Annotated in this window: 46 protein-coding genes and 1 pseudogene (2 of these 47 cut by a window edge); 25 read left to right on the top strand and 22 right to left on the bottom strand. The window is 47.1% G+C overall.

The features are described from left to right. Both ACOJUN_RS10485 and ACOJUN_RS10490 read left to right on the top strand, forming a co-directional pair. Positions 1-1,128: the 3' portion of an iron ABC transporter permease gene (locus tag ACOJUN_RS10485; RefSeq protein ID WP_422136576.1), read on the top strand. 879 nt of this gene lie to the left of the window's left edge; the window shows 1,128 of its 2,007 coding nt (coding positions 880-2,007); its start codon lies off the left edge, out of view; the stop codon is at positions 1,126-1,128. Between the two features lie 99 nt (positions 1,129-1,227). After that, complete coding sequence (locus ACOJUN_RS10490; protein ID WP_422136577.1) at positions 1,228-3,459, top strand: TonB-dependent receptor; 2,232 nt, start codon at positions 1,228-1,230, stop codon at positions 3,457-3,459. Between the two features lie 36 nt (positions 3,460-3,495). On the opposite strand, the gene ACOJUN_RS10495 is transcribed toward ACOJUN_RS10490, so the two are convergent. Further along, positions 3,496-4,239 (bottom strand): LrgB family protein, encoded by a 744-nt coding sequence (locus tag ACOJUN_RS10495; protein WP_422136578.1) that lies wholly within the window; start codon positions 4,237-4,239, stop codon positions 3,496-3,498. Next, positions 4,215-4,592 carry a CidA/LrgA family protein gene (locus ACOJUN_RS10500; RefSeq protein ID WP_422136579.1) on the bottom strand — a complete coding sequence of 126 codons (378 nt, stop codon included), beginning with the start codon at positions 4,590-4,592 and terminating at the stop codon, positions 4,215-4,217. The genes ACOJUN_RS10495 and ACOJUN_RS10500 overlap by 25 nt, the downstream gene beginning before the upstream one ends. A gap of 153 nt (positions 4,593-4,745) precedes the next feature. On the opposite strand from ACOJUN_RS10500, the pseudogene ACOJUN_RS10505 reads away from it, so the two are divergent. Then, positions 4,746-4,937, top strand: a pseudogene (locus ACOJUN_RS10505) (2-hydroxyacid dehydrogenase); the annotation flags it as partial. 546 nt (positions 4,938-5,483) lie between these two features. Then, on the top strand, positions 5,484-5,696 hold the full coding sequence (locus tag ACOJUN_RS10510; RefSeq protein ID WP_422136580.1) for a hypothetical protein: 213 nt from the start codon (positions 5,484-5,486) through the stop codon (positions 5,694-5,696). 109 nt (positions 5,697-5,805) lie between these two features. Here ACOJUN_RS10510 and ACOJUN_RS10515 read toward each other — a convergent pair whose 3' ends face one another. Further along, complete coding sequence (locus ACOJUN_RS10515) at positions 5,806-6,519, bottom strand: hypothetical protein (RefSeq protein ID WP_422136581.1); 714 nt, start codon at positions 6,517-6,519, stop codon at positions 5,806-5,808. A 328-nt stretch (positions 6,520-6,847) separates the two neighbouring features. On the opposite strand from ACOJUN_RS10515, the gene ACOJUN_RS10520 reads away from it, so the two are divergent. Beyond that, entirely contained in the window at positions 6,848-7,858 is a 1,011-nt protein-coding gene (locus ACOJUN_RS10520; protein WP_422136582.1) for a 2-hydroxyacid dehydrogenase, read from the top strand. A gap of 30 nt (positions 7,859-7,888) precedes the next feature. Here ACOJUN_RS10520 and add read toward each other — a convergent pair whose 3' ends face one another. After that, the gene (gene add / locus ACOJUN_RS10525) at positions 7,889-8,884 is read right to left on the bottom strand and encodes an adenosine deaminase (protein ID WP_422136583.1); all 996 of its coding nucleotides are present in this window, start codon (positions 8,882-8,884) and stop codon (positions 7,889-7,891) included. A gap of 264 nt (positions 8,885-9,148) precedes the next feature. Here add and ACOJUN_RS10530 point away from each other — a divergent pair, with 264 nt between their 5' ends. From ACOJUN_RS10530 to ACOJUN_RS10565, 8 genes are all read left to right on the top strand, one after another. After that, complete coding sequence (locus tag ACOJUN_RS10530; RefSeq protein ID WP_422136584.1) at positions 9,149-10,246, top strand: hypothetical protein; 1,098 nt, start codon at positions 9,149-9,151, stop codon at positions 10,244-10,246. A gap of 47 nt (positions 10,247-10,293) precedes the next feature. Then, the gene (locus ACOJUN_RS10535; RefSeq protein WP_422136585.1) at positions 10,294-11,157 is read left to right on the top strand and encodes a hypothetical protein; all 864 of its coding nucleotides are present in this window, start codon (positions 10,294-10,296) and stop codon (positions 11,155-11,157) included. A gap of 48 nt (positions 11,158-11,205) precedes the next feature. Continuing rightward, positions 11,206-12,621: a hypothetical protein gene (locus ACOJUN_RS10540; protein ID WP_422136586.1), complete on the top strand. Its 1,416-nt coding sequence runs from the start codon at positions 11,206-11,208 to the stop codon at positions 12,619-12,621. A 47-nt stretch (positions 12,622-12,668) separates the two neighbouring features. Then, on the top strand, positions 12,669-14,273 hold the full coding sequence (locus tag ACOJUN_RS10545; RefSeq protein WP_422136587.1) for a hypothetical protein: 1,605 nt from the start codon (positions 12,669-12,671) through the stop codon (positions 14,271-14,273). A gap of 48 nt (positions 14,274-14,321) precedes the next feature. Next, on the top strand, positions 14,322-15,533 hold the full coding sequence (locus ACOJUN_RS10550) for a hypothetical protein (RefSeq protein ID WP_422136588.1): 1,212 nt from the start codon (positions 14,322-14,324) through the stop codon (positions 15,531-15,533). Between the two features lie 114 nt (positions 15,534-15,647). After that, positions 15,648-16,925, top strand: a complete 1,278-nt coding sequence (locus ACOJUN_RS10555; RefSeq protein ID WP_422136589.1) for a hypothetical protein — start codon at positions 15,648-15,650, stop codon at positions 16,923-16,925. Positions 16,926-16,973: 48 nt separating this feature from the next. Then, complete coding sequence (locus ACOJUN_RS10560) at positions 16,974-18,692, top strand: hypothetical protein (RefSeq protein ID WP_422136590.1); 1,719 nt, start codon at positions 16,974-16,976, stop codon at positions 18,690-18,692. 32 nt (positions 18,693-18,724) lie between these two features. Beyond that, positions 18,725-22,348 (top strand): hypothetical protein, encoded by a 3,624-nt coding sequence (locus ACOJUN_RS10565; RefSeq protein ID WP_422136591.1) that lies wholly within the window; start codon positions 18,725-18,727, stop codon positions 22,346-22,348. A 126-nt stretch (positions 22,349-22,474) separates the two neighbouring features. Here ACOJUN_RS10565 and ACOJUN_RS10570 read toward each other — a convergent pair whose 3' ends face one another. Further along, positions 22,475-24,289 carry an F-box/WD repeat-containing protein gene (locus tag ACOJUN_RS10570; RefSeq protein ID WP_422136592.1) on the bottom strand — a complete coding sequence of 605 codons (1,815 nt, stop codon included), beginning with the start codon at positions 24,287-24,289 and terminating at the stop codon, positions 22,475-22,477. Positions 24,290-24,549: 260 nt separating this feature from the next. On the opposite strand from ACOJUN_RS10570, the gene ACOJUN_RS10575 reads away from it, so the two are divergent. Beyond that, positions 24,550-25,533 carry a transposase gene (locus tag ACOJUN_RS10575; RefSeq protein WP_422136593.1) on the top strand — a complete coding sequence of 328 codons (984 nt, stop codon included), beginning with the start codon at positions 24,550-24,552 and terminating at the stop codon, positions 25,531-25,533. Positions 25,534-26,075: 542 nt separating this feature from the next. Here the strand turns inward: ACOJUN_RS10575 and pgi are convergent. From pgi to ACOJUN_RS10610, 7 genes are all read right to left on the bottom strand, one after another. Continuing rightward, the gene (pgi, locus tag ACOJUN_RS10580) at positions 26,076-27,719 is read right to left on the bottom strand and encodes a glucose-6-phosphate isomerase (protein WP_422136594.1); all 1,644 of its coding nucleotides are present in this window, start codon (positions 27,717-27,719) and stop codon (positions 26,076-26,078) included. Between the two features lie 274 nt (positions 27,720-27,993). After that, the gene (locus tag ACOJUN_RS10585; protein WP_422136595.1) at positions 27,994-28,521 is read right to left on the bottom strand and encodes a hypothetical protein; all 528 of its coding nucleotides are present in this window, start codon (positions 28,519-28,521) and stop codon (positions 27,994-27,996) included. Between the two features lie 81 nt (positions 28,522-28,602). Further along, on the bottom strand, positions 28,603-29,463 hold the full coding sequence (gene panC, locus ACOJUN_RS10590) for a pantoate--beta-alanine ligase (RefSeq protein WP_422136596.1): 861 nt from the start codon (positions 29,461-29,463) through the stop codon (positions 28,603-28,605). Between the two features lie 122 nt (positions 29,464-29,585). Beyond that, entirely contained in the window at positions 29,586-30,380 is a 795-nt protein-coding gene (panB, locus tag ACOJUN_RS10595; protein WP_422136597.1) for a 3-methyl-2-oxobutanoate hydroxymethyltransferase, read from the bottom strand. 220 nt (positions 30,381-30,600) lie between these two features. Next, positions 30,601-31,098 carry a 2-amino-4-hydroxy-6-hydroxymethyldihydropteridine diphosphokinase gene (gene folK, locus ACOJUN_RS10600; RefSeq protein ID WP_422136598.1) on the bottom strand — a complete coding sequence of 166 codons (498 nt, stop codon included), beginning with the start codon at positions 31,096-31,098 and terminating at the stop codon, positions 30,601-30,603. Between the two features lie 20 nt (positions 31,099-31,118). Continuing rightward, positions 31,119-32,600 (bottom strand): polynucleotide adenylyltransferase PcnB, encoded by a 1,482-nt coding sequence (gene pcnB, locus ACOJUN_RS10605; RefSeq protein WP_422136599.1) that lies wholly within the window; start codon positions 32,598-32,600, stop codon positions 31,119-31,121. Between the two features lie 547 nt (positions 32,601-33,147). Further along, a complete protein-coding gene (locus ACOJUN_RS10610) occupies positions 33,148-34,350 on the bottom strand; it encodes a retroviral-like aspartic protease family protein (RefSeq protein ID WP_422136600.1) in 1,203 nt (400 codons plus the stop codon). Between the two features lie 188 nt (positions 34,351-34,538). Here ACOJUN_RS10610 and elbB point away from each other — a divergent pair, with 188 nt between their 5' ends. Together elbB and ACOJUN_RS10620 are read left to right on the top strand one after the other, a co-directional pair. Continuing rightward, positions 34,539-35,192, top strand: a complete 654-nt coding sequence (gene elbB / locus ACOJUN_RS10615) for an isoprenoid biosynthesis glyoxalase ElbB (RefSeq protein WP_422136601.1) — start codon at positions 34,539-34,541, stop codon at positions 35,190-35,192. Between the two features lie 107 nt (positions 35,193-35,299). Next, entirely contained in the window at positions 35,300-35,995 is a 696-nt protein-coding gene (locus ACOJUN_RS10620; protein WP_422136602.1) for an RING finger domain-containing protein, read from the top strand. Positions 35,996-36,131: 136 nt separating this feature from the next. Here the strand turns inward: ACOJUN_RS10620 and ACOJUN_RS10625 are convergent, their stop codons facing one another. Together ACOJUN_RS10625 and ACOJUN_RS10630 are read right to left on the bottom strand one after the other, a co-directional pair. Further along, the gene (locus ACOJUN_RS10625; RefSeq protein ID WP_422136603.1) at positions 36,132-36,653 is read right to left on the bottom strand and encodes an ankyrin repeat domain-containing protein; all 522 of its coding nucleotides are present in this window, start codon (positions 36,651-36,653) and stop codon (positions 36,132-36,134) included. 59 nt (positions 36,654-36,712) lie between these two features. Then, positions 36,713-38,215, bottom strand: a complete 1,503-nt coding sequence (locus tag ACOJUN_RS10630) for a catalase (RefSeq protein WP_422136604.1) — start codon at positions 38,213-38,215, stop codon at positions 36,713-36,715. 421 nt (positions 38,216-38,636) lie between these two features. On the opposite strand from ACOJUN_RS10630, the gene ACOJUN_RS10635 reads away from it, so the two are divergent. Beyond that, positions 38,637-40,166 carry an AMP-binding protein gene (locus ACOJUN_RS10635; protein WP_422136605.1) on the top strand — a complete coding sequence of 510 codons (1,530 nt, stop codon included), beginning with the start codon at positions 38,637-38,639 and terminating at the stop codon, positions 40,164-40,166. Positions 40,167-40,214: 48 nt separating this feature from the next. Here the strand turns inward: ACOJUN_RS10635 and ACOJUN_RS10640 are convergent, their stop codons facing one another. Further along, entirely contained in the window at positions 40,215-41,429 is a 1,215-nt protein-coding gene (locus ACOJUN_RS10640; protein WP_422137062.1) for an RNA-guided endonuclease InsQ/TnpB family protein, read from the bottom strand. Then, on the bottom strand, positions 41,341-41,916 hold the full coding sequence (locus ACOJUN_RS10645) for an IS607 family transposase (RefSeq protein ID WP_422136606.1): 576 nt from the start codon (positions 41,914-41,916) through the stop codon (positions 41,341-41,343). The genes ACOJUN_RS10640 and ACOJUN_RS10645 overlap by 89 nt, the downstream gene beginning before the upstream one ends. A gap of 136 nt (positions 41,917-42,052) precedes the next feature. On the opposite strand from ACOJUN_RS10645, the gene ACOJUN_RS10650 reads away from it, so the two are divergent. Next, positions 42,053-42,487 carry a sensor histidine kinase gene (locus ACOJUN_RS10650; RefSeq protein ID WP_422136607.1) on the top strand — a complete coding sequence of 145 codons (435 nt, stop codon included), beginning with the start codon at positions 42,053-42,055 and terminating at the stop codon, positions 42,485-42,487. 395 nt (positions 42,488-42,882) lie between these two features. On the opposite strand, the gene ftnA is transcribed toward ACOJUN_RS10650, so the two are convergent. Then, entirely contained in the window at positions 42,883-43,458 is a 576-nt protein-coding gene (ftnA, locus tag ACOJUN_RS10655) for a non-heme ferritin (protein ID WP_422136608.1), read from the bottom strand. Positions 43,459-43,503: 45 nt separating this feature from the next. On the opposite strand from ftnA, the gene tenA reads away from it, so the two are divergent. Further along, positions 43,504-44,190 (top strand): thiaminase II, encoded by a 687-nt coding sequence (gene tenA, locus ACOJUN_RS10660; RefSeq protein ID WP_422136609.1) that lies wholly within the window; start codon positions 43,504-43,506, stop codon positions 44,188-44,190. Between the two features lie 585 nt (positions 44,191-44,775). Next, positions 44,776-45,894, top strand: a complete 1,119-nt coding sequence (locus ACOJUN_RS10665; RefSeq protein ID WP_422136610.1) for a porin — start codon at positions 44,776-44,778, stop codon at positions 45,892-45,894. A 152-nt stretch (positions 45,895-46,046) separates the two neighbouring features. On the opposite strand, the gene cyaY is transcribed toward ACOJUN_RS10665, so the two are convergent. Continuing rightward, a complete protein-coding gene (gene cyaY, locus ACOJUN_RS10670; RefSeq protein ID WP_422136611.1) occupies positions 46,047-46,370 on the bottom strand; it encodes an iron donor protein CyaY in 324 nt (107 codons plus the stop codon). Between the two features lie 168 nt (positions 46,371-46,538). Here cyaY and lptM point away from each other — a divergent pair, with 168 nt between their 5' ends. The 4 genes from lptM (at position 46,539) to ACOJUN_RS10690 (ending at position 49,634) form a co-directional block, all read left to right on the top strand. After that, a complete protein-coding gene (gene lptM / locus ACOJUN_RS10675) occupies positions 46,539-46,661 on the top strand; it encodes an LPS translocon maturation chaperone LptM (RefSeq protein ID WP_422136612.1) in 123 nt (40 codons plus the stop codon). Positions 46,662-46,784: 123 nt separating this feature from the next. Next, a complete protein-coding gene (gene lysA / locus ACOJUN_RS10680; RefSeq protein ID WP_422136613.1) occupies positions 46,785-48,053 on the top strand; it encodes a diaminopimelate decarboxylase in 1,269 nt (422 codons plus the stop codon). Positions 48,054-48,063: 10 nt separating this feature from the next. After that, on the top strand, positions 48,064-48,894 hold the full coding sequence (gene dapF / locus ACOJUN_RS10685; RefSeq protein WP_422136614.1) for a diaminopimelate epimerase: 831 nt from the start codon (positions 48,064-48,066) through the stop codon (positions 48,892-48,894). Continuing rightward, positions 48,891-49,634, top strand: a complete 744-nt coding sequence (locus ACOJUN_RS10690) for a DUF484 family protein (RefSeq protein WP_422136615.1) — start codon at positions 48,891-48,893, stop codon at positions 49,632-49,634. Before dapF ends, ACOJUN_RS10690 begins: the two co-directional genes overlap by 4 nt. Before the next feature lie 42 nt (positions 49,635-49,676). Here ACOJUN_RS10690 and ACOJUN_RS10695 read toward each other — a convergent pair whose 3' ends face one another. The 3 genes from ACOJUN_RS10695 to ACOJUN_RS10705 form a co-directional block, all read right to left on the bottom strand. Continuing rightward, on the bottom strand, positions 49,677-53,831 hold the full coding sequence (locus tag ACOJUN_RS10695) for a CHY zinc finger protein (protein WP_422136616.1): 4,155 nt from the start codon (positions 53,829-53,831) through the stop codon (positions 49,677-49,679). 314 nt (positions 53,832-54,145) lie between these two features. Then, positions 54,146-54,868 (bottom strand): CHY zinc finger protein, encoded by a 723-nt coding sequence (locus ACOJUN_RS10700; RefSeq protein WP_422136617.1) that lies wholly within the window; start codon positions 54,866-54,868, stop codon positions 54,146-54,148. Positions 54,869-55,082: 214 nt separating this feature from the next. Beyond that, positions 55,083-57,146 (bottom strand): hypothetical protein, encoded by a 2,064-nt coding sequence (locus tag ACOJUN_RS10705; protein WP_422136618.1) that lies wholly within the window; start codon positions 57,144-57,146, stop codon positions 55,083-55,085. A 75-nt stretch (positions 57,147-57,221) separates the two neighbouring features. Here ACOJUN_RS10705 and ACOJUN_RS10710 point away from each other — a divergent pair, with 75 nt between their 5' ends. Next, complete coding sequence (locus tag ACOJUN_RS10710) at positions 57,222-57,350, top strand: hypothetical protein (protein WP_422136619.1); 129 nt, start codon at positions 57,222-57,224, stop codon at positions 57,348-57,350. Between the two features lie 309 nt (positions 57,351-57,659). Here ACOJUN_RS10710 and ACOJUN_RS10715 read toward each other — a convergent pair whose 3' ends face one another. Then, positions 57,660-57,671, bottom strand: partial view of an RING finger domain-containing protein gene (locus ACOJUN_RS10715; protein ID WP_422136620.1) — the 3' end only. It continues 3,282 nt past the right edge of the window; only the last 12 of its 3,294 coding nucleotides appear in the window; its start codon lies beyond the right edge, outside the window; its stop codon occupies positions 57,660-57,662.

Here is a 57,671-nt window from a genome sequence, read left to right on the forward strand (position 1 = left end):
GGTGCATTGCTGCTACTGGGTGCAGATGTGCTGGCCAGAATGATTCCTTTCCTGATGTCCGAAGCCCATTACAGTATCCCGGCCGGAGCCATGACAACGGTTGTCGGCGCACCTTTCATGATTTTCCTGTTGAGCCAGCGTAAAAGGATCAGCAATTTGGCCAGAGCACCCGGTGAGACAGGAATACGTGCTCTGTTTCACGTGTCTCCGGTAAAAGTCCTCTGGGTTCTGCTGTCCTTAGTGCTGGTCGCTTTTTACTTCAGTCTGTTCAGCGGCCTTGACCGGTCCTGGATCGACCTGCGTTGGCCCAGAGTTTTAACGGCAGCTTTTGCCGGAGCTGCGCTGGCTGTCTCTGGTCTGGTTCTTCAGACCCTGATGAGAAATCCTCTGGCCAGTCCCGATGTTTCTGGTCTGACGACCACGGGCGTTTTGTTTGTGGTCCTGGGCTCTGTCATGGTGCCTGGTCTTGAGCGTCTGGACTTGCTCATGCTGTCGATGTTTGGCAGTGGTTTTGCCCTGCTTCTTTTAATGGCCCTCAGTCGGATGACCGGGTTTAATCCCCAGCTTTTTGCCCTGGCTGGCCTCTGTCTTTCAGCGGTTTCGGCAACGCTGATCAGCGTAGTGATGGTGCTGGGCAGTAATCAGTCCAGCGAGGTGCTTGTATGGCTTTCAGGCAGTACCTATGCAGCCAGCAGTGAGTTGGTTTATCTGTTGTCTTCTGGTGTCTTAATCCTGATACCCATGTTTATGCTGATGTGGCGAAAGCTGGACATTCTTCAGTTGGGCGCCTCCTGGCCTTCCCTGCTGGGCATCAGAGTAAAGGCTTCAGTGTATCTGCTGATGCTGCTGGTCGCCCTTTTGAGTGCAACCAGTGTTGCGACAGTGGGGGGTATTTCTTTTATCGGGTTGATGGCGCCCCATATTTGCCGCGTCACCGGCATGTCAAGCCACAGACATCTGATTCCGGCTACTGCCATGACGGGCGCTTTGCTGCTGGTCATCAGTGACTGGCTATCACGATCGTTGATGGCTCCTTTTGAAATTCCTTCAGGTCTTCTGGTCTCAGGAGCCGGTGGTATTTATTTCATCCTTTTACTGCTCAGTGGTAAATACGTCCAAAGTCGTTAAATAACCTTTTTGAAAAAATCACAAACCTGCGGGAAGCGGGCTTGGAACAAGAACAGGGATCTAATGAGAATGATAATCAAACACAGGGAAAGCTAACCTATGAAAACAAATAAAACGCCTCTTGCCATCGCTATAACCATGGCGTTGGGAAGTCAGAGTGCTTTTGCAGAAGGCAATGATTCCGTGACCCGGCTGGAAGAAGTCGTTGTTACCGCTTCCCGCTCTGAAGCCAGTATTTCTGATGTTTCCGGGACCGTACAGGTCATCAGTGGTGAAGCAGTGGCCCAGCAGAACGTGTCCGGTCAGAAACTGGCTGATATTCTTGAACGGCTGGTCCCTGGCTTTGGTCCCAGCACTCAGACGGTGACCGACAGAACCCAAAGCGTCCGTGGTCGTAAGGCTCTGGTTTTGATTGATGGCATTGCTCAGACCGAGAACCGTCAGATCAGTCGCCAGCTCAGCATGATTCGTCCTGAAAACATTGAACGTATTGAAGTGATTTCCGGTGCCAGCGCAATTTATGGTGGTGGTGCGACCGGCGCTGTTATCAACCTGATCACCCGTAAGCCAGCCGAAGGCGATATCCAGTTTGCTTCTGAAGCCGGCATCAAGGTATCTGGTGACGAGCTGAGCAGCTATACCCTGAATCAGAGTATCAGTGGCAGTAACGGTAATTTTGATTACCTGTTCAGCGGAACTTACGAGAGTCGTGATGGCATTTTTGATGCCGATGGTGACCGGGTTAACCCGGACCCCTCTCAGGTCAGCCGAAGCGATACCGATACCAAAGATGTTCTGGTGAAACTGGGTTATGACTTCAACGCGGAGCAGCGCCTGGAGACGACACTGCAATATTTTGATGATCAGATGGATTCTGATTACGCGCCCGACATTTCCTCTCTGATCACTGGAGATGCTGCTGACGCACCACCACCTGTTAAAGGGTTGCAGCTGGAAGATCAGCCTTACAGCAAGAGAAATTCCATTGATCTGGTCTACAGTGATGCTGACTTTTTAGGCAATAATTTTCAGTTGCAAACCTACTATCGTGAGCGTGACGCAAGGTTCTTCCCTTACCCGAATATGTTAGGTTCCACGATATCCCCGGGCACTACTTTTGTTAATCAGTCGACGTCTACCTCAGAAGTCTATGGCTTGAAGCTGCTTCTCGACAGGGCTCTGACCGATACGTTCAGAATCTCCTACGGTATTGACTACGATGTTGACAAAGGCGAACAGAGAGGACAACTGCACGATCTGCAAAAGTACATTGACAGTGGCGGCACAGTTATTGAACCGACAGGATCTTCCTATGAATACGGTCCGGATGTCGATGCCAAGACCCTCGGGTTTTACTTGCAGACCGCCTGGGATATTACCGAACAGCTGACCATGAACGCCGGTGTTCGTCACGAGCGCGCTGAATTGGATATTGCTGACTACACTCCGTTAGCAGAAACCTGGTTTTTGCCTATTTTGTTTCCTAATGCAGATGTAACTGTATTAGAGGGTGATGTCAGAAAGTATGACGATACTCTATTTAACGTTGGTCTGGTCTATCGGCTGAATGGCAGCAATGAAGTGTTTGTTAACTACTCTCAGGGTTTTGAAGTCCCTGATGCTTCAAGGATTTTAAGGGATGTGATTTCACCAGACAGCATTCTGGCCATAGTTCCCAATCTGCCATTGAATCCTACCGATATATCACAAGCCAATCTGGACGCCATCAAGACTGACAGCTATGAACTGGGCTGGCGTGGACGTTTTGAAAACCTGCTGGCCAATGCCTCTGTCTTTTATAACGAGTCTGATAAAACCATAGACTTTAATGAAGATTACAATGTGGACCTGCTGGACCAGCAAAAGAAAGTCTACGGCTTTGAAGGCTCTCTGGAATATTTCGTCAATGATTTCTGGAGTGTCGGTGGCAGCTATGCCTTCACAGAAGGGCGCAGCTACTACGAAGAAGTGGGCAAATGGCTTGACCTGCAGGCAGCCGATGTCTCTCCTGAAAAGTACGTGACCTATGTCACCTACGATCAGGAAGATATGAGTATACGTCTGCAGTCGACAACCTTTGCCGATTACGACAAAGGCAAGAAAGTGTCTGGTGGTAATGTCGTAAGTTATGAGGTTGACGGTTATACCACTGTTGATCTGCTGGCTTCCTTCGCTATGCCCGTGGGCACTCTGAAAGCAGGTATTACCAACCTGTTGAATGAGGACTACGAAACGGTCTACAGCCAGTGGGCTGGTGACACTTACAATGGCATCAGTGCTCATAATGCAGAAGGTCGTGCTTACACTCTGAGTTATCGCGTAGAGTATTAAGCAGGAAAAGCGGCCAGGCAAAAACTGGCCGCTAATTTAGGGCAACCAGCCAAGAACCCGGGGTATCACCCACGGAGCCAGAAGGGCACTGATACTGGCAGAAAGTACTAACGCCAGCGCACTGTAAGCGCCTTCTTTCAATGAACTTTGAACCATTCTCGCAGTGCCCAATGCATGACAGGCTGTGCCCATAGCAATACCTCTGGCTTTTGGATCAGTGATTTTCAGCAACGACAGTAATGGCAAGCCAAAAATAGCACCCATCAAACCCGTCAGGATGACGGCAATAGCCGTAAGAGAAGGGACACCATTCAGGCTATCCACAATCATCACAGCAATGGGTGTTGTCACCGATTTGGGTGCCAGGGAAATAGCGACCTGACCATCGGCACCAGCCAGAACCGCGAGTATAACCGTGCTGACAAGGGCAAACAGGCTGGAAATAAAAACCACCAGAATCACACCGGGCAGCTCCTGATGAATATCCCTCATCTGTTGATAAAGAGGCACGCCCAGAGAGACAACCGCGATGCCCAGCAGGTTGCTTAGCCAGTTACCTCCCTGTTGGTAGTCGGAGTAGGGAATATTGTCGGCAAGAAGAATACCCACGAGTACCAGAATGCTGATCAGTAACGGATTAAGCAGTGAATACTTAAAACGATTCTGAAGCTTCCAGGCGATCAGATAGACGACCAATGTCAGAGAGCAGTAGAGCAGACCCTTCATCGGAGTGGTCGAAAACATCGGGAACAAAGTCATTGTCGTGTACGTTCCAGCCATTGAAACAGCCAACCGGCAATGGCCATAACGACCACTGTCCCAAAAATACTGGTCAGCAATAGAGCACCAAGACTGTTGGCCAGCAGATCCAGCTGATTGATAACACCAACTCCGATGGGAACAAACAACAGGGACATCCAGCGAACCAGAAAGCTGGCACCGGCTTCAACCCAGGACAGTCGAATCAGGCCACTGCCCAGCAGGGCTGCCAGAAGCAGCATGCCGATAATACTGCCCGGAAGAGCATGATTGATCCAGACGCTGAACAGCTCGCCTGTCCAAAGACAGGCCATCAGAATAATGACACTGCTTAGCCAGGCTGCCATACGTCGGCATAGAAAGGCTATTTTCACTAAAAAACTCCACTATGATGCTTAACCATTGCTCATGCCAGTAAAGAAGGTACCTGAACGATCATGAAAATCTGTATCTTTAGTGCCAAAAAATACGATCGTAAATTTTTTGGCCAGTACAATGCCGACTAAAGCTTTGAACGGGAATACTTTGATATTCATCTGGATGAGAAAAAAGCACACCTGGTCAGGACGGCTGATGCAGTCTGTGCTCTTGTTAATGACGATATCAGTCGGCCGGTTCTGAGTGTAATGACGGAATATGATATCAGACTTCTGCCCATGCGCTGTGTCGGATTTAACAATGCTGATCTGGATACGGCAAGAGAGTGGGCACCCAGGTAGTGTGATTATTTCTTAAGGTGATTTACGACGATGGCTAGCAGCCTGTCGGACTTAAGACTGTCCTACTCGGCAACTGCTCCTGCGTTTCTCTAGCTCCTGCATCCATGCAGTCGTGCGGTTGCAATAAATTGGTCTAAAAATCCCTGTTTCTTCGTCAAATAGCTCGCTATTCTCCTCAGAAACAGAGATTTTTATCCTCAATTTCTTGCAATCCTCGCTACGGACGCTTAAGTCCGACAGGCTGCTAGGAGCCTGACCGAGAATAGACTGCCCTACTGCGGCGGCAGCAAATTGGTCTGAAAATCCGCTTTTGTTCGTCAAATAGCTCGCTATTCTCCTCACAAAACCGAATTTTCATCCTCAATTTTCTGCCGTCCTCGCTACGGGCGCTATTCTCGGTCAGGCTCCTAGAGTATCCTCGATTTTGTCAAACCGCTTGTTGTGTTCATCAAACTAAGTAGGAAGTTGTCATTCCCGCGAAGGAGGGTGTCGCAAAACTCTGGTTCCCATGCTTTCAGGCCCTGTGGGTCCCAGCGTGGGAACGAGTTGACTCCCGTCATTCCCGGCTTCATTCTCGTCATTCCCGCGAAGGCGGGAATCCACACTGACTCTCCACCAGAACCATACTGCCCGGTGTCCCCCTGGCCTTGTCATCCCCGGGAAGGCAGAGATCCACCGTTGGCGCTGGATTCCCGCCTTCGCGGGAATGACGACTTCAGAGCATGGGAACGAGTTGTAGCATTGATACTCCTTCGATAGTCATTCTCGCAAAGGCAGGAATCATTCAGCTTGCGTTTAAACCTGCTGGCTAGCACCCACTCTCCCTTTTATACAAGATCCATTAGAGAATTGTCCCCTGCAGAGCACCTTATCTTAACCGCAACTCGGGCTCTGACAGGACCGGGATAACAATACTGGCACAGTCGTCTAGATTTAATGATGAACTGTTAATGTGAACATATCTGCCACAGGCATCTTTTTTAAAGCCAAGAAAACGAATTTTCTCGTCAAACAATTGTTCCTTTTTATTTTCATCTATCTGACTGACTCCAAAAAGTCTCATATTTAATTCAAAAATGTTTAATTGATTTAGAGCAGTATTTGTAGAAGCTTGTAGTATCTCAACCTTTTCCTGATCATTAGATGAATAACATTGATTGGAGATCAATCTGGTATCATGATCGCTGATGCGAGTCATGGTAATTAGATAGTTCGATGGTAAAAGTTTTTCAATTCTATTATCTGTATCACTTTCCTTTTCTTTGGCTATGACCTTGGAATTGCCATCTAACAAGATTGATTTCACCGTTATTACCCGAGAAATTGAATTCACCGTTATTGCCCGAGAAGAAAAATCAATCAATACTTTTTTCGTTATAGCATCAGGATGTAATCCATTGAATAAGTCATGCTCATAAAGCAAATTTGAACTTTCGTCCAAAAATTTGATATTCACTTCATAGTCATCGGGGTTATCGATTTGGAAAAAAAATCGGTTATCAACACAAACAGATTCGTTTTCTTCTGAACAAAAACCCGTCACGGCGATAATCAGCATCGCCCAAAAAAATATAGTTTTCATAAAAATCCCTATCATTTAATTAAATCCTCTGTCGAAGGTAGTAGAAAAGATTAAACATTCAAACATTCACAAAAGAACAGTTCGCATCATTAGGGTTTGCTTGCTGTTTAGTGTTGTAAAATTCCTGGCGTTAAAGGCCTGATCAGCGAGACCCGGCCTGCCCGGCTAAACCGGGAGATTCAAATCAGACCACAGCCCGGAAGAGCTCCCATACGTTGGCATAGAAAGGCTATTTTCACTAAAAAATTCCGCTATGATTCTTATCAGTTGCCCAGAGTTTATGGCTGTCAAATGCTCATGCCAGTGAAAAGAGGAACCTGAACCGATCATGAAAATCTGTATCTTTAATGCCAAAAAATACGATCGTGAATTCTTTGACCTGTGCAATGCCGATACCGGCTTTGAACTGGAATACTTTGATATTCACCTGGATGAAAAAACCGCTCACCTGGCCAGAGCGGGTGATGCCGTCTGCGCTTTTGTTAATGACGATCTCAGTCGGCCAGTTCTGACTGTCATGGCGGAGTATGGTATCAGACTTCTGCTTATGCGCTGTGCCGGATTTAACAATGTTGACCTGGATGCGGCAAAAGAGTTGGGTATCACTGTAGCAAGAGTTCCGGCTTATTCTCCCGAGGCCACGGCTGAGCATGCCATTGCCCTGATCATGACCTTGAATCGCAAAACCCATAAAGCGTACCAGAGAACCCGGGATGCCAACTTCTCACTGGAAGGGCTGACAGGATTTAACCTCCATGGTCGTGTAGCAGGGGTTATTGGCACGGGCAAGATCGGTCTGGCTGCTGCCCGTATTCTGAAAGGCTTTGGTTGCAAACTGCTGGGTTACGATCCTTATCCGAACCCGGCTTTTGAAGATCTGGGCGGAGATTATGTTTCCCTGAATCACCTGCTGCAACAGAGCAAGCTGATCACCCTGCACTGCCCTTTAACGAAAGACAACGAGTACATGATCAATGAGGACGCATTTAACCGAATGCAACCCGGAGTGTTACTGGTCAATACCAGCAGAGGTAAACTCCTGGATTCAGTGGCAGCGATGAGCGCCCTGAAAAAAGAAATACTGGGTGGACTGGCGCTGGATGTCTACGAAAACGAGCAGGACCTGTTTTTTGAAGACCTGTCCGATGAGGTGATTCAGGACGATGTTTTCAGACGCCTTTCAGCCTGTCACAACGTTATTTTTACCGGCCACCAGGCTTTTCTTACCGAAGAGGCGCTGATGGCCATTGCCAAAACCACACTGGGCAATGCCAGAGCTTTTTTCGAGGGAAAAGCCTCTGGCAACGAAATAGCCAGAGATGTGCCAGATCAGCATTGAGGTCGGACCAGTGAGGCCCGACCCATATACTCAGTGTTTGGCAGCTTTGAGCGCTTCTTTCTCAGCGTCACTCAAAAAAGAAATGGCCAGACCATTTTCCTGAGCCTGACGGATCTGCTCAGGGGAGAGACCAGCAGCAGGCGCCGCGACTTCATACTCATAGGGCAGCTCAATGCCTTCCACCGCCGGATCATCGGTATTGATGGTGGCCAGCACGCCATGTGCCAGGAATTTCCTGAGCGGGTGCTTTTCAATACTTGGGAAAGTGCTGGTCTGGATATTTGACGTCAGGCAGGACTCAATACCAATGCGGTGTTCGGCCAGGTAATCCATCAGCGCCGGGTCCTCAATGGCTCTGACACCATGGCCAATTCGGGTGGCACCCAGATCACGAATAGCCTGCCATACGCTTTCGGCGCCCACTGCTTCGCCCGCATGAACCGTGACATTCAGGCCAGCATCACGGACCTGTTTGAAGTGCTCGACAAACAGCTCACCCGGTTTGCCGAACTCGTCACCGGCCAGATCAATTGCAACCAGTCTGTCCTTGAAGGCCAGACAGGCATTCAGTTCCTGCTGGCAGGCTTCCTGGCCAAAAGTACGACTCATGATACCGATGAGGTTGGTTTTGACGCCAAAATCACGGCTGCCGGCCTGAACACCGTCCACGACCGCTTCGACCACACCCTGAGGATCAAGGTTGTGAGTCATGGCCATATAGTAAGGGCTGAAGCGCAGTTCGGTATAATCAATTTGGGCATTCAGGGCGTCTTCAACATTCTCATAGGCGACTCGACGACATGCGTCGTAATCTGCCAGAACCTTTACACCCCAGTCCAGCTTGGCCAGAAAACTCACCAGGTCAGGCTCATTGCTCATAACCCGAACATGGGGAATCAGATCTTCCAGATTATTGGCGGGTAACTCCAGATTGTGCTGCTGGCCCAGCTCCAGAATGGTCCGGGGGCGAATATTACCGTCCAGATGACGATGAATGTCGGTGAGGGGGATGGACTTGTCAATCATGTTAATGCTGCTCTCATCAATTTCAGGGTCCGCGTCTCTTTAGCCCGGGACCATTACAAAATGCGATGTCGGGGGGAATGAATATTACAGGGAATCAGTCATAAGTCTAAGGCGAGAGTAGCGGATTTCCCTATTGGCTGGGGAAATTTTGTCAGAATGGCTAACAACAAAGTTATTCAGGACCAAACAGGGGAACAAGCCGTACTGGTCAGAGTCAAAAGCTATAAGACTTATTGAATTAAATATTGTAAGAGGAGTATTACTATGGCAAATCCATCTGGCGCAGTGGGCCCCCCATCAGCGGCTGGCATGAACGTTCAGACGACACCTAAAATGCCCGCGAAGCCCCGGGGTACTACTGCGATGTATTCATTGAATCGATGCTGTGAATATAAAAACAAATTAAAAAAGGTAACCTCAGGTTCCGAATGGCCAATTGCTCCTGGTTCGCCTCTCAGGCAATCTTCTGCGAAGGTTGAAAAACATCTGGAAGCCCGGTCGATAGAAGCTGCTTCATCCAGTCAGGGCTCGTTAACCAATCCACAAAAGATTAGCGGGACCACTGAGGCTGGAATTCACGCTGAGCGAAAGGAAATGGTTGAATGTACGCTGGAGAATTACTTGCGCCTCTGTGAGCATAGTCGGCAGTTAAGCAAATTTTTTGCTGTTGCTTTAGAGATTGAAATGGGATTGGATGACGATATTTCCTTCTATCAGAATGCTTTAGTTGGTCCGCATATCGATCAGCAAGAATTACAATCAAAGGCTCTTGCGCTGAATGAGAAACCCAAAATGTTTGGAGCCAAAGGTCAGGAGGCTCTTGAACTGGAGAGTAAAATTCAGGAGCTTATTCGACAACCTCTAGGTAGCAATAAGCCAATGAATCGACCCCAGGGCGAGCAAGGAACAAAGTCGTCTGTTGATGAAAAAGTCATGAATTTAGAGAAACGTCTGAAATTAGCTGAAAGTCAGATAAAAGATATGCAGAACGACCTTGGCAAAACGCAGAAAGAAAAAGATGCATTATCCAAGCGTCTTAAGCTGCGGGAAGCTTCTATAGAAGCTTACATCCGTCGCATTGAAGAAGATTATCATATCAAAGAAAAAACCCGGGTTGAAAAAGAGAAACAATCCAGACGGGCTGACAAGCTGCAGAATGATTTATCAGCAGCTTATCAACAAATAGATGAATGCAATAATTCCATTTTCGAAATCAGGAAAGAAAAAGATGCCCAATCCAGACAATGGGATATCGACAGGGCTGCTATGGAAAGAGAGATTGAAACCCTGAGAACTAGCCTGAGAGCACTCTCGGTTAACAACCCGACGGCAAAGACGAAAGCCTCCCCGTATGCTCGTTAATCGTCAAAACAGTTGTGAATTTTTTAATGTTGTAAAAGGAGTATTACATGATAGGTCCATTTGGCGCAGGAAATCCTTCAGCAAAAACTGACCTCGCTCAGGAGTTACCTAAGACGCACAGAGGCACTGCGATGTTTGCATTGTATCGATGCAGTTATTATCGACAAGCATTACGCAATATTTATCTGAACGGGACCTGCCTGACTTTACCTCCCCCCCCAGAACATTGCACGCTTCTGGAGGGTGGTAAACGTCTACAAAAACGTACGGTGGACGTTTCTTCATCCCTGCAGGAGTCAACTGCATCACAAAAGCTTACCGAAGACAGTGAGGCTGGACCCCGGGCTGAGCTGGAGATAACCCGGGCTGAGCTGGAAAGAATGCATGAACGTATTCAGGGAGATTACCAGCGCTTCTGCAAGCTCCATAAAAAGTTCACTGAAGTTATGGGCCTTGTTGAGGATGCTGAATCGGCATTGATTAAAGACTTTGATTTCTATTATGACCGAGTGTTACTCAGTCTCAAAGAGGATGAGAGGGAGAATGACTCTTACAGACTCCGGCATGAAAAAGCTGTGCTATCCAGACGGAATGAGCAGTTAGAGAAGCAGTTACATGAGAAGAACACAGTGCTTGATGCCAAAGAAAAACAACTGTCTGACATGCAAACCACAAACGTTCAATTGCTTCAAAGGCTAAGAGATATGCATCAAAGGCTAACGTCCGAGGGCGCTGATGTGGTACCCAAAGAGGCGCTATCTCAGCTACAGAATGATCTGCGAGAGACTCAGGCTCTCTTGCAAGAGAGAGAGAATAAAGTGAGTGCCCGGGTTGCAAAGGCTACTCCGAAAGCACTCTCAACTGACAACCAGACGGCAGGGACAGAAGCTGGACCGGACGAGGCTCGTTAACAGGCAAACGGTTTATGAATTTTTGAATGTTGTAAAAGGAGTATTACAATGGCCAACTCACTCGACTTAACAATGAGTCCGCTTGGACATGACCCCATTAGATCTGAGATGCCAAGGGGCCATTCGGACAGCATTGCGAGATATGCATTGCGTCGTTGTTATGTTTGTAAAGATGCATTAGGAAAATTACCGACAGAAGACACGATCATGTCGGGTTTTTCTGCCCCTCCGGAAAATAGCCCTTTTTGTCGTAAAGATCTGGAGTCCCGAGAGGTGGCAGTATCTTCATCTTGTCAGGGCCCGACAACTATTCTGCGAAAAGTTAGCGAGGCCAGTGAGGCTGAAATCGAGGCTGAACTGGAGAAAATGAATGAACGTATTCAGAATGATTACAAGCGCCTTTGTGAGTACCGCTCGCAGTTAATGGAATTTATACAATTTGCTAGGCAGACTGAAACTATATTGGAAGAAGATATTCTCTTCTATACGAAAGCGTTTTTAAGTCTGCCTAAGGATCAGCAAGCATTAGAGGTAACGACTAATGAGCTGCATCAGAAAACCAAAATGTTTGAGGCCGCAGATCAGGAGGTTCGTGAACCGGCTAGAAAATTCCAGAAGCTTACACTACCGCTTGAAGATAGCAAAAAGCCAATGAAGCGACTGCATGACGAGCAAGAAGCAAAGGCGCTTGTTGATGAAAAAATTAAAAATTTAGAGAAGCTTTTGAGTGAATACCATAGTCGTTTATCGAAGATGTCTAGCATCTTTAGCGAAACCGAGAAAGAAAAATATAAAATATCAAAAGAAAATGATTATTATCTGGCGTTATTGAAAAAAGAATATGCACGACGTTCGGATAGAGAAAACCAGATCGTTAGAGAACATGAAGAACAAACTGAGAAACAATCCGAGCGGATTAAAAACCTGAGGAAATGTATAGCAAGATATAAAAGTGACTATCAGAAACAATCCAATAAGATTAAAAGACTGAGGAAGCTTGCAGTACAAAATAAACTTCGCTTCGAGACTGATAAGGCTATCAAAAAAAAACTCAGTGATGAAAAAGATGCGCTATCCAGACGGGTTGAGGAACTAACGAATGAGTTACATCATCAAACCGCACTGCTTGAAGGCAAACAAAAGCAACTCTCCAATACAGTAAGTCAAAATGCTCTTTTTATGAAAATGCTGAAGCGTTCATCTCAATTGAACAGTACCAGAGTGCTTGAATTGATAAAGAGTAAAAAGATGTTCTCTCAGCTTCAGAGTGAGCTGAAAGAGACTCAGTCTCTTTTGAAAGCGAAAGAGGCTGAACTGAGCTCAAGGGATGCTGAATCCATACAGTGGGATATCGACAGGGCAGCGACGAATAAAAAGATTAAAAACCTGAGGGCTAAACTGAGAGCACTCTCAATGGACGACCAGACGACTGATACTAAAGCTACATTGGATGAGGCTAGTTGATAGTCAAAATAGTTGTGAATTTTTAACGTTGTAAAAGGAGTATTACAATGGCAAATCCAACAGGTGCAGCAACCTCTGCACACATAATTGACCAGAGTGTTCGGATCAAAGATATGATGTCCGGCGACGATCCCGCCAGCGTTGCAGAATATTCATTATATCGATGCAGTGCTCTTACAGAGCCATTAAGCAAGATGCGTAAAGGGATCACTGTGGAAGGGTTACCTAAACCCCCTTCGCAGTGCCATCTTTTGAGTGATTTTAAATGTCTGGATCGTCGGACGGTGTCAGCGCATCCATCCCTCGAGGATAGTACTGAGGAGATGCCAAGCGTTTTAAGCAGGATTAACGTAGGCACAAGAAGCGTTTTAAGCAAGATTAATGCAGAAAATGGCTGTGGAATCTGGGCTGAACTGGCAAATATGGATCAGCAAAGAAGGGCGTACTACCATCGCCTCTGCCAGCTTCACAGTCAGCTCTGTGAATCTCTGAATGTCGCTCAACAGGTTGAAAACTTATTAGAAAACGATATTTCTTTTTATATCGAAGTGTTACAAGGTCAGCATAAGGGTCAGGAAGAATTACCGGTAATGGGCAGTAAATTCTCTCAGGCTTTGACTGCACACTTAGGTTCTCTTGAGAGTGCGCTAGATCAGAAGACGAAAATACTTGAAGCCCGAAATGAGCAATTTCATGAAATGGATAAAAAAATCCAGGAGCTTACGCAGCAGGCTGTACTTAGCAAAAATACAGCGTTTTCGGTAGCGGACGAACAAGTCAGAACCATTCAAACTAAGGAATTAGTCAAAGAATTAGATGACCAGCTGAGTCTATCTCGTAAGCGTTCAGCTCTGATGCGGGAAGAGCTTAAGGAAGTTGGAATAGAAAGAAAAGAGGCTCAAGCTGCCCTTCGCAGTTTCGAAGCTGGAAAACATGTGAGCATGGAAGATTTTAAGAAGTTGAAGGCGGATTTAGCACAAGCTCGTGGCGATCAGCATATTTTAAAAATAATAAAGAAAGATAGAGATGAACTATTCGGAATAGTTAAAACGCTGCAGGATGAAAAAGGTAAACAATACGAAGAATTTTACAGGACGAAGCAGAAGTTATTAGAAATTAGAAGGTTCTCAAATAATCAGCAAGTTGAATCAGAAAAAATGCAAAAAGCAATGCAAGAAAAAAACGATGTGTTGTCCAGACGGGTTGAAGGGCTGGAGGCAGAGTTAGCAGAAGCTCGTCGTTGTTCAGAGGCTCATCTGGCTCTTTTAAAAAAAATGCGGAAAGAAAAAGCTCAACAATCCAGGGGAGCGAGCCAACGTGAGAATGAGTCAGATCCAAAAACCACAGAGCGTGACGACATTCAGGGGGAACTGTTTGAACTGGAACTTGAAAACAATCATTTGATGAGCCAGTTGGCCTGTAGAGAACAAAGTCTCAGAGCTGAAAAAAGAATGCGCTCTCAGCTTGAGAATGAGCTGGAACAGACCCGGTCTCTTTTGCAACAGAAAGAAGATGAGGTGATCGCCTGGGTCAATCAATCGAGACAGTGGAACACCGCCAGGGCGGCTATGGAAAGTGAGATTGAAAATCTGATGGATAAACTGAGCATGCTATTACAGAACAACCAGTCAGAGGAGATGGAAGTTTCCTAATAGTCAAACGGTTTATAAATTTTTTAATAGTGTAAAAGGAGTATTACTATGACTTACCCAATTAAATCAGCAGCAGGATCTTCATTTGTATCTGACCCCAGGGTCAATGAAAATGTTGCGATGCCACCTGAAGCGCCTCGCAAATGTGCGGACGGTTCTGCAACGGATTCATTGCGTCGATTCTCTGCTGTTATGGATACATTAAGCCTGTTGCGCAAAGGCATGACCGTGGAAAAGTTGCCTGACCGTCCTGAGCCTTGCCATCTTCTTTATGGTGCTAAAAGTCTGATGTTACGGAAAGTGGTAGCTTCTTCACCACGGTATGACTCGCCAACCGATTCAGGAAAGCTTGAAGACAGAGAGCCTGAAATTCTGGCTGAGCTGGGGAGAATGGAAAGACGAACTCAGGAGGATTATCAGCGGCTCTCCAGGCTCCATAGTCAGCACTCTGAGGCTATGGATGTTGCTCTAAAGACTGAAACGGAATTGAAGAACATTTTTCCCTTCTACCACAGTGCAATGGCAAGGCAGCATCATGATATGCAAAAATTAGAGTCAATGCTTGTTGAGTTGCACGAACAAAACAAAATCCTTGACGCCAAAGATGAGGAAGTAGATGAACTGGTTAGAAAAAATCAGGATCTTACACGAGAGCTTGAAAGCAGCAGAAATAAAGCGTTCAATTTGCAGAATGTGGAAGACATAATCATTCGTAATGAAGCATTAGTCAGACAGTTAGAGAATAGTTTAAGAGAAGCTTTTAGTCGTTCAACATCGATGCAGAAAGAGCTTAATAAACTCCGGCAAGAAAAAGCTGCAAAATGGAAACCTGCTGACAAGCCGGATAGGGATTTAGCAAAAGTTCAACCTGATCCAAATGTTGATAAGGATACCTTAAGCACAATCCTTAAAGAAAAAACTGCACTATCCAAACGGATTGAAGAACAGGACAGATTGTTAGAAGACACCAGGAAACGCTTGAAAGTTGCTGAAGATTACATGGTCGATATGCGGAATGAAAAGCATGCACTAGGCAAACAGCTTCGGGAACTGAAGAATAGTCTGGAAAGAGCTAATTGTGACGCAAGTGAGCATGCAAGCGCATTAAAAAAGGAGCGTGCAGAAAAATACGGGCTATCCAGACAGCTTAACGATCTGGAGAAGCATTTATCAATTGCTCAGCATGCAACAGGTTATTATCAGAAAAAGGCTATCGATGCCCAGATAGAATTAATAGAGCAATCCAGAAGGATTAAGTAACTTGAGGATGAGTTACGCCAGAAGGGCATAGCAGAGACAGAAGCCTCCATGGATCAGGCCCGTTAACAGTCAAACGGTTTATGAATTTTTTAATAGTGTAAAAGGAGTATTACTATGACTTACCCAATTAAATCACCAGCAGTACCTTCATTTGTATCTGACCCCAAGGTCAATGAAGATGTTGCGATGCCACCTGAAGCACCTCGCAAATGTGCGGACAGTTCTGCAGTGGATTCATTGCATCGATTCTCTGCTGTTATAGATACATTAAGCCTGTTGCGCGAAGGCATGACCGCGGAAAAGTTGCCTGACCGTCCTGATTATTGCCATCTTCTTTACGGTGATAAAAGTCTGATGTCACGGAAAGTGGTAGCTTCTTCACTGCGGTATGACTCGTCAACCGATTCAGAAAAGCTAGAAGACAGAGAGGCTGAAATTCTGACTGAGCTGGGGAGAATGGACAGACGAACTCAGGAGGATTATCAGCAGCTCTCCAGGCTCCATAGTCAGCACTCTGAGGCTATGGATGTTGCTCTAAAGACTGAAACGGAATTGAAGATCATTTTTCCCTTCTACAACAGTGCGATGGAAAGGCAGCATCATGATCAGCAAAAAATAGGGTCACTGTTTGGTAAGTTGCAAGAACAATACAAAATCCTTGACACCAAAGATGAGGAAGTAGGTGAACTGGTTAGAAAAAATCAGGATCTTACACGAGAGCTTGAAAGCAGCAGAAATAAATTGTTCAAGTTGCAGAATGTGGAAGACATAATCATTCGTAAAGATGCATCAGTCAGACTGTTAGAGAACAGTTTAAGAGAAGCTAATCTTCGTCTAACATCGATGCAGAAAGAGCTTAATACACTCCGGCAAGAAAAAGCTGAAAAATGGCAACCTGCTGACAAGCAGGATAAGGATTTAGCAAAAGACCAACCTGATCCAAATGTTGATAAGGATACCTTAAGCACAATCCTTAAAGAAAAAACTGCACTATCCGAACGGATTGAAGATCTGGAGAGACTTTTAGAAGACGCCAGGGATCGCTCGAAAGCTGCTGAAGATCTCGTGGCCGGTACGAGGAATAAAATGAATCAAAAAGACAAACAGCTTCGGAAACTGAAGGAGAGTCTGAAAAGTGCTGATCGTAACGCAAGTGAGCATGCAAACGCAGTAAAAAAGGGGCATGCAGAAAAACACAGGCTATCCAGCCAGCTTAAAGCTCTGGAGAAGCAGTTATCCATTGCCCAGCAGGCAACAGGTGATTATCAGAAAAAGGCTATCGATGCCCAGATAAAATTAATAGAGCAATCCAGGCGGATTGAGCAACTTGAGAATGAGTTACGCCAGAAGGGCATAGCAGAGACAGAAGCCTCACCGGATCAGGCTCGTTAACAGTCAGACGGCTTATGAATTTTTGCATAGTGTAAAGGGGGTAATACAATGGCAACACCAGCAGGCACAGCAAACCGACCGCTCGAATCTAACATTTTGGTTAATCAAGATGTTGAGTTGGCATCTGAGTTGCCCAGCAACCATACGCGCCATACTGCGATCTATTCATTGCATCAATGCAAAGCTCTTACAGAGATATTAAGCAAGATGCGCAAAGCTACGATCGTAGAAGCCTTGCCTGAACCCCCTGTGCCTAGCCGTTTTAAAAGTCTGAAGTCGCGGACAGTGGCAGTTTCTTCATTCTGGCAACGTTCGCCAACCGATTCAGGAAAGTCTGTCCAGGCCAGTAAGACTGAAATCCTGGCCGAGCTGGATAAAATGGATGAGTGTCTTCAGCAGTATTATCAGCGCATCTGCCAGCTCCATAGCCAGCTCACTAAAACGCTGGAAATTGCTTTGCAGACAGAAACGGCATTGAGCGACGATATTCCCTTCTATGAAAAAGCGTTACAAGGCCAGTATGAGAATCAGGAAAAATTACCGTTAATGGGTGGTGATTTCTACCAGTCTTTGACGGCAAACAAGCGTTCTCTTGAGAATGAGCTGCACGAGAAGACTAGAATGCTTGAAAAAAAAAATAAGCAAGTTCATGAACTGGGTAAAAGAATCCAGAATCTGGTACAACGGGCGGAACAAAGTGAAAATAAAATGCTTGCGGCGCAAAACGAGCGGCTCAGACTAATTGAAGGTGATCAAGAACTCAGTTTTTTACACAAGCGTCTGAAAGATTATGATAGTAGTGAAAAACTTCTTAAGCGAAATCTTGATGAAGCTCAGCAAGAACTTAATAGGGTTCGGCAACAAAAAAGAGATGCTGCTAAAGCCTTTGAAGGGATTAATAGAGGGCTTAAGGATGATTTAGTATCAACTAATGCTCGCTTAATAGATAGCGGGTATGAAATAGATCGTCTAGGCATTGACGCTGCAAAGCTGAAGAAGAATTTGGAAGAAGCTGAAGGCTCTCTTACTGCAGCTGGAAATGACATAAGAAAATTCGAGGAAGAAAAAGATGCGCTATCCAAGAAGGTTAAAAAACTGGAAAAGGATTTAGCAGAAGCTAACCGTAACTATCAGGAATCCATAAGAACAATCCGGGAAGAAAATGCAGTTCTTAATCGTGGCTATCAAGAAATCATAAGAAGAATGCAGGAAGAAAAAGACTTACTTGATCGTGCCTATCAAGAGACCATAAGAATAAACCAGGAACAGGCTGACCATCTAAATTGGCGTATATCAAAAGCTCAACATACTGCAGGTTCTCATCAGGATGACGATATCAGAGCCCGTTTAGAGCGATTGGAACAATCAAGACCGACTGAGCAGCTTGAGAATGACTTACGCCAGAAGGCCACCATGCTTAAAGCCACACAAGAGCAACTGTCTGAAGTTGAAAGTCAAAAAGCTCATATGCTGAAGAAGTTAAAAAATATGCATAAAAAGCTCACTGCCAAGGGTATTGATGTGGTACCCAAAAATACACTGACTGAGCTTCAGAATAACCTGCAACGGACCCAGTCTCTTTTGCAACAAAAAGAGGATGAAGTCACTGCCTGGGTCAACCGATCCCGACAGTGGGAGACCGACAGGGCAGCTTTGGAAAGGGAGATTGAAACCCTCAGAGCCCAGCCAGGCAGGTTTATACAGCACAACCCGACAAGCGGAGATGAAAGCCCCCTGATCAGGCGGGCTGATAGTCAAACGGTTTAAGAATTTTTTAATGAAGTAAAAGGAGTATTGCTATGTCCAATCCAATACACAATCCCGCAAGAGCATTGACTGAATCTCAATTTTTGGGGAGAGAAGGGGGGCGGATAACACGAGAGAAACCCGGCAAGAATCCAGGTCAAGCTGTGGAGTACGCATGGAGACGCTGTCGTGCCTCTAAAGGCAACTTAAGCATGGTGCTGGCAGGAAAGACGGTATCAACCTTGCCTGCCCGGCCCGAGCATAGTCGTTTTGTGAATGGCGGTAAATCTCTGGGGGACCGGACGGTAGGGCTGGAGCCGTCTGCATCCTGGTTCGGTAGTTTTTTGCCAACCTGTTCGCTTCAGCCTGCCCAGGCCAGCGATGCTGAAACTCAGGCTGAGCTGAAGAAAATGGATGAGCGCATTCATGAGTATTACCAGCTTATCTGTCAGCTCCATAGTGACTACTGTGAAGTTTTGAAAGCTGCGCAACAGACTGAAGATGCATTAGGTAACGATATTCCCTTCTATGAAACCGTGTTAGAAAGTCAGCGCAAGGATCAGCAATCGTTACAGCTAATGGCCAATGAACTTCTGGATGAGTTCGAAACATTAAAAGACAGCTTCCTTGCTGATATCCAGCAAAGAGATCAGAGACATTTGCAAGCTTATGATCAAGATCCTTCAAAAGCTAACTTCGCGCAGGCTTTGATTGCCCACGTTCGCTCACTTGAAGATGAGCTGCGTCAGAAGACCCTGTTGCTGACAAATAAAGATGAGGAAGCTCATGACCTGGATAGAAAAAATCAGGAGCTTACACGACAGGCTGAGTTTAGTGAAAAACAAATGATTCAGGCGCTGACCGAGCAAGACAGAATGGGACGTGTTAAAGAGGCAGCTGGCACACTAGAGACGAATTTGCATGAGGCTAGTCGTCGTTTAAAAATTTTCCAGAACGCCATTGATAAACTCCACAAAGAAAAAAATGCAGAATCCACAAGGGCTGACAATCTGAAATTCCAGCTAAATCAGGTCACAGCCCAGTTACGGGAAAGGACCAGGAAGGAAGGGCAACAGTCTGAAACAGAGCTTGAAAACATTCGCTTGAGGAGGCAGTTGGATAATGCACAAAGCAGCCTTAAATCAGTATCAGAACCTTTAGAGAATTTTGCAGCGTTGCAACTCAGAAGTGAACAGTTAGAGACGCTGACAAAAAATCAGACGCAAGATTTGCAGAGAATCAGGGGTGAGCGAGATCAGGCCCATTCGAGAGTTGTGGCTATTGAAGAACAGTTGAAAAGCCACCACGCAGAAATGAAGCAAGTCATGGATGAGACAAAGAAAGCCGAAAAAGGCCTGAACCAGCTGCAATCTCAGATTCAACGGCTGCAAGCCCAGCTCGTCGAAGCACGAGAGCACAATGAAAAATTGCAGGCCGACAAGCTGTCTTCTGACACTGAGGTGCGTCAACTCAGAACACGTTTCGCCAGTCAGGTCTCTGATGCACGAATCAAGGCCAGCCAGGCCAATATCCAGCTTAATATGGAGTTAAAAGAGAAGAAGAAGCAGCTTGAGAAAGAAAGAGCTCATTACCACGAGCTGTCGGCTCAGCTTGAGTTCCTGAACGGTGCCATGAAAAAGGAGAATGAAAAAGCATCCGGGTATTTTGAAAAAAGTCAAAGGCTGGAAGAGAAATTCAGACTGGGTAAAGAGCGGTTAACCGAGCTTGAATCTCAAAAAACGCAGCTGAAAAAACAGTTAAAGGATACCCAAATTCAGCTTAAAGGCTCTAACGGTCGCGTTTCAGCGCTGGAAGTTCAGCTGGGTCAGCAGAACAGGGAACTGGAACAACTCAGAGCCACGGGAGACGAACTGAAAGCCAACAAAGAGACGCTCGCTCAGGTTCAGACTGACCTGCGACAGACCCGGTCTCTATTACTAAAGGCTTCTACGGCAGAGACAAGCGTAAAAGAAGCGCTGCAAAAGAAAGAGCATGAAGTGAGAACCTGGATCGCTCAATCCAGGGAGTGGAATACCGCCAGGGCAGCTCTGGAAGGAGAGGTGACTACCCTGAAAGCTGGATTGCAAACCGTGTTAAAAGAGCAGCGCAGAGCGGAAGCAGAATTCACCCAACAGGCCAAGAGCCTTGAGGATCTGGCAAAGTCGCTGCTGGCATCAGAAACAAAGCTGAAACTGGCTTCCAGAGAGGCTCAGTCAGCCCGGAGCTCTCAAACCCAGCAGATTGAATCGCTGACTGTTGAGGTCTCTGAACTGAGGCGTCTCAAAGAGAAAGCTGAAGATGCATTGCTGACATTCGAGACCCGGTTCAAGGAGGACTATAGCCAGTCTGAGCGCAGTGTGAGTGAATTGAATCAACAGCTCATTGCCTTGAAAGCTCAGCTGAGCAACGTTTCCGAAGCGGAGCAGAGAGCGATCGGTGAAGTAGCGCAGGCGAAGTCAGACTGCAAAAAGTTCAGGAGTGATGCTGTTCGTCTTGAGCAACAGGTAGACAGGCTCACCAGAGAGGTCTATCGACTCAGGGATGAGCAGAAGAAGGCCAAAATAGAACTCGGGAAAGAACGGCTTGAGTTGAGAAGTGAGGTAGCAACGCTGAGGGAGAAAGCTTCAAAAGCGGATATTATTGAGCAGGAGCTGCAGCTTAAGCAAAAGGCCTTCTCCGATCAAAAAGCTCAGTTTTCCCAGACGGAAAGTGCACGCAAGGCTCAGCTTGAGCGGCTCAGGCAGGATCTGGACGAGTCCAATCAAAAGCTTCATGAAGAAGAGGCGGCTAAATTAGGCTTTCAGCTGGATTACAATTCTGCCAAAAGCCATTTGGAACAGTTGCAGCAAGAGCACGCTGAGGCCATGGCTGAAATTGACAGGTTGAAAGTCTTGTTAGAAAACAGTGGGCAGGCGGCAAGGACTGGTACTGGTTTTGATTTCCGGGAGTCCGGCGTCGAGTTTGACGATCAGGGAGCCTATGTCAGTCTCAGTACCGCCACACATCAACCCAATTCTTTACTTCAACCTCTTTCTATGGACGGTGAAACCAGGTTGACCGATCTTCAGGCTCAGGGTCCTCGAGGTGTCTCTCGCTTTGAGTATCAGGATCTTATGAGGAAGAAGAATGAGTTGGAGCAGCAGATGTCAGACCTCAAGGAGGAACTCAAAATGGCTCAGGATCAAAAGCGAGAGCATAAAAAACGAGTCAGTGAGGCCGCCCGTGAAGTGGCAGACATCAAAAAACAGCTGACAGAGGTTAAGGCAGAAAGTGAGCAATTTGCGCACATTGCGAGCGATCGGGCAGAAGAAGAGAAAAAATGGCGTGAAGAGGTCGGTAAACTGACCAGAGCAAAGGCGCAGATTGAGCTTGAGAAACAGACTCAGGTGGATGAATCTCTTGAATTTGCCGATAAAACCGTGCTTCGAAATGCTGAACTGGAGACAGAGGCGGGGTACTTGAGAACCCGGTTGGAGGATCTGGAATACCGTCTGGAAAAAGAAATGCCTACTGTTATGCAGGAAAATGAGAATCTGACTCTGCAAAATGAAGCCTTCAAGACGGCACTTCTTGATGTGGTTGGTTTATTCAGAGAGAAGCTGTCTGAAGCGGATCAGCAACAACTTGAAGACAAGCTTTTGAAGATACAGTCACTGCTGCTACCGCCACAGCAGTAAAATACTGCCTTTGAGGTTAAACGGCATCTATTGAACAGATGTCGTTTTTTTCAGCTCTAATACCAATCGAACTTTCTAACTACCCGGATTGCCGACGTAATGGCGTCATTCAGTGACAGCAAACAATCAATCTTTCTTCCGTAGTTCGGTTATTTGCACCGTACCCTCTTCAGTAACAGTGAACACATGGCTGCCATCGCGGCTGAAGCTGGCTGTGACAAGACGACTATCATGGGAAATGATAGCTTTTTCGACCCATGTCCCACGGGTCTGCTGACCAATGATTTTAGTGGTTTTGTCCTTGCTGGTAGTTAGCACGTGGCGGCCATCAGGGCTGAAACTGGCCAAAAAGACCTCCTGTTCATGAAAAAGTATGGCTTGACGAATCCAAAATCCATGGGCTCCCAGACCATAAATGCATACCGTACCAAAGGTTGAGTGAGACGAGGTACTTCCGGCGCCCACCACATAGCGGCCATCCGGGCTGAAGCTGACAGAGACGACGCGGCTAATATTGCGAAAGATGATTTGTTGCCTCCATGATTCATAGGCATTCTCGCTATAGATTTCTGACTCTCCATAACGATTGAGGGTAACCCAATGGCGGCCATCGGGGCTAAAGGAGACGGTGGCCGATTCGACATCAGCCCTGTGGGAAATCTGTACCCATGATCCATCAGCTGCCTTGCCATAGATTTTTGGCTTGTCATATCCAGCGGTTATTACCAGATGGCGGCTATCAGCGCTGAAGCTGGCTTTCACTTGAGGACTTCTCTGGCGACTGGAACCTGTTTCTTCCCATGATTCATCGTCTTTCAGGCTATGAATTTTTATCTCGTGACCCCAACTGGCGGTCACCAAATGGCGGCCATCGGAGCTGAAGGTGGCTGATGTGACTATATTGTGATGGCGAATGATGGCTTTTTGTTCCCATGATCCAGTGTTACTCAGACTATGGATGTGCGCCGTCCTATCGTGACTGATGGTCACCAAATGGCGGCCATCGAAGCTGAAGATGGCTGATGTGACCTTATCGTGATGGCGAATGATGACTTTTTGTTCCCATAATCCGGTGTCTTTCCGGCTATGGACCTGCGCCGTCCTTTCGTTAAAGTTGGTCACCAAATGGCGTCCATCGGGACTGAAGGTGGGCGACATCAGATTACGTCGATGTTTAATGGTGGTTTTTAGCTCCCATGATCCATCGCTCCCCAAGCCAAAAATTGTTGCCGTGTTGTCCTGACTGGCAGTCACTGCATGCTGACTATCGGGGCTGAAGGTGGCTGAACTGATAGGATGATCATGAATGATGTGTTTTTTTTCTGGCCATGATCCATCATCCTCATGACCGAAGATTTTCACCGTCCTATGAGAATTGAACACCATCAGATGACGGCCATCATCACTCAGGGTGGCTGAACGGGATTGGTAATTTCTTTCAATGATGGTTTTTGTATCCAACTTGAATGTTTTGTATTGAGACATAAGTACAGTCTTGGTGAAAAATAGCAGAGCAGGTACAGAAGCACCCGTCTTTTGGAGATGGGTAAGTGACGTCAATAAGGTCTTATCGTTCGTAAACGACCCAAGCCAATCATGGACTTGTTGATTACTTTTTGTAGTGATGGTTTTTCTCAGTTGATACTGGTGTGATAAAGGAAACCGACGAAACCATGCTTTTGCCAGGGCGTTATCGCTTTTAATAGCATCGCGAAAGTGGGTGCATACCTGTTTTAAGCAGTGAATATCCCGGAGCGACAAATATCTGAAGATGAGGGAATATGATGTTGTGGATAATAAATGCAGCAAAGATTGTATCTGCCTGTCAGGTACAGTGACGGACCTGTCGGCGTGGATAGCAGTGGTTGTTGCCGATTGAGCTTGCTCGGGTGGTGGTGAGGGTAAATCTGTAATTTCGAGCTTGTTATTTATAGAATTCATAGTGTTTTTTACTTACGTCAGGATTTCCTTTCGACCAGTTACGACATTTAAAAATTGATTTTGGTAATTAGATTGGGTTTTGGAATAAAAGTTCATAAAAATTTTTTGAGTGCAACTAACAAATTTAAAAAGACACCCATAAATTTGCTTTACAAACATTTAAAAACAAACATTTAAAAAGACACCCATAAATTTGCTTTACCATCCACCTGGTCTACTTTTTCACCCATCACTGATTTTTTACCCAGACAGGTGAGTTCATGGCTCAGGCCCGCAATACTCTGATTGACCCCGGTTCAACGCCCTATTACCACTGCATAGCAAGATGTGTTCGTCAGGCTTACCTCTGTGGAGAGAACCACCTGACTGGCAAGAACTACGAGCATCGCCGCCAGTGGGTGGTGGATAAACTCCGGGAACTGGTTTCAGTCTTTGCTATCGAAGTCTGCGCTTACGCTGTCATGTCGAATCATTATCATGTGGTTTTGCACATCAATCAGTCATCTGCCAGAGGCTGGTCACGGGACGAAGTGCTTCACCGTTGGACGACCTTGTTTACAGGCCCACTTCTGGTACAAAGGCATTTGGCTCCTGACAAACTGGGCAGCGCTGAATTGGCCCGTATTGATGAATATGCTGAGGAATACCGACGTCGTTTAACGGATATCAGCTGGTTTATGCGCTGCCTGAATGAATATCTTGCTCGTGAGGCCAACAAAGAAGATGAGTGTAAAGGACGCTTCTGGGAAGGTCGCTTTAAAAGCCAGGCATTGCTGGACGAAGCAGCGTTACTGACCTGCATGGCCTATGTTGACTTGAATCCGATTCGGGCAGGAAAGGCAGAAATACCGGAAGAGTCGAACTACACGTCGATTCAGGAACGAGTGGAGCAGGTTAAACATTCTGAGACTAAAAAACAGCCGCTGACCCTGAAACCTTTCTGTTTGCAGGGACAGGAAGCGGACGTTGCCCTTCCCTACCTTCTTCACGACTATCTGGAACTGGTTGACTGGAGTGGCCGCATTGTCAGGACAGACAAGAAAGGTTCCATCCCGTCGTGTACCCCTCCTATTCTTCAAAGACTGGAAATTGATCCGGATGAGTGGCTGAAAACCATGCAATGGAATAATCGTTTTTATCGGGCAGTTGGCCGTCTGGAGGCGATGAAGGCCTTTGCACTTGAAGCCGGACAGAAGTGGCTTCGAGGTTTAAACGCCTGCAGTCGTTTGTACCTGACAGGTTAGTGTAGAAGTCAGTTAAGACGTCAAAGACCCTCTCTTTATCTCTTCGACTTATGTCGGAATGGATTTGCATTGTCTGAATTATGGCTTGGACAGCCTTTGTTCGTTGGATGGCGCTGTGTGTCTCATTGATACGCTACTTGAGGATAGATTTTCTGATCCTTTTTGGGAATACAGTTTTTGAATGTCTTGTTTTTTTTATGGGTGTCTTATTTTTTTTTTGGGTGTCTTATTTTATTATTTTAATTTTTTGACGAGGCTGTTTTTTTATGGGTGTCTTATTTTTTTTTTTTTTTTTTTTTTGTTGATGTAGATGTTCGACTTAGTGCTTGGATTGCAATGATCGATAAAATAACTTCTTGATTCACACGACAGAATGAGGAGCCGCAATATCCACTGAGGCTATCGCGGCTCTTTTTTTGTTTTGCAGTTTGGCTGGAGAGAAACCAGCCAAAACGTTACAAAGAGATTTCTTTCTCGTCAGGTGATGATGAAATCGTAGAGTTATCAACTCTTTGAACAGATGCCGTTTAATTCAACCTCAATCAGGCATTAAAACGCTTGAAACGATTAGCCAGTCCATTAGTGGAACTGTCCTGATCGGAAGTCGTACCGGACTCTTTCAGGCGGTCATAAACCCGGTTGCCCAGAACCTTGCCCAGTTCTACACCCCATTGATCAAAAGAGTTGATCTGCCAGAGGGTTCCCTGCACAAAGACTTTCTGTTCATAGAGTGCCACCAGAGCACCCACCACCTCCGGAGTGATTTTCTCAGGCACAATCATATTGTTGGGACGGTTGCCGGGAATCACCTTATGAGGCGCCAGAGCGTCAATATCGGCACTGCTTATGCCCGCCTTCGTTAACTCTTCACGAACCTCATCCAGATTCTTACCCTGCATCATGGCCTGACTCTGGGCCAGGGCGTTGGCAAATAGCCATGGATGCTGTTCGCCCAGTGGATTATGGCTGGTGGCCGGAGCAATGAAGTCCACAGGAATCAGTCGTGTACCCTGATGCAGCAACTGGTGATAGGCGTGCTGGTCATTAGTACCTGTGCCACCCCAGATAACGGCACCTGTCTGGTAATTAACGGTGCTGCCATCTCTGCGGGTCTGCTTGCCGTTACTTTCCATATCCATCTGTTGTAAATGGCCCGGGAAGTCACGCAGGAAGTAATCGTAGGAAATAACGGCGTGGGACTCTGAGCCAAAGTAGTTCTGGTACCAGACGCCCAGCATACCCAGGATAACCGGCATGTTCTTTTCCAGAGGTGCCTGGGCAAAGTGCCTGTCCATCTCCCAGGCACCTTTCAGCAGTTTCTGGAAGTTCTCAAAGCCCACTACCAGGCTGATCATCAGTCCAATGGTGGACCAAAGAGAGTAACGGCCACCGACCCAGTCCCAGAGTGGCAGGGTGTTTTCCTGGGCGATACCAAACTCATCAATGGCTTTCAGATTGGTGGAAATAGCCACGAAGTGTTTGCGAATGTCGGACTCGGCACAACCTTTTTCCAGCATCCAGGCACGGGCAGCCTGGGCATTCTGCAAGGTTTCCAGTGTGCCAAAGGACTTGGAAGCCACGATAAACAGGGTGGTTTCTGGATCAATCCTGCGGAAAACTTCTGAAATTTCGTTCGGATCAATATTGGCTACATAGTGATGTTCGAGCCCTTCAACATGATAAGGCGTCAGAGCATTGATGACTGTCTTCAGACCCAGATAGGAGCCGCCAATACCAATATTGACAATGTGTTTGATGGCTTTGCCGGTGAAGCCTTGCCACTCGCCAGAATGCACTGAGTCGGTAATGCCTTTCATGCGCTTGTGGGTATCACGAATTTTAGGCATGACATCTTCACCGTCGACCATGACCGGATCTGTGCCAGAGTTACGCAGGGCTGTGTGCAGAACGGCACGATTCTCGGTGTAATTGATTTTGTCACCACGGAACATGGCCTGAATGGCCTCTGGCAGTCTGGCTTGTTCAGCCATCGTCATCAGGGAAGACATTACATCGTCGTTTATCAGATTTTTGGAGTAATCCAGAAACAGGCCAGCCGCTTCCAGGCTATAGCGTTCAAATCGGTCCTTGTCAGCTGCAAACATTTCTCGCAGGTGCGTGCCTGCCATCTTTTGTTGCAGGGTTTCCAGCGATGAGGATTCAGGCAAGTGTTGAATAGGACTCATGTGAGTACAGCCTCGGAGTGTTGTGATAGAAAGTAGAATTTATGAATGGTAAGTACTCAACCATACGAAATCATATTTTCTGACTTATTGTTCAGGCACTCGCGGCAACTGCTCCTGCGTTGCTCTAGCTCCTGCATCCATGCAGTCGTGATGCGTTGCAACTCAGGTCACATAGCTTGCTATGTTCCCGTCGTTGCGCCTTGCAGAGCACCTGCCCAATAAGCCAGAAATATTCGATTCCGTATGGCTGAGTACTTACGAATGCTTTGTTGATTTAATGAGGTTTCTGCTCCTTATATTTTTGACTGCATATATCATCAATTTTTTTTTCTATATTTTTGTAGGTATCTTTTTTAAATTTCAATAAGTGGCGCTGCTCTTGATCAATCAATGTCAAATGCTCACCTGACCGCTCAACGTTAGCCAATAAAGTTTCCTTCTCTTCATCGTCGTCATCCCTGGCAAACAGTTGCCAGGGCTTCTCTGCTTCTTTTTTGGCTGATCCTGTAGACACGAAGTCTAAACAGCCATGGATTCCGTTATCTTCAAGAAAAACCAGAGTGAAATGATTTTTTTCTCCACAATCAGAATCGCTGGAAGCATTTCCCGAGCAAATTATCAATGCACCCGCTGTCACTTTCTTCCCCAGCACTTCAGGGTTTAGTAACAACCACATGCCATAGGGAGCTTCCTGGGCAGTCAAAGCAGGAGGACTGTAGCTGATGAGTGTCAGTAATCCTATACTCAAAACACTCATGCACCGGCTAAACCAGTGTGAAACCTGTCGTGTCCTGTCTTCCATAGAGTCTACCTTCGTATCGTTGAGTCTGGTTCAGTATAAGACACTCCTTCCCTGTTTAGCTCCCGGTTAATTCAACCATTGCTAATCTTTCTGACTTGTTATCGTGATGTTGTCAATCAATCGGGCCTTGCCGAGGTAGGCGGCTGCCAGAATCACCAGGTTCTGGTCATCGGGACCCGCTGGCAGAAGCGTGGTAGTACTGCTGATGTTGAAATAGTCCGGCTTGAATCCAGCCTGTGCCATTTTTGCAAAAGCGTCACGGCGCAGCAGGTCATAATCACACTCGCCCGCCAGAATAGCTTCACGTGCGGCCCGCAGACAGCGATAAAGCGTGGGGGCTATTTCTTCACGTTCTTCCGGTGTCAGATAACCGTTGCGGGAACTCATGGCCAGTCCGGTATCTTCGCGGGCGATAGGTGCACCGACAATCTCAACAGGTATGCACATGTCTTTGGCCATTTTGCGAATAATGGCCAGCTGCTGGAAGTCTTTTTCTCCGAAGACAGCCACATCGGGACGAACAATATTAAACAGTTTGCTGACCACTGTGGCTATACCTGTGAAAAAGCCCGGACGGCTTTTGCCACAGTGCATGCCATCCAGCTCTTCGACACTGACGTGGGTGTGATGTTCGCTGCCTTCAGGATAAATTTCTGTCGTCTGGGCAGTGTAGAGCAGATCTACTCCCTGCTCGATCAGGAGCTGCTGGTCCTGCTCCATGGTGCGAGGGTAAGAGTCGTAGTCTTCATTCGGGCCAAACTGCAGTGGGTTGACATAAATGCTGACAACGACCACATCGCAGAGTTTCTGGGCTTTTTCGACCAAAGTCAGGTGACCGCCATGCAGATTACCCATGGTCGGCACGAAAGCTACGGTTTTGCCTGCGGCTCTGCAAGCTGCTACCCCAGCCTGGATTTCAGCGATGGTATGAAGTGTTTTCATAGCGAATAACTAGACGATCAGTGACTTTAAAAAAGCCAGTATTTCTGGCTTTTGGCGGTTGTAAGAGATTCTGTTTATACCATTCAGCCAGATCATTCAGAAACCTGACTGAATGGAGAGACTCAATTGAAGCTGTGTTCCGGACCCGGGAAAGTGCCATCTTTAACTTCTGCAACATACCGAGCCACAGCTTCCTGTGGGGTGGCACTGTCTTGCATGTAGTTTTTGACAAACTTGGGCTTGCGGCCTGCTGTTAGATGGAGCATGTCATGGAGGACCAGAATCTGGCCATCGGTTGCGTCTCCGGCACCAATGCCGATAACCGGGATGTCAACTGCTTTGGTGATTTCCCGAGCCAGGTCATTGGGTACGCATTCCAGAAGCAGCATGGCCGCACCGGCAGCCTGCAGATCAATGGCAGCCTGGATCATGCTGTTGGCTCTTTCCTCTTCCCGACCCTGAACCTTGTAGCCGCCAAAAACATTAACAAATTGTGGGGTGAGTCCCATATGGACACAGACAGGAATGCCCTGCTGCCTGAGGCAGGTCACGGTAGGAGGCAACCAGCCTTCACCCTCCAGTTTCACCACTTCGGCACCGGCCTGCATGATTTTGGCGGCACTGATGACTGCCTGTTCTTCGGTGGCGTAGGAAGCAAAAGGAAGGTCTGTCATGACCATGGAGTCATGAGCTGCCCTGGCTACACAGCGGGTGTGGTAGCACATGTCATCGACGGTGACGGGAACCGTGCTGCTATTGCCCTGTATGACATTGCCAAGAGAGTCCCCCACCAGAATGACTTCAACCCCCTGAGTGTTGACCAGATGGGCGAGCGTCGCGTCATAGGCCGTCAGGCTGGCAAATTTCTCGCCGGATTGTTTCATGTCGGCCAGGGTTTTCAGGGTTACTTTAGCCATCTATCAGGACCTTGAGCCTTTAGCGTTAACTGGAAAGTGCTTTGTGGCGGATTATACGCAAAGCAGTCAGGTGTGTCAGTGCTTCTGGGGAAGCGTGATTCGGAAGTTTATCGAATGAGCGTAAACCTCCGTACTTTCGTTACGTGCTTTCGTTACTTGCTTTCGTTACTTGCTTTCGTTACTTGCTTTCGCGACACCCTCTTTCATGTCGGGGAGGATGTCAAAGCCAGGGATACTTTGTTGCCATGACTTCAATACCTGCAGTTCCGACTTCTGCCAGAAGTGTGGCTGCCTTGCGGCCATCAGGCAGGGTCAGGTCAGGGTCTATATCCAGAAGTGGACAGAGCACAAAGTTTCTCAGATGCATCTGATAGTGGGGCACTGTCAGACGATCGGAATCAATGATTTCATCACCGTACAGGATAATATCAAGATCGAGTGTTCTCGGCCCCCAGTGCACGGTTCTGATTCTGCCATGGTTATTTTCAATGGCTTGTAAGGCGTCCAGTAACGGCAGTGGTGCGAATGTGGTTTCAATCCGAACGGCAGCGTTGTAATAGTCAGGCTGTCCTGCAGGCCCCACCGGTTCACTGATGTAGAGCTTTGAACAGCCTGATAATTCAACTTTGGACAGGGAATCGATGTCGTCCACGGCTCTTTGCAATTGCAGACCGGGATTGTCCAGATTGCTGCCCAGGGCTATATAGACGCTGGTCATAATGCTTCAGCTTCGCTGGTTTATTGCGGTTTGTTCGTAACAGGAGGACGCTTGCGTGGGCGGCGTCTTCTTCGTTTCTGGCCTCCCTTACCACCGGGACGGGAATGAAGGTCGCGAATCATGCTGTTTCTGTCCTGGTCAGCAGAGTCCTGGATGTCGGTCCACCACTCCCCCGCTCCGTCCAGTGCTTCACCGGCGGCTTCCCTGAGTACCAGAAAATCGTAGGCGGCCCTGAATTTAGGGTGCGCCATCAAGGACTCAATGGCTCTTGGCTGACGGCGTTCCAGTCTGTGCTGCATTTCCCATATATCCCGTACTACCATGGTGAAACGTTTTGGAACCGCAGTGTGAGTACACTGATTGTCCAGCACGACCATGGCTGCCTGTTGCAGAGCGGGTATGGGAGGAATGCCCTGCTCACGGAGATCTCCGGCCAGTCTTTGCAGCGGCGTCCAGAGGAAGGCAGCAAATAAAAAGGCGGGAGTGACGGGTTTGCCACGGGCAATGCGTGAATCGGTACTTTCCAGCGCCCTGATAATCAGTGCTTCAGCAAATTCATCCTGAGCTTCAAGGCTGTGATGTGTTGCCGGGAACAGGTACTGAAGCAGACTGTATTCACGCAGAAGGTGGAAAGTTCTTACCCCTTTGCCTGATTGCAGTAGTTTCAGCACCTCGTCAAACAGCCTGGCCGATGGTATGTCACTCAGCAAATGACCCAGATCATAGATGGGGTCCGCAGTTGCAGGGTCCATATCGAAATCCAGCTTGGCCATAAAGCGCAGCGCCCGTATCATTCGGACCGGATCTTCGTGGTATCGTTTAACCGGATCACCGATCAACCTCAAGGTCTGATCTTCAAGATCTTGAAGACCACCGCAGTAATCTATGACAGAGTGATCACGGACGTCGTAATAGAGTGCATTGACGGTAAAGTCTCGACGAATAGCGTCGTCTTTCATTGAGCCATAGACGTTGTCTCTGAGAATCCGTCCGGAATCAGAGTGATCGGACTTGTCCTTGCTGTGGCTATCATTGCGGGCATCATCATGACCGGCCCTGAAGGTGGCGACCTCAATCATTTCGCGACCAAACAGAATATGCACCAGCCTGAATCTTCGACCAATGATCCGTGAGTTACGAAACAGTCTGCGGACCTGTTCAGGCGTTGCATTGGTGGCAACGTCAAAATCCTTGGGGTGCAGGTCCAGGTAAAGGTCCCGGATACAGCCCCCTACCAGGTAGGCTTCATAGCCATTATTGTTCAGTCGGTGAAGTACTTTCAGAGCATTTTCACTGATTTCACGCCGTGAAACAGGGTGGTTTTCTTGAGGAATGCGAGTCTGGTCTTCAGACTGGGATTGGTCAGGCTCCCAAACAGAGTCGGGTTCAGGAAGCTGCGATTCAGGGGGTGCAGAGTCTTTTTCTGTGGATGGCTTAAGCAGGAAGTAAGCAGCAAGCGATATGCCCAGCACCACTAATACTGTAATAATGATGCCTGTCATGATGAGTTTTGCATGAAATCTTTGTTGGTTAGTCAGTAATATCGTCGCGGTGGATCAGATGTACTGCTCCAGTCTGGCGTACATCATAGCATTCCAGTGGGGGATGTTGACACAGGTTTATAGTCTTTAGGAGCTCATATCAGGACATCAGACAGGTGTCAGATAGAAAAGAAAAAAGGGGGAAAGGCAAACCTCCCCCCCTTAGTTGGCGAATCATTATTATTTTTATTGTATCGCCGGAGACTGTAAACGGATGATTTTGCTGGCTACCTTTTCCATGGTGAACCCGGAGGGCATACTGCAAAATAATCAACTTACTTTTGCCCTTATTGTTGTTATTTGGGCAGGGTTATTATTTTTATTATTTGTGCTTATTGTTATTGTTTTGTCAGTCTTTAGCATAGGTTGTGCCAGTTTTTTAACTTGTTGATTTTTAACAATAATTAAATTGTTCGAAGGGAGCAAATGAAGAAAAGGTTACGAGACTTTGTTACTTTCGCAGAGAATAGGTATTAATGCGTAACAGGTGGGGGGTAACACTTCGGTGTTAACGAGGTGACAGAATCAGGTAGTTACGGTCCTGGTCGATCTGAAAGTGAAACTGACCCAGTACATTCATACCCAGCAACCCTTCTGCAGAGGCGTAGTCCAGCTCTAATCCGGCCACCTCCAGGTCTTTGACAATGTATTGACCGAGGTGTAGCTCCTTCACCCGATAAATAGGAGCAAAGACAAACCCACTGGCTGTTTTCAACTGGGTATGATTCACCCGATGGGCCATTTTCTTGCGTTTAAGCTCTTTCAATAAAGTATTGGGCAAAGTTGTCAGGCTGGCTCCGGTGTCAATCAGCAATCTTGGCTGGCTTTTATCCTGAGTTGACGCTACTACGATGTAGTGATTGCCTTCATTAACGAGAGAAATGGCTGAGGTTGGCATTTCCTCGGGTTCTTCCTGAACAGGGGGCAACAGGTCAGACAGTTGTTTGAAAGCCATTCGGCCAAACTCTTCATCGGTCTGCAATAACTCGAGTTCGCGAATGGCATTGTTGGAATCCTCGGCAGACAGGTAACCCTGAGCCATTGCAAACCGGTAAAAGGCACGCTCGGGTTCCATGGTTGCCAGTTTCTGGAAGAGGGGCAGGGTTTCCTGGAGTTGTTGGTTTTTCTGCCTGTTTTCATAGATCATGCGGCTGAGCTTGTGAATACTGTCGGCTGTGTTTTCCAGCTGATCAGGCAGGCTGATGAATGAGCGGACGCTGATCAACACTTCAATGGCTTTCTCCAGCTCCTGCTCCTCGGTGTAGAGCTGGGCCAGCTTTTTCAGAAAAACCGGGTTTTGATAATAATGTTGGGTAAAACGTTCCAGTGCAGCAATACTGTACTCCCTGTGTTCATACCATTCATCTATTTTTTGCAGCAGGACTGTTTCCAGTCGTTGACTAAGTTCCGAATTCTGTCGCTCCTGCCGTTGAAAAATGATCAGGGCGTCATCGTACCTGTGTTCTTCCAGTGCCCGCTCAAAATCAATGATTTCCTGAGGTATGTCAGGCCACTCTAGCGTGTTAGTGAAATCTCCAAGAGGCAGCCAATTCCTGAAGTCCTGATTTTCGAAGTAAGTCTTTTTGCCCTTAACAGCCAACACTTCATGCCACCACCAACCGGTAATCAGGCCAGTGGCAAACATCATGATGGATAATGTTAGAAGTCTTAGAGCCAGAATTTTTTTCAACAGGACAGGGACTCCATTCAAGTATTTTTTCTTCAGTCTAGCTTGACTCCAAAGGGATCGTCGACGCAATCCATCTGCGTGTTAATTGTGCAAATTATTTCATCCTTCTTTGCTCTATAGTATTGAAGAGATTTTTTCGCCTGTGGCTGATGATTTTCAGAATCTGTAGTCTGCCGCTCTTTCGTGATGGCATGAAATGGAGACTATCCATGAGTAAAAAAGTAGCTGTTATTCTTTCCGGGTCCGGTGTTTTTGATGGTAGCGAAATCCATGAGGCTGTTTTGACCCTGCTCAGCCTTGATCGCTGCGGAGCCAGTTACCAGTGCTTTGCCCCCGATATACCTCAACATCACGTTATTAATCATGTAACGGGTGAAGAAATGGAAGAAGGCCGCAACGTATTGGTAGAAGCGGCCAGGATTGCCCGGGGTGAGATCAGGCCGCTTGAAGAGTTGAAGGCGGAAGATTTTGATGCCCTGATTCTGCCCGGTGGTTTCGGAGCGGCAAAAAATTTATCGGATTTTGCCTTCAGGGGCAGTGAACTCAAGGTTCAGAGTGGCGTCAGCCTGGCGGTCAAGTCTTTCGCAGACGCCGGAAAACCGGTCGGGATGATGTGCATTTCACCGGCTATTGCCGGTCGCATATTTGGTGAAGGGGTTCTGGCCACCATCGGCAATGACGCTGAGACCGCTGCTGCACTGGAGCAGACAGGCGTCAGGCACGTGGAGTGTGCTGTGGATGATATTGTGGTTGATGAACGGCACAAGCTGGTGACCACTCCGGCCTATATGATTGCCAAGAGTATCAGTGAAGCCGCTGTCGGGATCGACAAGCTGGTTGATCGGGTTCTGTCTATGGTCTGATTTCCCGAAGCCTTGTCCTCCTTTGTCTGGGATGGCAAGGCTGCTGTTCAGTTGTCAGTGGACAGTGGACAGTGGTCAGTTGGCTTGCCCTCCCTTGGGTGATGAATATGCCTCATCTACGCAAATTAGTGATATTTATCTTTCTAATATTGTGTGCTGCTTCTTACGGGTATCAAGTTGATACTTATGAAGTGCATATAAGTTTCAACCATAATGTTTCCTATGAAGATTACGACAAGAGTTTTTCCAGTGGTCTGTTGAATTTATTAACTGCTTTCTCGTTATATTATGATGAATATGTAAGTTCCGACCATTCTGCGTCATATGAAGATTACGTACAGAGTTTTTACACTGGTCTTTTGGATTTATTAACCTATCTGTCATTATATTACGATCATCTAAGGCTGCCTTTACGATTATCTGAAATGGTAAATGTTGCTTTATTACGTTTCCTTATATCTAAAAGCGCTAGTAATCATAATTATATATATATTGCTATTTTATCAATAAGCCTATTATCAGGTTTTTTGGTTAATACTGCTTATGACCTAAGCGTATTTTTTAATAGTAATGAAAGCTCGTTATTAGCCATTTTCAGACTCATTGCGAAAATAGCAGAGCACGAATTATCTATAGAAGCTTTCTGCTGCTTGGCAAGACAGCTTTTTCCAGGATTATGTCTTATTTGTTTAGATTCCTTGAAAGACCCTGCAGCTGCGTCCTGTGCAAAACACTGGTATTGCCAGGCATGCATTGATGAATGGGCGAAGCAATCACCTTTCTGCCCTTTATGCGAGCGTTAGTACCCTCCGATGCGCTATTGTCAGGCGCATCAGTCAAGCCGACCGGGGGATCGACAAGCTGGTTGATCGGGTTCTGGTAATGGTCCGATAAGCTAATGACAGACTATGTCCTGCAGTTCCGCTCAACCTTAAAAAATCATTCCGTGTTTTTGGTGGATGTCAGCGCCTGAAGAATATCCTGTTGCCCAAAAACACGGGCAAACTCTTCTGCTGTCTGGCCGACATTGTTCTGCTGTCGAGGGTCGCACTCACTTTTCATTAACCGGTAAGCCATCTTCAACTCGCCACGGAAGATGGCTGCCATTAATGCGGTATTTCCCCTGTTGTCCTTAAGGCAAGGGTCTGAACCCTCTGATAAAAGCAGGTTAAAAGCATCGGGCTGTCCGTTATAGGTAGCCACCATCAGGGCTGTGTAGCCCTTTTGGTTTTTAGCGTTTACCGGAAAACCAGCTTTCACAAATGTGCTAATCACTTCTGTATCGTTGATACGGGCTGCTGCCAGAAAAAAGTCCGTAAGTTGTCGTGCAGTCTGACCTTTAACGACTTTTTCAGAAGCTGATGGTCTGACTTCAACGGGATAATCAGGAGTATCAGCCTGTAACTGTTGAGCAGTGGCAGCGAATCCTAAAAACCATGAAAACAAAATAACTAAACGCATAAATCCACCTTCATTTTGAAGACAGTGGCACACACTTTGTGAGCGCCACTGCAGTGGCGTTATCTGGACATGCTCTTGACGGTTTTCAGGTTGCCGCCAACGGCTTTTGCAAGTTGTTCACCAAATTCGCTGTCAGCCTGATAGAAGTGACTGAGCATGATGTATTTCACATCTTCGTTTTCAACCTTGCCAAGATCTCCAGCCAGATTGCTAACAAGATTTTTGCGCTCCTGTTTGTTGAAGCTGCGATAGAGGACGCCTGCCTGAGCAAACGGCAACTGTTTCCTGATAGCTCGCTGCAGATACTCGCCTTCAACAGGTAAAGAACTGTAGCGGCCTTTGGCCACTTCCTTTCTTGGGTCTAAACGACTGGGTTGATAGTTAACGTCAGAAGTCTGATTGCCATGGTTGGAGGCGCCGTCCTGATTCCAGTTGCTGACCGTTGCTTTGGCACGGTTAACAGGAATTTGCTGATGGTTGGTGCCCAGACGATACATTTGAGTATCGGCATAGGAAAACACCCGACCCTGTAGCAGGCGATCTTCAGAAGGTTCAATCCCTGGTACAATATTGGCCGGGGCAAAAGCGGACTGTTCCGTTTCCTGGAAGAAGTTGTCCGGTGTTCGGTTCAGCGTCATCGTACCTACTCTGGTCTCTTCGATATCGAGCCACATCTTTGTGGCATCCAGTGGGTTGTAGTCAAAGTCATCCAGTTGTGATGGCTTGAGTACTTTTATGAAAAGATCCCACTTCGGGTAGTCGCCTCTGGCAATGGCTTCATACATATCACGTGTCGCATGGCTGAAGTCCCTGCTTTGTATTTCTGCCGCTTCTTCGGCTGTCAGGTTCTTGATGCCCTGGCGACTTTTCCAGTGAAATTTCACGTAGGAAACATCACCGCCAGCATCAATGAATTTGTAGGCATGCACACCAAAGCCGTCCATCTGACGCAGGTTGGCCGGTGTGCCAAAGTCGGAATAGACCCAGGTCAGCATGTGAGTGGATTCAGGAACATGGCTGAAGAAATCAAAGAATCGATTCGGGTCTTGCTGATTCGTCACTGGAGACGGTTTTAGTGAATGGACCATATCCGGAAATTTGATGGCATCGCGGATAAAAAACACCGGAAGATTGTTGCCTACCAGATCCCAGTTACCCTCACGAGTATAAAACTTGGTCGCAAAACCTCGCGGGTCACGCAAAGTTTCTGGTGATCCTTTGCTATGGATTACGGTAGAAAAACGAACAAATACCGGAGTGACTTCATCTTTTGTGAAAACAGCGGCGCGGGTTAAATCGGAAATATCACGACTGGCTTTAAATTCACCATAAACACCGGTTCCACGGGCGTGGACAACACGCTCAGGAATTCTCTCCCGGGCAAAACGCTGGAGCTTCTGAATGAGTTGAACATCCTGGAGTAGAACACCACCGTTCTCCCCGGCGGTGTATGAATTCTGGTTGTCACCCACTACTGCTCCGTTATCCCGGGTCAGAGGAGCGGCCTGAAGGGTGGCGGATATGGCAAGGGCAAGTAATGTGCAATATGCAAGCGGTTTCATCGCTTTTATCTCCTAACCTCCATGCAAGCATTTGTAACAGCGAAGATGCTTTCAAAAGGAATTTTTTAAATGTGATTTTTTTATGGTTAGCCGAGTCAGTCGATCATAACCAAGCTTGGATTTATTGAATCAAGCGGGAGAGTAAGGAGACAGTTACTTCTCTCTATCTGGACAATAGAGAAAGTTAATGGCTTTAAGTCTGTTGTGTAATTGTTATCTATGGTTGTTTAACCATGCTTATTTTGATCTGAAAAGAGCATTGGAGCGAATTTTAAAAATAAGTGAGAAGCCTGTGATAATTCTGTGAGAATTTCCTGTGATGTTTTCAGTCAACCGCAGTAAAGGTGAAAAGTACCATGAGCCCAAAAGGCTTTCCGTTGTCACTTTTCAATATCGTGTTATTTGACTGGAGACAAAAACAATGAGGATGGAAAGTCACAACAACCCGGTGACCTCGCTATCACTAAACCAATCTCTGGAAGATGCAGTTCAGAATAGGAGGTTTAACCGGCAGGCGCTGGCAGGACTGAGTCCCGCTGATCAGAAGAAATTTGAGGCTTTTGGCCGGGGCCCTGAACGACAAATCTCGCACCATGCTATTCATCAGGCTTTTGAGCTGCAGGCGTTGAAGCAGGAGAAAGCCATTGCTGCCCAGCACAAACAGGAAAATATTTCCTACGGTGAACTCAATCGAAAAGCCAGTTGGTTGGCTGTGCAACTGGCCACTATGGGAATAGGTCAGGGAAATAATGTTGGGCTGTTTCTTGAGCGATCCATTCACATGCTGGTGGGGCTGGTGGGTATTCTGAAGACAGGAGCCGCCTATGTGCCTCAGGATGTCAGAATTACGCCGGAATCCACCCTGATCGACGTGATGGATTCTGCAGATATCCATATTGTTCTGACACTGTCACATCTGGTGGAGAAAATTCCTGTCAGGGACCACCAGAGAGTTCTGGCTATTGATAGTCTGGATTTTCCAAAGTCAGAGGATCAGCAATCCTGGTCCATGACAGTGCCTCGCTCTGCTGCAAGCCACGGTGACAATTGCTTTATTCTTTTCACGTCGGGAACCACCGGTAAGCCTAATGGTGTCCGGGTTACTCATGGCAATGTCTGCAATATTCTGCTGACAGCGCCAGGTAATTTGGGAATAAAGCCCGGCTATAAAGTGTCGCAACTGCTGAACATTGCTTCCGATATGGCGGCCTGGGAAATTCTGGGTTGTCTTGCCCATGGCGGAACCTTGGTGATCCGGGAAAACGATTTCACTGAAGCAGCCAAGCAGTGCGATGTCATCATCGCTACTCCCAGTATTCTTGCAAAAGTTGATGCTGACCAGTGTCAAAGAATCAAAAGTGTTGCTGTTGCAGGCGAGCCATGCCCAAGATCACTGGCAGAAAACTGGGCTGGCAGATGTCGCTTCATTAACAGCTGCGGCCCAACCGAAACCACCATCATCAATACGGCCCAGCACTTTCGCCCACACTCAATGGCTCTCACTATTGGCAAACCGACACCCAATAATACGGTGTATGTGCTGGACGAGCATATGCAGCCCTGTGCGATGGGAGAAGTGGGTGAGATCTGGGCCGGGGGTAAAGGTGTTTCAGCAGGATACATCAATAATGCCCGTCTGACCCGTGAGCGTTATCAGCCTGATCCTTTTATGGCCGATGGTAGCCTGATGTTCAGAACGCGAGATCTGGCACGCTGGAATGAAGAGGGCGAGCTGGAACACTTTGGGCGCACTGATGATCAGGTCAAGGTTAAAGGCTTCAGGGTAGAGCTCGACGCTATTTCAAACGTCATCGAGTCAGCGGGTCTATGTCAACAGGCTGTGACCATGAAGCTAAACGACAAAGAACTGGTGACATTTGTCAGACCCGCTAATAGCAGCATTGAAAAATGTCTGAAAGCTATAGAAGACAGATTGCCCTATTACTCTTGATTAAATCCGCAACGAGCGCAACACTCGCTGTTATGGCTAAGGTTCAAGCTACCTTGTCAAACACTTAAGAAAGACATTTCTGGCACCGTTGATATCACGATCAACGGTGAAGCCCTCACCCTTAATAACCTTGGAAGAACCTAATTTTTCGTCAATGGTCCCGCTCCATGATCGAGTCTTGGATGTATAGGCTTCGTTGCAATCAACCACATGCTTTCCATACTTTTTTGCGTACCACTTAAGCCGAATTTTGAATTGGTAGTGATTGAGGTCAAGCATCTGGCGGCAGGTGTTACGGCGAATGGTGCGAACCTTCTTATCTTTGCGTGTGACCATACCTCTTGTCTCAAAGGTTGGCAAAAATACAACGTCGTAGTTCGACACCAGCTCGAACGCCAGCCGATTATGCAGATCAAGAACAATGTCATCCTTTTTGCATTTCAGCCGGTCAATTTCCCTGTTGAAATGAATAATCCGATCTCTTGCCCACTGGGGCATGTCGAGGAACTTAACGCCCTTCTGCGTGTTCAGGATTTTTTGCTTTTGACTGATCAAGCTGTCCACTTGCTTCATCAGTGGAAACAGCTTTGTTTTTGCAACCTTATCACCCGCTATCAACGCCTCTTTTTCGCTGTAGCAAGTGGCAAAGGTGCGAACTCCGGGGTCAACTCCAACGCATCTAACCTTCCCTTGGATTTCGGGATTTAGCTCAATATGTTGTTGAACCTGAATGTACCAGCGACCTTTGTCGTAGGTTACGACACAAGATTTACCAATCGCTTCTGCTGGCACATCTTCTGTCAGGTGAATCTTGCCAAGAGCTTGTACGCAGGGATTTAACCCCTTTGGCAAACGGTCAATAGAGAATGAGTGCCTGCTACCTTTGCGGCTTTTGAAACTGATTTCTGCAAAGCCCTCTTTAGCTCCCTTGAGCTTCTTGTTGTGCTCGCAGACCGCTTTGAATGTGGTCGCTGCCGCCAGTGTTCCATTATCAGAAACAAGCGAGTTATAAGCCCTGCCACTTTCTTTTTGCTCTTGCTTCACTTGAGCTTTAATGGCAGGTCGCATGTTGATGAATTTTCCGCTGGCATCTTTATAGTCATCGTTGCGGAAACGCTCAACAGCAAGGTTGTACGACCTGCGATAGAGTATCAGGGCATCGTGATAGGCTTGCTTATTCTCTGGGTAAAACCTGATCTTTTTTGACGCTACTATCTTTGCGTCCTTTGCGTCTTTTAGCAGATCGCTTCCCGTAGTGGCTATTGCAGAATGAGGTAATGAAACCGATAAGCTCTTGGGTGTCGAATGGCCCACAGGCGTTATCCGGGTCATCCAAAACCTCGATGTGTCCTCCCGATAATTCAACAAGCCATTTGATGAGTCCAAACCCTGATCGGGCAAGGCGATCTTTTGTGGCAACCACAGTACGGGTTGGATTTCCGCACACCGCTGATTCCAGAATGGTTTGCAGTCCTTTTCGCTTAAAGTTGAAAGCACTGGCAATGTCGCTGATAAATTCTGCATCAGGGCGCTCTTTGAGTAAGATACGCTTTTGCGTGTCAATGCTGGATTTTTGCTTTCCAGAACTCACTCTTGTATAGCATATCTTCCTCTGCTGGTTGATGAATATGCGGAAGTGACCACCACTGGTTTGCTTCACTTTTTCGTAGTGACCGCTTTCGATCTTGCGCCTCATAGTTTGGCTGGTTACGCCTTCAATCTTGGCTAGCTTTGTAGTTGAACCCCACAAGATAAATTCACCTTTTGACGATTTATCTTGTGTCTGGCGTAATTGATTTTGCGATTGTTGCAATTTTATTTGACTGTCAAAGCTGGAGTCAGGCAGCAAAAAGCCTGACTTTGAGCACTTTCTTCTGGCTGAGCTGATGTACGACACGGTTCAGAGCTTCAGGCTGACTCTGAAAGAACGGGGGATTTCCCTGTCCATAGAGTGTAATGAAAGTCAGACACAGGTTTTTGCTGATATCGGAATGATTCAGAGGGTGTTTGATAATCTTCTGAAAAATGCTATTACCCACACTCCGCAGAATGGCTCGATCCTGATCCGTCTGAGTACCACAGCAAGGGGCGTTAATGTAACGGTTGAAGATACAGGCAGAGGCATTGATGAGGAGGATCTGCCAAGAATATTCAATCGTTTCTACCAGGCATCACTGGCCGCAGAGCATCGCAACAAAGCCGGAGGTATTGGCCTGGGGCTGGCCATCGTGAAAAGAATTCTGGAGTTGCATGGCAGTCATATAGAGGTGACCAGCCGATTGAGAAAGGGGACCAGTTTCCGGTTTACTTTGCCTGTCTAGGAGCCTGACCGAGAATAGCGCCCGTAGCGAGGACGGCAGAAAATTGAGGATGAAAATTCGGTTTTGTGAGGAGAATAGCGAGCTATTTGACGAACAAAAGCGGATTTTCAGACCAATTTGCTGCCGCCGCAGTAGGGCAGTCTATTCTCGGTCAGGCTCCTAGCAGCCTGTCGGACTTAAGACTGTCCTACTGCGGTTGCAATAAATTGGTCTAAAAATCCCTGTTTCTTCGTCAAATAGCTCGCTATTCTCCTCAGAAACAGAGATTTTTATCCTCAATTTCTTGCAATCCTCGCTACGGACGCTTAAGTCCGACAGGCTGCTAGACAGAGCAAGCTTAAGGCATTGGATGAAGGAACCTCCGTGGCCATAAAGCTGCCCTGTGAAAGCACTGTCTATGCTGCCGTTACAGGAGGCATGGAGGCTACCAGTTTCAATACTTCATTGTCGATGTAGTAGAGACCCTTGCCCTCAAAGCCAATCATATCGATTTTATCCAGAATACCTTTGAACAGCTTTTCTTCTTCGTGCTGCTCGGCTACATACCACTGCAGAAAGTTGAAAGTACTATAGTCCTTTTCAGTAAATGCAGTGTGCGCCAGCTCGTTGATACAACGGGTCACTTCGCACTCGTGCTCGTAAGTCCGCTGGAAGATATCTCTTACCGATTCATACTGGTGGGGAGGTGCATTGATTGCACCGATGATAGCCATTGCCCCAGTCTCATTAACATAGTCAAAGAGCTTTTGCATATGCTCCATTTCTTCCCGGGCATGCCGACGCAGAAACTCGTTGCAGCCATCAAGCCCCTGGGCTTCGCACCAGGAAGCCATTTGCAGGTAAAGGTTGGAGGAGTAGAACTCAAGATTGATCTGATCGTTGAGCTTGTCGATCATGGTTTGAGTCAGCATGGTTTTAACCTGTTCGTGCCAAAAACTGAAGTATAACGGCTTGGTGCTCCAGTTAAACATTCAGGGTATGATTTCGCCTTTTTTCACACGCTTCTGGACTGAGTCATGACTTCTCCTTTTGTTCATTCCGATACGCTTTACTGCAAAATGAAAACAGCCTGTGCTGATGACTGGCACCGCTATTGTCACCATGAGTTTGTTCAGGGTATTGCGGACGGCACACTGCCTCTGGAAAGCTTCAAGCATTATTTGCAGCAGGACTATCTGTTTCTGATTCACTTCGCCAGAGCTTATGCGCTGGCGGTCTACAAGGCTGATAATCTTGAGGATATGAGGGCAGCTTCCGGCTCCGTGGCCGGGATTCTCTCAGAGATGAATCTTCATCTAGACTACTGTGCCGAGTGGGGAATGACTGAGCAGGATGTGGTCAGTCAGCCAGAAGCCAGGGCTAATATGGCTTATACCCGCTATGTGCTGGAGCGAGGAATGGCAGGTGATATTCTGGATCTGGAAACTGCCCTCGCCCCCTGTGCAGTAGGCTATGCAGAGATTGGTCTGAGACTGATCAATGACCCGGCAACTAAAAGAGAAGGAAACCCCTATTGGAAATGGATCCAAACCTATGGGGGAGAGGAGTTTGTGCAAGGGGCTGTCAGGCAGGTTGAAGCGATTGAAACACTGGCTGCCAGCCGTTTCTCTGAAGGCCGGATGGACTCTCTCTGTCGTACTTTCAGAGAGGCCACCCGTCTGGAAATTGGCTTCTGGGATATGGGGCTGAATCGGACTTTTTAAGGAACATTATTCAAGGTGGGCTGGAAACAGTTCACTTTGATAAAAATAAACCTTCTGCTTCTAAAGGCTTCTTTTAATCCATTTATCCCGCTGTATGGCTCTGCTTAGTTTGAATGCCGATCTGCCTTACTCTCTCCGAAATTCAATACCTGACACAGGCAGTAATGTTCTGTTTTTTTAATAATTTAATCTTTGTCGTTTACTTGTGAGCCGTAAAGTCTCTTTTTTAGCGAAAAAGAGTGTGTTTCTTTAATCAACTTTTACCCGGTTTTTAAAAAATTTACTTAACCGTCTGCGCTAAATAGTTACGGTAAAAAGACAGGTCGGGGAGTTCAATAGGTAAGTATCTCTATTTTAATGGTGGCTTTAACTGCGTGCGAACTTAGTCGTATAAGTATAAATCCTCAGCAATATCAAAAATTGAATAAGTATATGAGTTTTAGTGATGTGATGAACGTCCAATAACTTATAAGAATCCGCATATAACTGCTCGGTCATAGAATGATTTCTAATAGTTCGTGATCACATATAAAAAGCAGAAAAGATCCACACAACACAACACATTGAGTTAGGAGTCCAGTGATCATGCAGAAGAAACTGCTTGCCACTTTAGTCGCTTCCCTCGTTGCCGGTCAGGCAATGGCCCTGGAAGTTTATAACGATGACGTTAACAGCCTGTCAATTGGCGGTAAGATCGGAGCTAAGACCGTTAAGAGCAATGGTTCTGACGCTGAGATGAAAGATGCCAGCCCACGCATCAACTTCAAATACGCTCACAAGTTTTCCAGCGGCTGGACCGGTTCTGCTGTTGCTGAGTGGGGCTTCTACGCTGTTGACGGCGACCAGGACGATCAGTTCTTCAACCGTCTGGGTAATGTTGGCCTGAGCCACGATACCTACGGTGCCTTCACTGCAGGTAAAGCATGGTCTGTAACCTCTGACGTATCTGGCTGGACTGACCAGTTCGCCATCGGTGGTGGTGCTGCTATGGGTGTCTACAGTGGCCGTACAGGTCTGGTAAGTGATGCTGATGCTGCACACGACAATGGTGACACTGATGGTACTGCACGTGCTGACGACGTAATCCAGTATCGCAACAGCTTTGGCGGTCTGAATGTTGGTATCCAGTACCAGCTGAAAGGCACCGGTGGTAAGACTACTGATGAGGGTGGTGAGACTGTAGACGGTACTCGTGACTCCAGTTACGGTGTTGTACTGAGCTATGACCTGCCAATGGGTCTGTCTCTGGGTGCTACATACAATGAGGCTAAGTACGTTGAAGAACTGGGCGTTCTGCCACGTTACAGCGGTTCTGACAAGTCTACCTCTGCTACCGTTGGCGCCAAGTTCGAAAACGAAGCTCTGTACCTGGCAGCTACCTATGGTCAGTTTGAAAACAAGACTGCTGTAGTCAAAGGCACTCTGGACAAAGAATCTACCGGTATTGAACTGTACGGTAAGTTGGCCCTGCCTCAGGTTGTTGATGGTTTTTACCTGCAGTCTGGTTTCAACCAGCTGACTGCTGACGACACCTACACTGGTGACAAGACTGACGCTCAGTTCACCGACTACATGGTGGGTGCCATCTATGAAACTGGCCCAATGCAGTTCGCTTTCGAATACACCCGTGGTGAGAAAGTCGCTGCTGCTGGCAATAAAGATTTTGACGACACCTACGCTGTGCAGGCTCTTTACTACTTCTAATCATCAGAAGCAGTCAGCCTGGCAGTAAGCAGTATCTGAGGAGGCGCAATCTGCTTCCCCAGACTCTGTCAAAAAAGGCGAAGCTCTATCCGGGTTTCGCCTTTTTGTTTTTTAGGAAACCTGAACCAGGGAAGCTAAAGCTTCACCAGCACTTAAACGGTAAGTTCTACTGCCTCCCCATACTGCTCACTCAAACAGCGATTCAATACCTGCATAAACGCTTCGCCGTTGCTGTCAGCAATCCACTGTTCTTTGCTTTCATCGTAATCGAAGTGAAAGCCGCCGCCTTTGGCGGCCAGCCATAATTGCAGCACGGGTGTCTGGCGGCTCAGAATGACCTTGGAGTTGTCTTCACAGGTCAGAGTGAGAATGCCTGCGGCGGTTTCATAATCAATATCCAGCCCTGCCTCTTCTATGGCGTCTTCAATAGCGACCATCAGGTCGTCCAGGAGGTCATGATATTCGCTTTCGTTCATCAGTGTATCCGTCAGTTAGGGCTATCGCCGCTGTTTGATGCAGATTATACTCAGCGGTTGATCATTGCTGAAACAGCCTTTTCAAAGAAGGGCTGTTCTGGTGGTGAATGACTATCCACACAGCCCTGAGCAAATTCAGCTCATGGTAAAAAGTACAAGGAGCCTTTCATGAGAGCCCTTATTGCCCTCATGTTCACCACTCTTCTGCTTGCCGGGTGCGGTCAGAAAGGGGATTTGTATCTTCCAAAGGATGGTGACACCCAGCAGTTGACTCATGGTGGGTCAGAGTAATCAGTCTCCGGGGAGAGACAGGCGACTGAAGCGCATAGATGCCTCAAGTGCATGGATGCCTCAAGCCCGGAAAAGTAGAATAATGCTCCCCAGAAATTTTATGACAGAGAGTAAGACAGTCTGATGGATTGGTTTCCCAGCCGTAACGGTGAGCTTTATGCTGAACAGGTTCCCGTTACTGAAATTGCTGAACAGTTTGGTACCCCGGCCTACATCTATTCCCGCAAAGGGTTTGAAGAAGGGTTTAAAGCCTACAAACAGGCGCTGGAAGGGTGGCCTCACCTGATTTGTTACGCCGTTAAAGCTAACAGCAACCTGGCGGTTCTGAATGTTCTGGCAAAACTGGGAGCGGGTTTTGACATCGTTTCCGTTGGTGAACTGGAGCGGGTTATTGCTGCCGGCGGTGAAGCCTCTAAAGTGGTTTTCTCCGGTGTCGGCAAACAGCGTCATGAAATCAGAAGAGCCCTGGAACTGGGTATTCACTGCTTCAATATTGAGTCAGAAACGGAGCTGGAAAGAATCCAGCAAGAAGCAGAAATCATGGGCAAAGTGGCCGCTGTTTCTGTCCGGGTGAATCCGGATGTCGATGCCCGGACCCACCCTTATATTTCTACGGGTCTGAAAGACAACAAGTTCGGTATTGATATCAAGGCTGCGCCTGCCGTTTACCAGCGGGCAGCTGAGCTAGCGAATATCGAAGTGGTGGGTGTGGACTGTCATATCGGCTCTCAGCTCACCACCAAAGAGCCCTTTATTGATGCTCTTGATCGTCTATTGCTGCTGGTTGATCAGCTTCGTGAAATGGGTATTATTCTGAAGCATCTGGATATTGGTGGTGGCCTGGGTATTTCCTACGAAAAACACGAACAGCCACCGACACCCTCAGAATATCTGGGGCAAGTGAGAGAGCACCTGGCTGCCAACGAGCACCACAAGCACCTGAAAATTGTGGTTGAGCCCGGGCGATCTATTGCCGCACAGGCAGGGATGCTGATCACTGAAGTTGAGCTGATCAAACAGTCTGACCATAAGGCTTTCGCCGTGGTTGATGCGGCCATGAATGATCTTTTGCGTCCTTCAATCTACAGCGCCTGGCATGGTATTGAACCGGTGGTGCGCAACGACGAGAGAGGGGAGCTATTGTGCGATGTGGTCGGGCCCATTTGTGAGACCGGAGACTTTCTGGGTAAAGACAGAAAGCTGAAAGTGGCTGAAGGCGATTTGCTGGCGGTCCGCTCTGCCGGTGCCTATGGCTTTGGAATGAGCTCCAATTATAATTCCCGTTGTCGCCCTGCTGAAATTATGGTCGATGGTGATCAGGTACATCTGGTTCGTCGCCGGGAAAGGCTGGCTGACCAGTGGGCCAACGAAATACTGCTGCCAGAAGGATAATTATTGCGCTATGTTGTTGCACTTCACAAAAATGCACGGCCTGGGCAATGACTTTATGGTTGTTGACAGAGTCACCCAGTCCATACGCATTACGCCGGAAAAAATCCGCAGCCTGTCTGACCGGAATTTTGGAATTGGTTTTGATCAGTTGCTGATGGTTGAGCCGCCCACCGATCCCGATATGGATTTCCGTTATCGGATCTTCAATGCCGACGGCAGTGAAGTGGAGCAATGTGGCAATGGTGCCCGTTGTTTTGCCCGTTTTGTCAGGGACAAGAAACTGATTGGACGTGACACCATTCGTGTTCAGACTTCAGGTGGCAATATGGAACTCACCATTGAAGACAATGGCGATGTTACGGTGGACATGGGTATTCCGGTGCTGGAGCCTCAACAGATTCCGTTCAACGCACCATCCATGCAAACCACCTATGACCTTGATGTGGACGGAGAGCGTTTGATAGTGGGGGCAGTTTCCATGGGCAATCCTCACGCCGTATGGCAGGTGGAGGATATTAACCGGGCACCGGTTGAATCAATGGGTCCCAAACTGGAAGGCCATAGTCGTTTTCCAAAACGCTGTAATGCCGGTTTTATGCAGGTACTGGATGCCACAGAGATCAACCTCCGGGTTTATGAGCGAGGCGTGGGTGAAACCCTGGCTTGTGGTTCCGGTGCCTGTGCGGCGGTTGTCGCGGGTCGTTTACAAGGACTTCTGGATGAAGAGGTTCGGGTTAATCTTACCGGTGGCAGTCTTCTGATTCGTTGGCGGGGAGAAGGTCACCCGGTTATGATGACAGGGAGTGCCACCAGGGTATTCGAAGGACAAACAAGGATATGACAGACTCGGCCACCAGTGATAAAGCCTCAAACAAGAAAAACGCTGGCAGAGAAAACCAGATCACTGCTATGACGGCAGATCAGGTGATTCAGTATCTGAAGAACCATCCTGACTTTTTTTTGAATCAGGATGAACTGCTGTTGGATCTCAAGATTCCCCATGAAAGAGGGGAAGCTATTTCACTGGTTGAACGTCAGTTACAACTGCTCAGGAAACACAATCTTGAGTTGCGGCGCAGGCTTGGCAAACTGGTGGACGTTGCCCGGGATAACGATCGCCTGTTCGAACAGACTCGCAAACTGGTGCTTGGTATGCTGGAAAGTCAGGACCTTGAGCAGGCGACTGAAACCCTCAAAGATGGTCTGGAGCAGGATTTTGAAATCGATTTTCATTCCCTGATTCTGTTTACCCGCCAACCAGCCAATCTGACCATCCGGGAAGAAGATCCTGATACAGCGGATGAAATTCTGGGTGATCTGCTTTCAGGCTTCAGGGATAAACAATCTTCCGGTCAAAAGGTCATCTGTGGCCGAATGAAGTCCCGCGAACTGGAATTCCTGTTTCCGGACAACCATGGGGAAATCGGTTCAGTGGCACTGGCGCCATTGAATTTCCCGGATAAAGTGGGTGTTTTGGCACTGGGCAGCCGGGATGAAAATCATTTTCGGGCTTCCATGGGCAGCCTGTTCATTGGTTATCTCAGTGATGTGACCAGCCGCGTCTTGAGTCGTCTTATCTGAAGGAGGCTAAGCCAGCGGCGACTATTAAATCCGCTCAGACGTTTAATCATTGTGTTCATGCTCCTGAGTAAATAGGGGGTGCCTGCAAACAGGGCAGGTTCTTACCCCGTTATTAATCATTGCTATGGCACATTCCTTATGGACTTTGTGGGAGCAGGCTAATATCTGGCAGCCGCTAAAGGCATCTTCCAGACAGATGCAGCACTCATCGTGGCCTGAGTTTTCCCGACATTTGTGATTGCCCAATAGCCTGTTATCAAGGCAGACACCGCAAACATCACAGTGAAAGGAATTATCTGAGTTTATTCGGCAAATACCACATTTATCGCAGTGATGCGGTTTATTATGTGCTGTGGTGAAGTGTTTGCAAATTGCGCAGTAGTATTCCGACATTTGCTCTCCACATCCGGGGCATGTCTGGGAATCTTCATTAATTTCTCCCTCATATCCACACAGAGAACACTTAAGCCGTACTGCATTGAGAGCCTTATGTGTAGCTGTACATGAAGGATCCTTGTTTTCGTTATGACATCTATGGCAGGGGAAATACCCCGGACAGCAAGGAAAACCCACAGAGCAGAATCTCCGGTAATGCTGGCACCCTGCTCCGTGAGACTCTTGCAGTGGAAGCCGTTGTAAATCTACGTTTGAACAGCCTGCCTGCTCATCGGGCGGGTTTGCATGCCCGCTTTGGGTGCACGGCTGCTGGTAAGGGGCAGAATATGAGTCAATGATCTGCAAAGTGTTGGCTGCGGCCATCTGTTGATTTTCTCCATGAGGCATATCGCTTACAGATGGTGGCCCTGAATCGGAGGAGTCAGACGAGTTTTCCAGCTCATTGTGAGTGATCGAGTGATCGTGAGAAACAAAATCGGCTGAGATTCGCATCGTCGGCCAGACCTCTGCCATAGGTTGATCTGTTCGATCATTCATGCGGTTTGCTGATCGTAGCTGACGAAGCTCACGCATCAATATTGAATATTGGTTATTCAAGCTTCTGTTTTGATCTTCAAAATAAGTTACGCAGCCTCGCAACCCCTCAATATCTGCATTTAATTCTTGATTCTTTATCGTTAATTCATGATTTTCTACATTTAAGTTTCGATTCTCTATATCTGAATTTTGATTTTCTATTCTTAATCTTTGGTTCTCTGTTCTTAACATTTGGTTCAATTCTCTTAACTGTTCGTTTTGTCCAGTTAACTTTGCAATCTTTTCTTTATCTTTCTCCTGATCGCATCTTTGCAGCTCAATCATTTCTGTAAGCCAGTGGTATTGATTTGTAGCATGTTCTAACTCTCTTAAACTGCTATTCAAGTTTCCAAGTTCATAAAGGGCAGGGTTTTCGAATGCATTAAATGCATTTTCCGGAGCAATCGGTGAAGGATTTGAAGGCAGTCCGTTGCTATCCCACATCTGTGCAGGCAAAGAAGGTTGGGGATAAGTTTGGGCGACGAGAAGAGAAGCATCGGTCGTATGTTTACTTAAGAAGTCTTGATTTATCCCTGACACTTCCATATCGGATCGGTCACGTGCCCTACTGGCGTGATAAGCACCGTGTGAACGTCCTGCCTGTAATCGCCTTTCGAAAGGGCCGATTCGCTGATTGGTAAGTGCAGTCTGCTTTGGCCTTGCTCCCTGCTGTAAATATCTGTTTGTTGGTACGTTAGGGGTGCTGCCGGTGGCGCCAGAGGCACTTTGGAAGCTACCAACGGGCCGGAGTGAAAGAGTGTTTGAACTGGCCTTGAAGCCGTCAACAGACCAGATTGAATGTGTGTTTGCACTTGCCTGGAAGCTATCAACGGGTCGGATTAAATAAGTGTTTGCACTTGCCTTAAAGCTATCAACAGTCCGGATTGAATGAGTGTTTGCACTGGCCTGGAAGCTATCAACTGGTCGGACTGAATCGGTGAATGAACTTGCCTGGAAGCTATCAGCAGGCTGGATTGAATGAGTGTTTGCACTGGCCTGGAAGCTATCAACTGGTTGGACTGAATCGGTGAGTGAATTTGCCTGCAAGCTATCAACTGGTTGGACTGAATCGGTCAATGAACTTGCCTGGAAGCTATCAGCTGGTTGGACTGAATCAGTGAATGAACTTGCCTGTAAGCTATCCACAGGCTGGATTGAATCGGAGAATGGGCTTGCATTGCTGACAATTATTTCGTTGGAGGTATTATCACCGTTACACTCGGATTGATGTTCATCAGGCTCGGGGCAGGCACCGTCAGTTGTGTCGTCGGAGATATAATCTCTGTTACGGATTAAAGACGCTTGTGGTGAAGAATCTTTTGGCGAAGGCGCTTGTGATGATGAGTAAGATTGCACCTGCCTCAAGAGTTTATCTGAAAAGCTTAATAATTCTTGAAACGACGGGTGCTGATCAAATTGCGTAATATTTATAAAAGGCTTGGGAAATGTAAACGGCCTTGCGTGGAACAAAATATTACTTCGTGTGGTTATATCTGATACTTTTCCTAACAGTTCACGAATAGGCCCAAGCGGTTTTTCATAGAACAGGAACAATTGAACAAAGTATTCAGTAAAGCAACATTGTTCAAATTGTCCTACTGGTGGCTGTTGGTCAGATTGATTGACCCTGTCAATTATGTCCTGAACAATCTTATACAAAATCATCAGGTTGTTATCGGCAGCTTCCGGCAGTGCCTGCTCAGGTGGAATAATCGGTTCACTTGTAGACAGGGTGCCAAGGTCATTCAAAGCCTGTGTTTCATCGCTCGTGGCTTCTATCAGCTGCCTGATAAACCGGTTGCGCACTGAGTTCTCACGGTAAGTACGCTGCAGTTCCAGTACCGCCTCAAGAGGAGTGACAGCATTACCCCTGGTGTTTGTGCTTTTGGTATCCAGAACCTGCAAACGCTCAGGCATGTCCAGCTCATTCAGTATTCGCCTTAGCTTGTGAACGGCGTTGGGGTCGTTGCTCTTAATGATGGCGACAAGTTGGTTCGCAAGTACCTGAAGGTCCTGAGTCCCGGTGTTTTCTTCATTCTCATCTTCATCTTCATCTTCATCTTCATCTTCATTGTCGTCTTTTCTGTTATTCCAATCTTCACTGCTATCATCACCTTCCCCCGGTGATCTGCTCTCCTGACCTTCAGGTTCATCTCTTTGTTCTTTTTGTTGATAGTTATTTTCGTCCTTTGATTCTCTGTCTGGTGCCCTGCCAGTAGGTTCACCATCCCCATTGCCCGCTTTCAGGCCACTTGTCTTCAGGGCTGTGCGCTCAAGAAATAGTTTCAAACAGCCAAGCTGCCACTGAAGACTTTCGCTGGCCGGGCAAGAATTGGCGGCACGCTGCAAAAGGGTGTTCCAGAAATTAACATCGGTCAGTTGATTTACATCCAGGAAGTCAAGCCAACCAATGGGTATAACGGCCTCACTGGAAGAGCCATCTGCGTTGACGCGTGTCATCTTCAGACGGGCCGGAGACGGCTGTTCCTGAAACGAGATAGAATCCTTACCAATAAACATCAGCCAATTGATGATGGGGTTGAGGATAACCAGGTCTATTTCGAATAATCCCGATGGTCTGCCCCCACCACCTCCCCAGGGGGGAGGGGGAGGCAAGTAGAAGAAGCCGCCATTGCCACCACTGGGAAAATTGCCCGTGCCAGTGAACTGGCCTCCTGTCGATGACAGTGTGTTATTTCGGGTTTGGCCGGTTTCCAGTCCACTGTTTGCTATGTTGTCGGGGTGGACCAGAAGGGTCATTGGAGCAATATGGGGCTCGTCCTTCAGCGGTTGATCGCTGGTTACAGAAGTCAACTCTGGTCTGTCTGCCGTCGTGGATTTTAAGCGAACAAGCGTGCCATTTTCAGAGGTACCCTGTGAGACATCCTGGAAGATGGGTGTTTGCTCTTCCTCCATTATCAGTAGCTGATAGCAATAGTCACTCAAGTCGTTCGTGAGCGATATTGCGATACTGTTCGAATCTTCTGGAGTCACAGGCGCCTTAAAGCAGAGAATGCTTTTTCGGTCATTAAAACCTTTCGGAAGCAGCAAGTTTACTTGCCACCGACTGACACCCTGTGGATCTGCAGCATCATTGATTTCAATCTGAACCCTGCTCCCGTCTAAATGATGTCGGTCAATGAGGGTTGAGGAGTAGCATAATGGCACAACCACCATAGCAAGCGGGAAAAGAACAAACGCCATGAATAAACGGTAAAAATGCATTCAAATCTTTCTATATAATTATGTTAATAACACCAATTCCACCCTCCTTGTCTGATATAAAAACGTCCGGACAATCTGTGCCGACTTTCTACTCTGGAAAAACAAAAGAGCATTATTGAGCGGTTTTATTATTCTTAGAACAAACAGATAATAGACAAGAATTTCTGAATTGCTATGTGGGTTGCATGCCTTTTATCGTAAAGTCTTGGGAAGCAGCAAACTCTGCACCGCCAGAAACTGCACAATAGCCACTCCTTCCTGCACTATAAACATCAAGTAATTACCGGTGGTGATTATTTAATCCGGTCGGAGGGTTAATTGCTATTTTCAACTAACGGAGTATATAGAGGGCTTCTGCAAACAGGGCAGGTTCTTATCCCGTTTTTAACCAACTCAATGGCGCATTCCCTATGAATTTTGTGGGAGCAGGGCAGTATCCGGCAGCCGCCGAAGGCATCTTCCAGGCAGATGCAGCACTCATCGTGGCCTGAGTTTTCCCGGCATTTGTGATTGCCTTGCAACCTTATGTCCAGACAGACATTGCAAACATCGCAGTGAAAGTTCTCTTCCTCGTTTATTCGGCAAATACCGCATTTATTGCAGTGGAACGGTGTGATATTCATACTGGTGAAATGTTTGCATTTTGCACAGTAATATTCCGACATTAGCTGATTGCATCCCGGACACGTCTGTGAGTCCTCTGTAATGTCCCCCTCATAGTGACACAGAGAGCACCGAAGCCTTATTGCATCAACAGCCATGCGATCGTCAACGTCGCAGTCATTACTAATGTTGTGACATCTTTGGCAGGGGAAAAATCCGGCACAGCATCCAAAGTTCACAAGGCATAACCTCTGGTAATGACCGCATAATGAGTTTCGTTCTGGTTGCGCAGATGTATTTAACTGCGCGTTCGATGGGTTTGGCTCTTCATTCAGGGGGCTTGATTGCTGGTAACATGCGTGAGACTCTGCTTCGTTGTTTGCTATCGAGCCCGGGCTTGCCGCTGCCGTCTGATACCGTGCTTGTTGGTTCACATAGTCTACTGACTCTTCCAAACGGGCCCGCGAATCACAATACCTCCGATTCTCTCTTCTTAATCCTTGAACCTCTTCAGTTAATTCCTGATGCCCTCTTCTCAACCATTGAGACTCTGAAGTTAAATTCTGGTTTTCTCTTCTTAGTCCCTGAGCTTCTGAAGTTAACGCCTGATTCTCTCTTCTTAATTCTTGAACCTCTAGAGTTAACTCTTCAATCCGTTGTCTTTTTTTTTTCTTTTTCCTGAGCGCGTCTTTTCAGATCAACGAGAATAGAGTTATCGATCGAATGTTTAATTAAGAAGTTTTGATCTATTCCCAACTCTTCCAGATCAGATCGGTCGTCTGCCCAGTTGGATTGATGATGACCATGTGAATGTCTTGTCTGAGATCTCCTTTGGAAGGAGGCATTTTGGGGACCTGCAAGGGCAGGCAGCTTTGGTCTGGCTCCCTGCTGTAAGTATCTGTCAGTTGCTAAGCCAGGAGCGCTGTCGGTAGAGCGAGAGGCATTGTGGTAGCTATTAACTTGCTGGATGGAATGGGTGAGCATATTTCCATTGTTTGCAGTGGTAGTTTTAAAGGCAATATCTCTCTGACTGATTACAGGTTCTGTGAAAGGGGCTTGTAGTGAAGAGGCTTTTAGTGAGGAGGCATGTAGTGAAGAGGCTTGTAGTGAAGGCATTTGCAGTAACTCGATAGTATGCGCCTGCTTGATCAACTCATTTGAAAGGCGCACTAATTCAAGGCGCGATGGGTGCTGATTAAGTTGTATAAAGATATCGCGAAAAGAGATGGAGAAGGTAAATGATTGTGCAGAAATCATAATATCACGGCTGATGCCCGAATCTGATATTTTTCCTAACAGTTCACGAATAGGTACCAGTGGGTTTGAACAGAGCAGGAACAATTGAACAAAGTATTCGGTAAAGCAACATTTTTCAAAGTTTCCTATGGGTGGCTGTTGGTCAGATTGATTAACCCTGTGGATGATATCCAGAACAATCTTATACAAAATCATCAGGTTACTGTCGGCTGCTTCGGGCAGTGCCCAGTCAGGTGGGGCGATTGGTTGGAGTTCAGAGGGGTTGTTAAAATCATCCAGGATCCTTGTTTGATCACTCGTAGCTTCTATCAGTTGCCTGATAAACTGGTTGCGCGTTGAGTTCTCATCGAAAGAACGCTGCAGGTGCAATATCGCCTCAAGAGGCGTGACAGTATTGCCCGCAGTATTTGTGCCCTTTGTCTCCAGAACCTGCAAACGCTGGGGCAGGTCCAGCTCGTCCAGTATCTGCCTCAGCTTGAAAACGGCATCGGGATCGTCGCTCTCAATAATGGCTAAAAGCTGGTTAGCAAGTAGCTGAAGGTCCTGAGTCCTGGTGCTTTTTTCACTTTTTTTGCCATTGTTGTCTTTTCTTTTGTCACCATCTCCACTGCTATAACTGCCTTCTCCCGGTGAATTGTTCTCCTGATCTTCAGGTTCACCTTTTTTCTTTTCAGGGTGGTCGTTATTTTCGTCCTTTGGTGTTTTATCTGGTAAATCACCCGATGCTTCTCCATCCCCATCAGCGGTCTTTAAGACACCGGCATGATCTGTTTTCAGGGCTGTTTGCTCAAGAAATAGTTTCAAGCAGCCAAGTTGCCACTGAAGGCTTTTGTTGGCTGGGCAAGCAGTGGCGGCACGTTGGAAGAGAGTGTTCCAGAAATAAACATCGGTCAGTTGTTCAATATTCAGGAAGTCAAGCCAACCGACGGGTATAACGGCCTCACTGGAAGAACCATCTGCGTTAACGCGCGTCATTTTCAGACGCGCCCGGGATGGCTGTTCCTCAGTTGAGGTAGAATCCTTGCCTAAAGACATCAGCCAGTTGATGACGGGTTTCAGGATAACAAGATCTATTTCGAATAATCCCGTTGGTCTCCCTCCTCCCCCGGGTGGAGGGGGAGGCAAGTGGAAGAAGCCCCCGTTGCCACCACTGGGAAAATTGGCTTTGCCAGCGAGCTTGTCTCCTGTTGATGACAGTGTGTTATTTCGGGTTTGTCCGGTTTCCAGCCCACTGTCCGTGATCTCGTCGGGGTAGACCAGAAGGGTCAGTGGGATAGCCCGAGGTTTGACGTTCAGCGATTGATCCGTGGTGACAGAAATAAGCTCTGGTCTCTCTGCCGTCGTGGATTTTAAGCGAATCAGTGTGCCATTTTCAGAGGCGCGCTCTGAGACATCATGGAAGAAGGGTATATGCTCTTCCCTTACTATTACTGGCTGATAGCAATAGTCACTCAAGTTGTTCCTGACCCATATCGAGGTACTGTCGTAATCTGCTGGCGCCACAGGTGCTTTAAAACAAAGGAAGCTGTTTTGGTCATTGAAGCCTTCCGGAAGGAGCAAAACCATTTGCCACTGAATCACACCCTGCGGATCCGTGAAATCTTCGATTTCAATCCGAACCCCGTGCCCATCGGGATGATGCTGGTCAATGAGAGTTGAGCAATAGCATAACGGCACAACCGCCATAGCCAGCAGGAAAAGTACAAATGCTATGAATAAGCGGAAAAAAGTCCATTCAAATCTCGCTTTACAACTTGTGTCGACAATTCCAACCCGTACTCTTTGCCTGATAGAGTGCGTCAGAACAGTTCCACCCTGAAAAAATAAAGGAACATCTTTAGCCAATCCTGTTATTTGTTGTAGAAACAGAGAATAGCCAAGTATTTCTAAATTGCTATGTGGATTGCTTGTCTTGTGCGACAGAGCCTTCGGCAGCATCAATCTCTTAACCGGCAAAATACTTGTCTGTTATTCTTCCTT

The organism is Endozoicomonas sp. ALD040 (assembly GCF_049275945.1).
In the GTDB taxonomy this organism is placed as follows: domain Bacteria; phylum Pseudomonadota; class Gammaproteobacteria; order Pseudomonadales; family Endozoicomonadaceae; genus Endozoicomonas_A.

Bases quoted from the DNA above. Each gene is read 5' to 3' on its own strand.
- ACOJUN_RS10690 (WP_422136615.1), top strand. From the start codon at position 48,891: ATGACAGACTCGGCCACCAGTGATAAAGCCTCAAACAAGAAAAACGCT.
- ACOJUN_RS10570 (WP_422136592.1), bottom strand. From the start codon at position 24,289: ATGAATTCTATAAATAACAAGCTCGAAATTACAGATTTACCCTCACCA.
- ACOJUN_RS10490 (WP_422136577.1), top strand. From the start codon at position 1,228: ATGAAAACAAATAAAACGCCTCTTGCCATCGCTATAACCATGGCGTTG.
- ACOJUN_RS10625 (WP_422136603.1), bottom strand. From the start codon at position 36,653: ATGCGTTTAGTTATTTTGTTTTCATGGTTTTTAGGATTCGCTGCCACT.
- lptM (WP_422136612.1), top strand. From the start codon at position 46,539: ATGAGAGCCCTTATTGCCCTCATGTTCACCACTCTTCTGCTTGCCGGG.
- ACOJUN_RS10665 (WP_422136610.1), top strand. From the start codon at position 44,776: ATGCAGAAGAAACTGCTTGCCACTTTAGTCGCTTCCCTCGTTGCCGGT.
- ACOJUN_RS10575 (WP_422136593.1), top strand. From the start codon at position 24,550: ATGGCTCAGGCCCGCAATACTCTGATTGACCCCGGTTCAACGCCCTAT.
- ACOJUN_RS10540 (WP_422136586.1), top strand. From the start codon at position 11,206: ATGGCCAACTCACTCGACTTAACAATGAGTCCGCTTGGACATGACCCC.
- ACOJUN_RS10535 (WP_422136585.1), top strand. From the start codon at position 10,294: ATGATAGGTCCATTTGGCGCAGGAAATCCTTCAGCAAAAACTGACCTC.
- ACOJUN_RS10650 (WP_422136607.1), top strand. From the start codon at position 42,053: ATGTACGACACGGTTCAGAGCTTCAGGCTGACTCTGAAAGAACGGGGG.
- cyaY (WP_422136611.1), bottom strand. From the start codon at position 46,370: ATGAACGAAAGCGAATATCATGACCTCCTGGACGACCTGATGGTCGCT.
- pgi (WP_422136594.1), bottom strand. From the start codon at position 27,719: ATGAGTCCTATTCAACACTTGCCTGAATCCTCATCGCTGGAAACCCTG.
- ACOJUN_RS10515 (WP_422136581.1), bottom strand. From the start codon at position 6,519: ATGAAAACTATATTTTTTTGGGCGATGCTGATTATCGCCGTGACGGGT.
- ACOJUN_RS10565 (WP_422136591.1), top strand. From the start codon at position 18,725: ATGTCCAATCCAATACACAATCCCGCAAGAGCATTGACTGAATCTCAA.
- ACOJUN_RS10520 (WP_422136582.1), top strand. From the start codon at position 6,848: ATGAAAATCTGTATCTTTAATGCCAAAAAATACGATCGTGAATTCTTT.
- tenA (WP_422136609.1), top strand. From the start codon at position 43,504: ATGACTTCTCCTTTTGTTCATTCCGATACGCTTTACTGCAAAATGAAA.
- ACOJUN_RS10495 (WP_422136578.1), bottom strand. From the start codon at position 4,239: ATGGCTGGAACGTACACGACAATGACTTTGTTCCCGATGTTTTCGACC.
- dapF (WP_422136614.1), top strand. From the start codon at position 48,064: ATGTTGTTGCACTTCACAAAAATGCACGGCCTGGGCAATGACTTTATG.
- ACOJUN_RS10545 (WP_422136587.1), top strand. From the start codon at position 12,669: ATGGCAAATCCAACAGGTGCAGCAACCTCTGCACACATAATTGACCAG.
- folK (WP_422136598.1), bottom strand. From the start codon at position 31,098: ATGACCAGCGTCTATATAGCCCTGGGCAGCAATCTGGACAATCCCGGT.
- ACOJUN_RS10585 (WP_422136595.1), bottom strand. From the start codon at position 28,521: ATGGAAGACAGGACACGACAGGTTTCACACTGGTTTAGCCGGTGCATG.
- ACOJUN_RS10555 (WP_422136589.1), top strand. From the start codon at position 15,648: ATGACTTACCCAATTAAATCACCAGCAGTACCTTCATTTGTATCTGAC.
- ACOJUN_RS10635 (WP_422136605.1), top strand. From the start codon at position 38,637: ATGAGGATGGAAAGTCACAACAACCCGGTGACCTCGCTATCACTAAAC.
- ACOJUN_RS10560 (WP_422136590.1), top strand. From the start codon at position 16,974: ATGGCAACACCAGCAGGCACAGCAAACCGACCGCTCGAATCTAACATT.
- ACOJUN_RS10630 (WP_422136604.1), bottom strand. From the start codon at position 38,215: ATGAAACCGCTTGCATATTGCACATTACTTGCCCTTGCCATATCCGCC.
- ACOJUN_RS10550 (WP_422136588.1), top strand. From the start codon at position 14,322: ATGACTTACCCAATTAAATCAGCAGCAGGATCTTCATTTGTATCTGAC.
- elbB (WP_422136601.1), top strand. From the start codon at position 34,539: ATGAGTAAAAAAGTAGCTGTTATTCTTTCCGGGTCCGGTGTTTTTGAT.
- panB (WP_422136597.1), bottom strand. From the start codon at position 30,380: ATGGCTAAAGTAACCCTGAAAACCCTGGCCGACATGAAACAATCCGGC.
- ACOJUN_RS10530 (WP_422136584.1), top strand. From the start codon at position 9,149: ATGGCAAATCCATCTGGCGCAGTGGGCCCCCCATCAGCGGCTGGCATG.
- pcnB (WP_422136599.1), bottom strand. From the start codon at position 32,600: ATGACAGGCATCATTATTACAGTATTAGTGGTGCTGGGCATATCGCTT.
- ACOJUN_RS10695 (WP_422136616.1), bottom strand. From the start codon at position 53,831: ATGCATTTTTACCGTTTATTCATGGCGTTTGTTCTTTTCCCGCTTGCT.
- ftnA (WP_422136608.1), bottom strand. From the start codon at position 43,458: ATGTTTAACTGGAGCACCAAGCCGTTATACTTCAGTTTTTGGCACGAA.
- lysA (WP_422136613.1), top strand. From the start codon at position 46,785: ATGGATTGGTTTCCCAGCCGTAACGGTGAGCTTTATGCTGAACAGGTT.
- panC (WP_422136596.1), bottom strand. From the start codon at position 29,463: ATGAAAACACTTCATACCATCGCTGAAATCCAGGCTGGGGTAGCAGCT.
- ACOJUN_RS10620 (WP_422136602.1), top strand. From the start codon at position 35,300: ATGCCTCATCTACGCAAATTAGTGATATTTATCTTTCTAATATTGTGT.
- add (WP_422136583.1), bottom strand. From the start codon at position 8,884: ATGATTGACAAGTCCATCCCCCTCACCGACATTCATCGTCATCTGGAC.